This is a genomic window from Myxosarcina sp. GI1(2024) (assembly GCF_053543375.1).
This window is the reverse complement of sequence record NZ_JBKGTY010000005.1, coordinates 56,496-114,166: the sequence shown is the minus strand read 5'-3', so window position 1 is coordinate 114,166 and position 57,671 is coordinate 56,496. Positions and strand designations below refer to the sequence as shown.

Here is a 57,671-nt window from a genome sequence, read left to right as displayed (position 1 = left end):
ACTGCAAATTCCACTAAGGGATGATCCAAAAAAGCAGGACGAGCTTCTAAAGAGTTTGCCATATCGACGCGATCGCCCGCCCAACCCAGTACCTGAGACTCAAACTGGGTTTTAAACCAAATATACTGCGCTTTATCGAGGGGATGGCGACCTTCAAGTTGCTTTTTATCTAAGGTTTGCGCGATCGCCGCACCTGGAGAGTATTCACGAGTAGCCGTTCGATGTTGGGGATGGAGTAAGTTGGGTACTAAAGAGGCAGCAGATAGCCACGATTGTAAGCAACTGGGGGTAAAGCCTACTAACTCGGTTAGAGCGGGATCGTCTATGGTTTTTTCTGCCAACAAATTTCCTTTAAATAGACTATTACTTTCTTGTAGCCAAGCTTGCAGATCGGCTTTTTCTTCAGGTGGAGCATCTTCCATGCCGTGAAGAATATAATCTAAGCGCAGTTGGGGATAGCCAGCAAACAGTTCGTCGGAACCTTCGCCAGTAACTACTACCTTGTAGCCAGCATTATGTACGTATTCGCTCATTAACAGCTTGGCAACGGTAAACGTATTGTAGATGCTGCGCTCTGTATGCCAGATGGTTCTTTGAAAATGTTCGTATAACTGCTCTCCCCCAACAGTTAGAATATCTTGGTCTGCCTCTACCGCCTCAGCCATTTCTCTGGCAATCGTCGTTTCGTCGTAATCGCGATCGTCAAAGCCGATGGTAAAAGCTTTTACTGACGACTGTTGACAGGCAGCGGCAACACCCATAATCGAGCAAGAATCGATTCCTCCAGAAAGATAACAGGCAACAGGGACATCTGCTTCGAGTCGTAACTGAATCGCTTCGACAAAATGATGGCGTAACTGCTCGATGTACGCCTCATCTGGTAAAGATTTACCTCGCTCTGAAAGGTAAGGAAAATTTAAATCCCAATACTTTTGCCTGCGAACCTGTAACCGTCCGTCTCGACGCTGAAAACTCACCATTTGTCCTGGTTCTACCGCATAGATCCCTTCAAACGCAGTCGTACCGGGCACCATTAACTGCATCAGTTGATGATATAGTCCTTCAGATGAAAAGCGACGCTTGACGGCAGGATGAGCGAATAATACTTTAATTTCCGAGCCAAAAACTAACCCTTCTGGGGTCAGCGTCCAATATAAAGGCTTAACTCCAAAGCGATCCCGCACCAACGTCATTCGATCCGCCGAACGTTCGTAGATCGCAAAGGCAAATTCTCCTCGCAGATGGGGTAAAGCTGCTTCTAGTCCCAAGCGATCTGTCAAATGCAGTACTAGTTCGGAGTCACACTTACTAAAAAACTGATAACCCCGCGAAGTTAAATCCGCCCGCAGATATTTGTAATTATAAAACTCACCGTTGTGGATAACCGCATACTCTCCATCGGGGGAAATAAAGGGCTGTTGCGCCCTATCTGGATCGAGGTCGATAATTGCCAAACGTGCTTGTCCAAATCCTACTCCGCGATCTTCGATTGTCTTCCAACCAGCTTTATCGGGACCTCGATGAGACTGAATTGCTGCCATGGCGATTAGCGTCTCTGGTTTAACTGGACAGGACGGGTCGTGATGCATTACGCCAGCAATTCCACACATGAATCTATAAACTCTTATTTAAAACAACGTTAAGAGCAGTATAGTAGATTGCCTGGTAGGGTTTCTAGATTTGTCAGGCGATCGCGATTTTAGGAAAAAATACAAAATGTTAAATCATTATCTTGCTTATTTCGGTTGGGTGGAATCGACAATTGGTGTTGTTCACCCTAGAGTCGAATGTCTAACCAATGAACTGCGAAAGTTTCAAATGTACTACTATCCTTTGCACGCCAATAGTCTTGAGATTATTAAACGAAGTTGTATCCGAAATTGCAGACCGAAACTTCGATCTTAATGACTATCAAAAATGGTGGATTGGTGAATTGGTGAGGATGATTAGTTGAGACGAAATTGTTTTTTGCTCTGTATAACTATGGTTAGCAATCTACATTCACAAAGCAAGATGGAGGTACGGCAAATTGCCGTATATAATTAAAGGTATGAGTTAATTTAAAATTACTTCTTCTTATATGACTACTAAGTCTAATTCAAAAGCGACAGCACGTTTAGAAGCTCGTGTAACTCCAGAAATTAAGGCTCTTATACAAAATGCAGCCGATATACAGGGACGCACGATAACTGATTTTGTAGTTGCAACCGTTGTAGCAGAGGCTCGTCGAGCGATCGAACAACACCAAACACTCAAGCTAAATCTTGAGGATAGTGAAACTTTTGTCAACACAATACTCAATCCTCCACAGCCTAATGACTCACTCCAGTCCGCAGCTAGGCGATACAAACAAGTAATGTCAGATTAATGACGCTTAAAATTGAATCCTTGGATAGTCGCAAACACGAGCGATCACAATTCTCCTGTGGTCGGGATAGCCTAAACACATACATAATTAAGCAAGCATCTCAGGATCTTAAAAGACGAGTCTCGACAACCTTTGTCTTAATTAACGAGCCTGAGATTGAAGTTTTAGCATACTATACCCTCTCTTCGTACACCGTCCAGATAACGGCTCTTAATGAGTCTCTGGCAAAACGATTGCCTCGTTATCCACTGCTACCTGCTACGCTTTTAGGTCGTCTTGCAGTAGATGAAAAACAAAAAGGTAAGGAATTTGGAGAGTTAATGTTGATAGATGCACTTAGAAAGTCGCTAGAGGTCTCTAAGAAAGTTGCTTCTCTCGCAGTTGTTGCAGAAGCCATAGATGAGAAAGCGGTTAGTTTTTATCTCAAGTATGGCTTCCAACCGTTTAGACAAAATCCGACGAAGCTCTATCTGCCAATGAAAACCATTGAAGTCTTATGTAAGAACTTTGAGATTTAGTAGACTGACACTGATGAAATTTATTTAAGTGTTAGGCGATCGCAATTTAATAATCGAGAAAGTATACCCGAATATACTAGATCTTACTCAACAGTAAGGTGGGCAGGCGTTTATAAGTGATTTAGGATGGCTATATTCTGACATTAAGCAATACTAAACTCTAAAAATGCAAATTGAAAAACGCTTGAAAAATCACTATAGACGCTGGAATATTGACTTAAATTACGAAGAAGAGTTTGAAAAGTTTAAAAATAGGCTGATTGAGGTGATCGATCGGATAATAGGTGATTACCTATCTAAAAATTTAGATATCGATCGACAATTTACTGATTTTCTTAAACTTCATAAAGCAGAAAAACCTGATGTAAAAACGTCACAAATCATTCCTAAAACACCTCCGCTTACAAAAGATATGATTGAGTTTGTTTATACAGTAACAGAACCAGGTTTCGGAGATACAAACATACATAAGTGTCTTGATACTTGTGAAACCTTGCAGGAACTAGCTACAGCCACTCAAATTCTTTTTTGGTCACTGGAGGATAAGTATGATGAAACAGGACAGATGGTTTCAGAGATAATAAAAAAAATTAGAAGGATATCTATACTAACACCTAGTGCTAGCTTTGTAATTCACAAAAGAGGTAAACAGGTTACTATTTACCCACCTGGCGATCCATTTCTAGATCGTGAAATTATTGATTGTTCTCTTTCTGAACTCGAACATTGTCCAAAGGTTGCCGAGGAGTTTGAAAAAGCTCTAAAAATTTATCAGAGTGGCGATAAAAGTCAATATAGAAATTTACTCGATAATTTAAGATTCTCACTCGAACAACTTTTAAAAAAAGTTTTTAATAATCAGAAAGCATTGGAGAAACAGAAAACAGAACTTTTACCCTGGCTTAAAGAAAAAGGTTTACACCAACAAGTAGTTAATCTATATGAAAAGCTTTTAAGCTCATATCAACTTTATCAAAACAATGCTGTTAAGCACAATGAAGAATTTTCTTTGTCTGAAGTAGAGTTTATGATTTATCTTACGGGTGTCTTCATGCGTCTCATACTACAGCTTGAGAAAAGTGCTTAGAGTCTTAAATTAAGATAGATGACAGGCAATCAACTAACTGAATTACGGAACTCTGAAAACTTAGTTATTCGTAGAAAAAGATCCCAAATGGATTCTATAAATAGTATGTAGCAGATTGAAGTTTCAAATACTTGGCGAACGGCTCGAAATCTTTATCAGAGTAGAGTAAAGGCAACTTGTTTTCTATACAGTATGTTGCAATTAGACAATCGATAGTTTTTCTAATAGTAATGCCCTGCTTGCGCAGTTTTCGATAATTATCAGCAGATTTAATCCCGTAAGAAACATTGCATAGAGAAACCAGTTTGAGTTCTTGTAATAGCTGTTTTGCGAGCCGATAATCTTTATCTGCTTTAAATCCTTGTAAGATTTCGGCAATGATTAGATCTCCCACTATTATCCTGGTAGAGGAAAGCAGAATATCCAATTTTTCAGTTTGTGTAGTGGTTGTTCCATTAAAAAAATCGATCCAAACGCTAGTATCTACAACCACCATTAATCTATTCTCATTTGTTCGAGATCTCCTTCCCAGCGAAGTTTGCCTTTATATTGTTTTATTTTTTCTTGTTTGCTTATCTGAATCAACGTTTTAAGTCCGAGTTCGACAGCTTCTTTTTTGGTCTTAAGTCCAGTTAGCGCGAGAGCTTCTTTCATTAATTCATCGTCAATAACTATGTTTGTACGCATAAAACTTACAAATCCATTCAATTTGATGTGTATTGTTGGATATTATTATACACACTGAACATTTAAATTTGTAGATAAAAATTGCTTAGAAAATAGTTGCCTTAGTAGAAGCATTATCAAAAATGTCAAATCGATCGCAATTAAGCAAATTTCCCTATGTTATATAAGCAATATGAATACTGTATACATAAATTAACTTAATAAATTGGAAATTAACTTAATAAATTGGAACTATGACCTTCTCGATTGTGGCTTGGGATCCAACTACTGGCATGACTGGAGTTGCAGTAGCAACCAAACATTTGGCAGTAGGGGCATTAGTGCCTCATGCCAAAGCAAATATCGGTGCGATCGCCACACAAGCACAAACCAATCCACTATTGGGAATTTTAGGTCTTAAATTGCTAGACCAAAATAGTTCGAGCAAAGCAGGAGCGTTTACTCCTCAAGACACGATCGCTACCTTGCTAGCCGATGATGAAGATGGCGATCGTCGTCAGCTACATTTAGTCGATTGCTATGGTCGAACTGCTGCCTGGACGGGTTCTGAATGTGTTGACTGGGCGGGACACTTTACTTTTCCCAATTTTTCAGTGGCGGGCAATATGCTAGTAGGCGAACGAACTTTAGGCGCTATGGCAGATACCTATCAAGCCAAAGCAGGCATGGAGTTTTGCGAAAGACTATTACAGGCTTTAGAAGCAGGAGAGGCGGCAGGTGGCGATAAACGAGGTCGTCAGTCTGCCGCTCTTTATGTAGTTCATCAAGATGATTATCCCCATCTCGATTTACGGATCGATCATCATGACGATCCCATAGCTCAATTGAGATATCTATTTGAGGAGTCTCGCAAGGAGTATTATCAATCTTTTCGTAAGTCCATGCCTACCAAGAAGGCTCTGGGCTATGAAATCAAACCGTTTTTATCCAATCCTGGCGTCGAGACGGTAAGTGCTTAGCCTCGAAACTTATCCTATAAACAAACTTACCGACGTTTTTTCGATTCTCCAATGAGGTATTTATACCAGTTTGTCCAACCAGTCGATAATGTACTGGTTTACTATCTCTGGTTTTTCATCGTGAGGACAATGTCCGGCATCGGGAATACTGGCAAATTCTACCTGAGAATCGATTGCTGCTAATTCTCGATAAATTTTTGCCCCCTTAATTGGAGTCCAGGGATCTTTGTCTCCCCAAAGTACTAGTAGGGGCAGATCGATTTTCGGTAGTAACTCTTGAGGAGGCGAACCGGCAGGAGCAGTCAGAACTGAGGCAAATACTTTTTGCGCTCCAGGATCGCAAGAAGGCTCGTACAGCAAATCTACTAGCTCATCGGTAACGGCAGAGCGATCGTAATACACTTGGTAGAGCGTGCGACGGATACGGTTTTTGCGGCGAATATTATTAAAGATAAACTTACCTGTTATGGGAGAACTGACTAACTTAGCAAATCCGCCCATGATAATTCTTAGGGGTAACTTAAGTTCGTCAGGACGATGATTTAAACCGCCAGCAGAGTTGATTAGTACTCCACCTGCAGCCATTTCGGGATGATTGGCAAGTAGCATCATACTCAGCAAACCGCCGATGGAGTTGCCGATAAAAATAGTCGGTTCGTCGATCTGTGCCGCCCAAAAATCTGCAACCTGCTGTTGCCATAATTCCAAATGATAATCTAAGGGAGGTTTTGCCGAACCGCCAAAGCCTAAGAGATCTAAAGCATAAACTCGATAACCATTATCGTTTAGGATGGGAATATTTTTGCGCCAGTGTCCGATGGAAGCCCCGAACCCGTGAATTAACAGCAAAGGTTGTCCTTCTCCTCGGACGGTATATTGGATGTGATGACCCTGCCATCTCCAGTCTAGTTTTTCGAAACTGTGAGTTAAATTAGTTTGATGAGCGATCGCCATTTCAAATTTAGATATTTGCTCTTAGGTACACATTTTGATGATATAGCAGAAGTCGAGATAGATCTGGCTAGCAAACCCCGTCGATCTTGACAAGACAATTTCTTTCTCATTAGTATTGGCGATCGTTTACACTAAACTAAAGATTAGTTTTTTTAGTGGCAAGAGGTTCGTTTCGATTCCTTGCCGTATTTTTTGCCAGTTTCTGTCCAACAAAACAGGGATGAATCAACATTCATCCCTGAAAACTCGATAGCAAAAAACAAGTTGAGAAAATTCTTAAGCTTGCTAAGCTCCATCGTAAACCAGTTTGCTACTATGTAGATAATTTATTTAAGCGATCGCGCCTTGGTAACGCCGGTTGACTTCATCCCAGTTAACCACATTCCACCAATTTTCTAAATACTCGCCTCGGTTGTTGCGGTATTTGAGATAGTAGGCGTGTTCCCAAACATCATTACCCATAATTGGATACATTCCTTGCATTAACGGACTATCTTGATTGGGTGTATTGATAACCTTTAGTTGGTTATTGTTATCGAGCACTAGCCAAGCCCAACCGCTACCAAACTGATTGCTTCCAGCTTGATTAAACTCTTCTTTAAAAGCCTCAAAACTGCCAAAATTTTCGTTAATTGGTTCGGCGATCGCGCCTGTAGGTTCGCCACCACCATTGGGACTCATAATTTCCCAGAACATCTTGTGGTTGACATAACCACCGCCATTATTACGAATTGTGGTAGCAACATCTTCTGGTACGCTGTCGATCTCTCGTAAGATATCTTCAGCAGACTTGCTAGCTAATTCGGGATACTTACTAACCGCTTTATTTAAGTTTTTAGTATATCCGGCGTGGTGTTTGTCGTGATGAAACATCATCGTTTCAGCATCGATATAGGGTTCTAGAGCATTGTAATCATAAGGTAGGGGTGGTAGTTCGAAGGGACCATTGGGTTCGTTCTGGGCTAAAGCTAGTTGGGGGAAAGTTCCCAAGGCAGTAGCGACACCGCTAGCACCCAAGAGAAACAAAAAATTGCGACGATTGAGAGTCATAGATTGCTTATCCTTATAAGTAAGTAAATTGAAATATTTAACTAACAATTATTTTTGCATCTTAGGAGAAAGGTAAAATCTTTTTTTCCAGCGGCTAATAACTTTTCGACGGTCGAAGCTAACTGTTAGATTCAACTATGACTGTTTTAAAGAATTCAATCTAACTATGAAGTTTTCTACTCAAGCCTGGAAAGATATTAGTGATATTTATAATGCTATTATCAATATGCATTTTTTGCGAGAGCTTGAAGCAGGTTCGTTAAGTAAAGAAGTTTTTCAATACTACATAATTCAAGATGCTATTTATCTCGGTGAATTTTCTCGAGTTTTGGCAATCATTTCTGCTAAAGCACCCCAACCAGAGATTCAGCTTCAATTTGCTAACAGTGCCCGTGAGGCAATTGCCGTCGAGCGTAGCTTGCATGAAGACTTTTTTGCAGAATTTGGGATTATTCCTGAGTTTGCCCTGTCAACAGAACCATCCCCTACCTGCTTGGGCTACACAAACTTCCTGACTGCTGTTGCCTATCAAAATAGCTTTGCGGTTATCGTAGCTGCTATTTTGCCGTGTTTTTGGATTTATTCTGAGGTAGGTAAATATATTTACCAGAGAGCCGCCGCAAATAATCCCTATCGCAAATGGATCGATACCTATGTCGATGCCGATTTTGAAGCTTCAGTTGGGTACGCGATCGAGGTGTGCGATCGCGCCGCCGAACAGGCTTCCGATCGGGATTTGGCTTTGATGAAGCGGGTTTTTTATCGAGCCTCTCAGTATGAGTGGATGTTTTGGGACAGTTCCTATCGATTGGAAGGATGGCAAGTAGGTTAACGAAAGTAGCAAGTAGCAAGTAGCAAGTAGCAAGTAGAATTGCTACTTTAAATTCATCCTTCAGCAATCCTGAATTCTGTCTCCTTTCTCCTCATCAAGGTAAATTGTGGTCATCAAACTGACGTTAAAACACCTCTTCCCCAACGCAGGCACCTCCACCAAAAACCAAATATTCATGCAAAGTGTCGGATAAGAAAGTACCACGAGCTTTGGCTAGAAAAGTTCTGCCTTCGACATACTCATCAACGGTTGTTTCCCGACCATAAACCTCAAATGCCACTACCTCAGATGCCCCAGAATAGCAGCTTAGTTCGTCGGTTAAGTTTAAGTCTCTAGGTTTAGTAGATACCTCACCGCGATCGATAATACACAGTCCACCAGCAAAGTTGATGCTGTGTTCCCCTCGCTCATTTTTTACTCTGACTTCATGAGCGAACTTGTATTCATCAGCAAATGGACCAGCGACAATTTCGTTTCTGAGGATTTCGCGACCTCCAGAAAAACAAACTATGGTTGCAGGCGGAGTAGGAGCCGATCTTATTTGTCTAGCTAATACTGGCGCACTCAAGCAACTCCCAATAGAAACAAGCAAAACTGTGAGCCACAATAGGATTTTAAACATATTGCTCTGGTTATTTTAATTGATGGCGTTCGATACGCTCTCGAATTTGAGGATTGTAGAGACGCAGATAATTCCAATAGCTGCCAAACACTCCTTCAACGTAATCTTGGGTTTCGGGAAAGGGAATTCGTTCGACAAAGCGATCGCGATCTGTTAGGTCGTAGTTTTGCAACCATTGATTCACGTTACCCGTGCCGGCATTATAGCTGGCGATCGCCAGTAAGGAACTATCATTATATCTTTGATGATTGTACGCCAAATACCAGGTACCGATCTTGATATTATCTTTGGGAACGCTCAAAGCATAATCTGCTAAATTTATTTGCTCTGCTACCCATTCGGCAGTAGGTGGTACGATCTGCATCAAACCAACTGCTCCGACTGTAGAGTTAATCTCAGGAGCAAAAGTGGATTCTTTACGCATTACGGAAATAACTAGCAGGGGATTAATCGCTTCTCGCCGAGCGGCTTGTAAAATCTCTTGCTGATAGGGAAAAGGAAATAATTCATACCAATAGGCATTGCTCTGTCGCAGCGCCTGCCAAGCTTGCTGCTCTTGAGGTTCTTCTCGTTCTCTTAAAGCCAAAATTTGCTGAATTGCCGCTGATATTTGCCCCAGTTCGTTCAGCATCAAGCCCTCGGCAAACTGTTCTGCAACCGTAAATTGGGGCGATCGCCAAATTTCTGCCTGTAGTTGCGTCCAGGCATCGCGCTCTTGACCCAGAAAGTATAGTTCCTGTAAGATTTGCGAACCCATCGGTAGTGAAGTATAAGTTTGCTTCAAGTCCAAAGCAGGATTTAAATTTCGCAGGCTACTAAAGTCTCCCACATCCCAACCCAAATGCACTGCCGACCGCCAAGCCCAATAGGACTGAGGGTAGAGAGCGATTACTCGTTCCCAGATTCTTCTAGCTTCCTGCGAGTCCCCCAGTTCTGTCGCCCATTTCCCCGTCCAAAATAGAGCCTTGGGAGCAGTGTCGAGACTGACTTTAGCATTAGCGACCGGTTGAATCAATTGACAGGCTTCTCGCTTTTTACCCGAGCTTGCTAGCTGTTGTGCCAGTTGCCAGCGATATTCAATAGCAGTTTCAGAATCAGAATATTTAGTTAATAATTCCTCTCTGGTGGCTGAAGCGGCTTGAGACTTATCAAAAGCATCGTGAACGATCGCTTTAGCCAGCAGTGCTTGGGGGGCGACTTCAGGAAAATTGGCGATCGCTTTTTCCAAATAGAGAATTGCTTCATCTCCTCCAGAAAGACTGGCTAGATAGAGCAACGACCACCCCGCCTCTCGAGCATCGTAATATTCCTCAATGGTCTGTTTGTAAGCTCTCCTGGCAAGGTCGATGTTGCCGTTGAGATGAAATCCCCTAGCGGCGCGATAGAGGTTCCGTGGAGTTTCAGGAGCATAAGTATAGGCATCGGCGGCTTTGCGATTTTCTCCTGCCTGCCAATAACCATCAGCGATCGCTTGCCAGTCTTCAGGTTCTAACTGAGCCGGATGTTGGAGTACCAGGCGATCGCGAATCTGGTCGAGCTGGTCGCCGCGACCGTATTTGGCTAGCAGCAACAATAACTCAAAGCGATCGGGATTTTGCTTCAGTAGCTGACGGGCGAGAGCTTGGGTACGGGGATGGTAGGGAAATTTATTAATTAGCTCTTGTTGGTAGTCTCGGTCGTTGGGATTGAGTAAATACAGGGCATCGGCTATTACTGGAGTATTGGGATAGTCTTGCCTTAATTGTTGGATAGTTGCACGAAATTTGGCTTGTTGCCCGTTTTGTTGCTGTGCTAGTGCTGTTTTGAAGAGAATCTGTGGCGCGAGCACTGGATAGTCTTTTTCTAATCCCTGTAAATACTCTAAGGCTGCGGCTCCTCGTTGTTGCTGTAGTAAATCGGTAGCTAATAAATAACGGGCGCGATCGCCATCTACCGTACCGGATTTTTCCTTTGCTATTTCTCGCAACCGCGATGCTCGCTGTTGAGGAGATAGAGAGCGTATTGCTATTAAAGCCGAGGATTCTCGAGCCTGCAGTTCGACGGAAAATTTTTCGCTCGAAATTAACTTACTCTCTTGCAGAGCCATCCACCCCAAACCCCCTAATACCAGCAAGAACGCTCCCGAACCTATAAGGGTCAAAGTTGAAGTCTGCTGAAATTTTCGAACTATTTTAGAGTGCCATTTTGATTTGAGCATCTTTTTAGCTTACCGTGGTTGCGAAACGGTGGTTTTAAACTGCCGAAGTAATTTGACAAACGCGACCTCTACAAATTGCCAGAATTGGAACTACGAGGGATCTGTCTGCGTCAAAGATTACTGACAAAAAGGTCGTGATTAAACCGCCAAAGTAAAATCGGCAAACGCGACCTGACAAACTCCCTAGCCTGCGCTGAGTGTCGGTCATTTTTTCTTAACAGGCTACACCAAATACCCTAGTTTTAACTATGTTTGACGCTAAACATTACTCTAAGTCGGCAACTGCTATGATGGTGGCATTGACCTTGAATACGGTTGCTGTTACCTCAATATTGAACCCGACTCCTGCTGCGGCTCAACTTTTTCCCTCTCCCAGCCGCTCGGAAACTTTTCCCCGAGAACGAGAGCGCCGCACCCGCTATGAACCTTTAGTTATTCCTAGAGGAGCGATTATTCCGGTAGAATACGAGCAAGAAAAAATTCTCGTTACCAGAGAAGAAACCGCTCCAATAACTCTTGCCGTCGCCGCTAACATCAGAAACCGAGCGCGCCAAACTCTAATTCCCTACGGTAGCGAAATTGTCGGACAAATCGAACCTGCAGGCAATGGTTCTCGCTTTGTTGCCGAAGAGATCGTCTTCCCGGATGGCTCGGCACAATTTATTAGTGCTAACTCCGCTGTCATCACCCGCACTGAAACAGTCAAACGGGGAGCGAGTACGGGAGACATTCTCAAAGGAGCGGCAATTGGTGGCGTAGCAGCTACAGTACTGGCGGGAATTTTTGGCGATATTAATGCAGTCGAAGTCCTCGGGGGTGCCGGTGCCGGTGCCTTAGCTGGCATACTCTTGGGAGATAGGGAAGTAGAGCTAGTTTCCATCGACCCCAATAATGACCTCGATCTGACTTTACAATCGGATTTAGCTCTACGTTAGCTCTCTAACGCCTTCGGTATTGGCGAGAATTTTTGAGCTATTCCATTTGAAAGATAAAACTCACCAAGTCTCCCTTGCCCAAAGCAATGCGATCGCCAGCTCGCAGTCGATGACGATTTCCGGGAATTAGAGGAAGATGATTGATGTAGGTTCCGTTAGAACTACCAGCGTCTTCTAAAAAGTATAGATCTCCTTCTACTCGCAAATCGGCATGAATTCTAGAAACAATCTCCGAGTTGGCAAACCCCGAAACATCTATGTCGGGAGGGATTTTACTGTTGGGCTTACCGATATGAATTACATCTAAGTCTTGAGGAATTTTCAGCACGGTATTGGTTTGAACGTGCAACAAACTAATATTAAAAGTTTGTAATTGAGTAGCCGAATCAAATCTGGTATCTGTAGGGGAAGAAGTCGAATTAGAAGTCCGCTCTTCAGCAACAATTTCCGAAGCTGGCTGCTCTGATGCTCTGGGTTCTTCTGTAGAAGATAGTGGCTCTAGTGAAGTTAGCTTGTTCGCTGTTTCAGCCGTTTCTACAGATTCTGTTGTCTGCTGCGCCGCTCTAGGTTCTTCTGTAGGGGTTAATGATTCTGGGGAGGATGCGTTTACTTCAGGCTCGATTTCTACTGGCGATCGCCTCTCGGCTTCTGGCTCGAAGCGTTCGATAGGTGCCTCAATAAAATCCCAAGGTCCAGTTTCAACATTGGTGGCTGAATTAAATGGCTCACCAGTCTCTGTATCCCACACCTCGGTACTATCGTCGAGATTCGATGGCATAAAAGTCGTCGACCCTGGTTCCGAGTCGGTTTCCAAGCTCGCAGACAAATCTGCTGGTGCTTCCCCCAGTTCGGTTCGGTTAATACTTTTAGCGACATCGTTTGCTACATCTGATTCTCGTGCCATTGTCGAATCTTCTTCATCCCAAGGACTAGCTATAGGGGATGAGCTTGCGGTTACCATCGGCTCTGGCTCTAAGTCCAAGTTTAATTCCGACGCTTGTACCGTCTCGCCTACTTCTGTCTCTGGCACTAGATTTACAGCCTGTAAATTGAAACCGCATTGACCGCAGAAAGTAGCATCTACTTGTACGGAGGCACCGCAGTTGGGACAGTGATTGCTTCCTGGTAGAGAACTATAGCAATTTTCGCATTGCAATGCTTCTTCAGGATTTTGATGCTCGCAATTGGGACAAGTTATCATGTGTATCTTAATTTGGTTTGGACTAACTGTAATTTAGCTGACGAAATTCTGGTATCAGTTTTCAGCTAACGCCATTCCTGCAGATTTATCTAACAACCACCATAATTCCCCTTGAGGTCGAATTAGGCGACTGGGATAATGCATCGCGTCAGCCTCGGCAGCAAAGACTTGTTGGAGAGCAAAACGCTTGTTTTCTCCTGATACTATAAATAAAACGCAATCTGCTTGATTGATTAGAGGTACGGTAAAAGTCAAGCGTGGCTCGCCCCCTTTGTCACCTAATGCGATCGCGCGATCGCTTACTTTAAGAACTTCGGTATGAGGAAACAAAGAAGCCGTATGTCCGTCATCTCCCATGCCTAATAAAATTAGATCGAAAACGGGAAACTCCCCCGAATCAGTTTGAAAAAAATCCTGTAGTTCCGCTTCATATTTTCTGGCATCCTCTTGAGGATCCCCGGCTGCGGTAGGCATGGGATGAATATTAGTAGCCGGAAAATCGACTCGCTCTAACCAAGCCTGACGCGCCATTAGCTGATTGCTATTATTATGAGTCGAAGCTACATAGCGTTCGTCTCCCCAAAAAACGTGAACTTGCTCCCAAGGTAAAGACTGAGTTGCTAGAGCTTCATAAAGGGGTTTGGGAGTGCTGCCTCCGGCAAGTGCAATCGTGCATCTGCCTTTTGCTGCTATTGCTGCCCTTAGTTTGGTTGACACTACTTCTAAGCAACGGTCGATCAGGCTAGCTTTGTCGGGTAAAGTTTCTACGAATTTTTTCATGGCTCTGACTCGGATTTTAAAAATATTATCTAATATAGTCGGACTCATTTTAAGAGCAATTGAGTCCAATCTCATTGGAGCTTCAAACTCTCTAGTTTGCTTTTAAAGTTCGCTTCGATCGAAATCTAATTAGAATGCTATAGGGTAAAATGTGCTACAAATAGAACCTAAGAGCCTAATTGAATTAATTATTTTTATTCTCGAGCTAGAGAACATAACTGTAATAATCATACTTATTTAATTTTTGTCAAGGGTTGCAACAATTCTTTGCAAGTTTTACAACTAAAATAAAAATATCAAGAAAAACAAGACTGATTTTATATTCAGTTGTCAGGAGAGTTATTACTCTGTGTTACAACGCTTAAAGCAAAATTTAAAAAACGATTTAATTGCCGGTCTGTTAGTGGTAATTCCTCTGGCTACCACGATTTGGCTATCGGTTTCCCTCGCTCGCTGGGCGATCGATTTTCTGACCCGCATTCCCAAACAGATAAATCCCTTTGATGGATTAAACCCGTTTCTCACCAATATTCTTAATTTTGTTATCGGGTTAGCCGTGCCCTTGTTGACTATTTTGCTAATCGGTTTGATGGCGAGAAACATTGTCGGCAGGTGGCTGCTAGATTTTGGCGAACGTTTTCTTCAGGCTATTCCTCTAGCCGGATCGGTGTATAAAACCCTCAAACAAATTTTAGAAACTTTGTTAGGAGATTCCAAATCTCGGTTTAGAAGGGTAGTCATGATTGAATATCCCAAAGAAGGAATTTGGACTCTAGGTTTCGTCACGGGAAAAGTTAGCTCTCAGCTACAGTCTCATCTATCGCGGAAGATGATTAGCGTGTTTATTCCCACAACACCCAATCCTACCTCGGGATGGTATGCGATCGTTCCTGAAGATGAGGCGATCGATCTGGCAATTACTATCGAAGATGCGTTTAAAGTGTTAATCTCTGGCGGTATTGTCAGTCCCGGAAGTCCGCCGGCTACCGTGCCAGTTTCTCTGCCTAAATCCTATCGTAAAGTTCCCTTAGACTCTTCTCTGTCCAAAGAAAAATCATCTTCATTTCTATCTTTAGAAGAAGAAACCTAATCTCAGCAAGCTGTATAATATACAGGCTCATTAGCCGACATCAAGTAGCACGATCGCGCTACCTAATTATTGATTATTTTATGCCACTCCGCAAACAACCCCGAAGTGTCGCTCGTGAATTGGCACTACTTAGCATCAGTCAAATTAAAACTAGTACGAACAAACTAGAGGCAGAAGATTTAAATAATTTGATCTTGGCAGCTATTCGTACTTTAAAGACAGAAGTTCAAGATACGCTAGAAACGGCAACAGCAGAAGTCAAACGCGGTGACGATCGCCTGTTAAGCAGTCAAACTCATGCTAGCGATCTAGATCGCGCTAGAACCATGTTGAGCGAGGCACTAAAGCTATCTCAAACTGCGATTAATCGGCTGGGAGTAGCTGCCGAACTGCCCGAATTTATCGAACTGACCGATCGAGAACAGGTCAGAGCATATGCCTTAGAAATTATCGCTACCGTAAGGCGCAATCGTCCAGAAATCGAAAAACAAATCGAAGCCGTACTGGTAGCGTGGCAACTCAATCGTCTGGCAAAAATCGATCGCGACTTGTTAGTCATTGCCGTAGCAGAAATTTTATATTTAGAGGTTCCGGTTAAAGTAGCTATTGACGAGGCGGTAGAACTAGCCAAACGCTACTCCGACGAAGATGGATTTCGTTTTATCAATGGAGTCTTAAGAAGAGTAAGCGACCGCCTCAAACAGGAGCAATTAACGCCAAACGACAAACGCTGAACTACTAGTATTGTTGAGAGATGAGCCAACTCGAACAAATCGATAATCCTCTCAGTATTGCGCCGATGATGGATCGTACCGACCGTCATTTTCGTTATTTAATGCGGCAAATTACTCGCCGTACTCTACTTTATACCGAGATGATTACCACGGCGGCGATTATCCATGGCGATCGCCACAAACTTTTAGATTTTTCTTTAGAAGAAAAGCCGTTAACCTTGCAACTAGGAGGAGACAATCCTCAAGAACTGGCAAAATGTGCCAAAATAGCAGCGGATTGGGGTTACGATGCCGTCAACCTCAATGTCGGCTGTCCTAGTTCTAGAGTGCAAAATGGGAATTTTGGGGCTTGTTTGATGGCGCAACCAGAATTAGTTGCTGCCGCCGTCGAGGCAATGCAAAAGGCGGTAAATATACCCGTAACCGTCAAACATCGTATCGGAATTGACCAGCGCGATCGCTATGAAGATATGAGAGATTTCGTAAGGAGCGTTTCTGAAGCAGGCTGCGCTCATTTTAGCGTTCATGCTCGCAAAGCTTGGTTGCAGGGTTTGAGTCCCAAAGAAAACCGCAACGTTCCTCCCTTACGCTATGAAGCTGTCTACCGACTTAAAGAAGAATTTCCCCAGCTATTTATCGAAATTAACGGCGGCATTACCACCCTGCCAGAAATCAAACATCACTTACAGTCGGTGGATGGAGTAATGATCGGTCGTGCGGCTTATGACAATCCCTATCTTTTCGCTACCGTAGATCGCGATATTTATGGCGAAGCCACAACAATACCTTCCCGCCATCAAATTGTCGAAGCCATGCTGCCCTATATCGATCGCTGCCTTGCCCGACGAGTTAGGTTAAATTCCATCAGTCGCCATATGCTACAGCTATTTACCGGACAACCGGGAACCAAAGCCTGGAAGCGGTATCTCAGCGAACAGGTTCATCTAGCTGGTTCCAACTCTGTAACTATTAGTGCGGCATTAGCAAAAGTTCCAGCAACTACCAGACTTCAGTTCGATGACCACAATTTACCGGTTTTGATGAGGAGACAGGAGACAGAATTCAGGATTGCTGAAGGATGAATTTAATTTAAAATTGTTATCTGTTATCTGTTATCTGCTATCTGCTAATTGCTAATTTTTTGAATGGAAACCAAATTATTTAGTCTAGTCTACTTGGAAAAAAAATTAACATTCGAGCATCTCCTGAGAATAAGTTTGTAACTGACGTAACTTATCCCCTACCCTTCCACTGACGAGTAGTCGTTCGGCGTGATCGCAACCTTCTGAGATACTCTGGCAAATTCCCAAACGCCAGAGATAAAAACCGCCGTTTAAAATTGCCGCAGGCATTAATTCGCTGTTTTTTCCCTCGATTACCTGGCGAATCTCTTCAATTGCTTGAGGTTCCGATTCTAGAGAGCAATCTCTACCTGCCAAACCGTAATCTTGAGGATGAAGTAGTAGCCGTTGGAAATCGCCATCGGGTTTTTTGATGCCAATAATAGCGGTACGACTACAAGAGAGATCGCAACTACCTTCTAAACCTTTTACCGTAGTGTAATCTTCAATTTTTCTGAGTTTAAAAGTCTGTTGAAAACGTTCTTCGGTAGGAGGATGAACGAATCCTGAAACGACACTTACCTCACCCTCTATCGGACACCAAATTAATTCTAGGGTTGCTAGGGGGGGACGTTTGCCAATTTGCTCGCGGTAGGGTACGAGTTGATGTGCTAGAGGGAAGTGTTGGGGTAAATAGATAAAGCCAAGCCCGGTTTGGTTTAGAAATGCTTGAGCTTGGGGCAGAGAAAAACTAGAAACATCTACTGCCAACTTCTGCCAGATTTCGCTTGCGGGAATGCCGTATTTGGTAGGCATCCGCTCGCCCCCATGCATAATAACCGCAAGGTTTTTAGCGGTCAAGATTAGGGCAGTAATGGGAGTTACGGGAACGGTACGGGAGCGTCCGTCATAAGGATTGCCCAAAACTACCGTTTTTTTAGAATCGACTGGCGCTAATTTCTTGCCCAGGCGATCGTAAGCATCTAGCATTCCCGCTAACTCCTCAGGAGTAGGACGTTTGATTCGATGAGCGATGGCAAATGCTCCAATTTGGGCGGGCGTTGCCGTTTGCTGCAACATCGCGATCGTGGCGGCTTCGGCTTCAGTACGAGTGAGATCTTTTCCCGTATGAGCCCCACTGCCGACTTTCTTTAATAATTCTCGAAACTCATCACTCATGGTTGACTTAGTATGCAGTTTGATAATTATCGCTCTCTCCTGCTATTTCTAAACTAGAGGATTTACTCATTTTTTGGACTAGATTGTAAAAATGAGCTACGGGGGGAATTTCGAGGCGATCGCTAGTCGTCACCATGACTACCTGACGACTCAAACTATTATGCCAGAGATTTTTAACAATAGTCGAAGTATCCACTACTTTGGGTCTGGCAATCTGGCGTACGGTTAAAGTCGGATCTTTACTAGAGTCGATTAAGGCTCGATGGGGTAATAGTGCGACTATTTCCCCTTGTCTGACTACACCGCGAAAAGCATCGAGACTATTTAATTCCATTACCGGCTTGAGAGGTAGATTTTGACTAGTAAACCATTCTCTGACTAACCTTTGCATCCCATAACCGTCTTTAAATATGGCTTGGGGATAGTCAGCCAAATCTTTGAAGGAAACCCGTTCGCGCTCGGCTAGGGGATGATTAGCAGACATCAATACTTCAATTTCTTCTTCGTAGAGTACCTGAACCTCAATTTCTGTCGAGGCAGTAAGAAAGCGATTGTTCATGATGATGGCAACATCGATCAAGCCATCACGCAGCACTTTTAAAGCGCGATCGCTCCCTAAGGCAGTTACGCGTAACTGTGTTTCGGGATAATCTCGACAGAATTGTCGTAAAATTGGCGGTAAATAATAGGCGCAAACTGAATGAATCGCCGCAACGCAAAGTTCTGGCTGTTTTCCCGCAATCAAATCTTGACATTCGGCAATAGCTTTTTCCCATTCCTGACAAATTCTTTGAGCGCGAGGGAGCAATTTTTCTCCACCAATGGTCAGTTTCGCCTGAGCAGTGCGGTGGAATAATGATAAACCGAGATCTTGCTCTAATGATTGAATCTGACGGCTGATTGTCGATTGAGTTACGCCACATTGTTTGGCAGCTTGCCCGAAGTTTCCCGTTTGCGTTATGGCTAAAAAAGTTTGTAGTTGCTCGATTCGCATAATGTTCGCTCTAAAAGCCGCCTCGCACGATCCAGATTATTTTTCTGAACATAATCTATTTCATGCTGAAGTTTAGTATTAATGGCAACATTTGCGATGGAGTAGCAACCGATCGGCTTTTACCCAGTATATTCCGAACTGAAGTTGAACGAGAAAATCGAGAAAATAGGGTCGCCTAATGGCGACCGAGTAGTTAAAGATATGGCACCGTTTTAACCTTTTGCCTTTTTGGGTTCTTCTACCGCTGCAACCCGAGCTCTTTCCGTCCGGACATTCTCTTCTAACTCTGACGGGAAAACTGGGGTAGTTTGACCGCCGCTAGAGACTTAATTTTTTTAGTCTGTTTGGGTTTAACGATCGCTGGTGCGGGCCATTCAGAAGTTTGACTTGTAGCTCGAGTTGGGTTTGATGGTCGAGACGCAGCTGCAGGTAGGGGAATTTTGTTTTTTGTATCTGTCACCGACCATACCTGAATTGGTTGACTTTTAGTTTGAGCTTGCTCTACGCGACCGCCCGAAATTCGTCGAGCGGAACTTTGAGTAATTGCTGACTTAGAGGATTTAGGTTCTAACAATGTCTGCGGCTCGTACTTATCTAAAGCCAAGGTATGTTGATGCTCGTGAGGCTGTCGTTCTCCTAGACGAGCAGATAGTTGTTGTATTTGTTTATCTTTATCGATTAACTGAAAAGCTTTTTCGTTGTGGCTTTCTTGCAACAGCGCACATTCACGTTCTAATCTAGCAGTTTGTTTTTGAGATAGTTTCAATTGTTTGGTCAAATGTTCGAGAGAGTTGCGATAGCCTTTAGCTTCATGTCGAGAAATTTCTAACTGCTCGGATATCAGGGAGATTTGTTCTAGTCCGTTTTCAATTTGTTCTGCTTGTTGGGCGATCGCCGTATCGCTATTATAGGATTTTTCAAGCTGCTGATGCAACCTATTTTCTAAGTCGGCTTTTTCTTGCTCTAGTTGAAAAACTTGTTTCAGTAATTTGCGGTTGTGTTCTCGCAACTTGTGAGCTATTTTATGCCAGTCGATCTTTTGCTTGGAGTTGCAGGTTTCGGTTTTGTTTGAAGTCTCAGCTGCCTCCAAACCCCGATCGCTGTCACTCTGACCTGCTACTTCATCTTTTACGACTTCATGAAAGGTTAATTCGATAGTTTTTACCAGTTCGGAATCGGATTGAGCATCGAAGGAATTGGGATTTTGGTTGACTTCACTCATAATAGTTTAATAGTTCTAATTGGTTGGCGATCGAATTGTTAACTCCGAAAATACCTTCTTGAGAGGCAATTCGGAATTCAGTCAAGCCTCTTGGGAGCAGGCAATAGGGAATCAAACACTATTGCCAGTCGCTACTCGCCTTCAACGGTAACAGATTACGCCACCAAATCATGACAGAAATGGGACGTGACAATTAGTCAGCACAAGTATAAATACTAATCAAAAAGAAAATTTCTAATTTTTGGTTTAGCTTTATATTTGGCTAAATAAATTGCGAGCCGTTTAGTACGCAAGTAGTAACTAAAGTAGCACTAACATGGTAGATAGACACTACATTATAGTATCGAACCATGAAAACTGAATATTCTGTGTAGGCGAGATTGCCCATCGAGCATAATCAAAAGCGAACGAATTGGCTAGTAAATATTAATAAAACTTTAAATAATCAAGTCCTACTCTCCTGGTATTTGGAGTAAAAGCATAACCTCTACAGTAGCGATTGGTCATCAATCTGTAAAGCGGGGTTAAATGTGGCACTAACTGGTAGTCTGAACTGGTTAGCCATTCGCAGGAATCCATGAGACATTATAAAAGTTCTAATACTAAAACTGGATGTAAACTTCGGATTGAACCCAGTAAAGAGTTCGTTGCACGAACCGGAAAAGATATTCGGGAGATGAATGATTGCGGGAAGCACGTCAGCGCACTCATAGGGAAAATTAACCCAATTATACATGGCAAAGCTAACTACATGAATAATAAAGTAGCCAGTGAAACATTACTTTAAATGATTCTTTGGGGATAAAATCAATAGCAATCATATGCTCGAATTTTCATGGACTACGAATGCCTAAGACCTACACGACTGAAACTTAACTGGCTAGCTAAGCTATAAAATTAAAAACTAATTGCTGTACAAGGTGATAGGTCGATCTGGTTCGATTACGACGACTCTTTCGGCTGTAATGTTACCTACTGCCGCACCTGCCGCAGCACCCCCGATAATTTCTTCTACATTAGCTTCGTCACCCAAAACTTCTCCTAGCACTGCACCGCCTGCTGCACCGATCCCTGCATCTCCGGCAATGGCACCTGCAGAGCGATCGCGCGGATCTTTCACATCTTCAAAAACCTGGGAGGTCGCGCTGATAGGATAACTATATTGGTCGTAGGTTACTGCCTCTGCTACGTATCGGAGTCCGCCTTCGGCTGGAACGTACCTACCGACAATGGTCGCTCCTACGGGGATAGTAACGCCGTCGAGTGTGGTTCGCTCTGTGGCGATCAAGTTGTAAGAGTAAGTCTTATCATTGTTGAGATACAAAGTATCTTGCTGAGCACTGCTGGCTGCAATGGTATTGGTTTGAGCTAATAGTATCGAGCGGTTTTCTTGGCTAAATGCTGCTGGTGCAGTTAGCAAAAAACCACCAAATAAAAGTGTAGTCGCTGATGCTATTGCTGAAATTTTAGAACTAATACTTTTTGGTTTATTAGTGTTTCTATTCATAAAGAAAAAAATATTTTAATCGAATATTTGGTATTTCTACGTTTGTCTTATATTCTTATTATGAAAGGGTCTAAAGCGATACCCATCTATAGATAGTTATATTTATTCGAACTTTCTGTAATAAAACGGAATAATATATGTTAGGTTAATCTTCTTAGGAGTTTATAATGACTAGCGAACTTTACCAACTGTTTTTTAACAGATAGAATAAATTAAAATTTTAATATCTAAAGTTCGCTAGCTATTCTCTAGATAACTATTGATTTAATTCTTGAATAACATGACTGCATCAAAACAGCTACAAGGAGTAGAATTAATTGACTGTGCTAAAGCTAATGCCGAAAGTGGTTTGAGCGTAGCAGCCAAACAATGTGGATATGCCGAAGACACCGAAACTTTTCAAGAAAACCTACTTCAGGCTTGCCATAGAATCGGGGTCGATATTCAACAGCTAAGCGATCTAATTGATGACGATAAGCTACTGACAGAACAGTCGAGAACTAGCATTAGTCCTGAAACCACTTCCGAATTATAAGTAAAACTTATCACCTCTTATCTATTAGATTTATTTCGACTCTGGGCAAGTGTTGAATTTTTGCTGACAGGAATTACTATGTAGAAATGCTGCAAACTTTTGTCACAGCCAGAGCAGCAAGTAACAAAGAAAGTAGGTATCTAACTTTAGTCCGATTTAGCTCGGTATTTATCCTTAGAGAGCCTACTTTCTGGCGATAATCCAAACGGCATGAACGATTCCAGGAATGTAACCCAGTAAAGTTAAAAGTATATTTAGTAAAAGCTCGGAACTAAATCCTACCTGCAAAAATACTCCTAAAGGTGGAAAAACAATCGCGCAAATGATTCTAACAATATCCATGAGGTTTATGTTGGAATTAAAGGTTGCAATGGTAACTATACTTTGATTCTAGCGGATCTGAGTTGATTTCCCATCGCTGTAGTTGAAGATAGGCTGGTTTTTTTGACAGGCGATCGCTACAGAAGCATTAGTAGAACCATCGTCAACTAAGATTAACTCCCATAACCTGACGATGGTCTATCATCTAATCGCAACAGTAATAGAGACAACGGTTTTAGTCTTAGAGGTTGAGAATTAAATATTGTTGCAGCATTATTGAAATTAGTAATTCCATTTTCATTCAAAGTAAAACCTTCTATTTTCTTGCCTGAGAAAATATTGGGTGTGGATAGAAGAGTTATTCGAGCAGGGTAAGAAGACTTATTGATTAATAATAAAGACCTGCTACGATCGGCTTGTTCTAAAGCCAGAGATTCTATGGCAGAATGTTTGCTTTCTGTAGACATTACCGTCCCGACTAAATATTGATTTCCCCAAGCAAAAACACTTGCTGCGGGACGTAAATTATTATCTGGATCGATCATGCCATATATCCCATCTTTAAGATGCCAGGAAGCTGCCATATCGATTTCAGCTTCAACAAGATGCTTGAGTACTGAAGCAAACCAAACTGCACCGATATGAGTATTTTGACGCTTCTCCCCAGATTTCCAATAGTAATTGATATTATATTCACTGAGAAATAAAGGTATGTGGCGATCGCCACTATGTTTAGCTACTACCGAACGTAGTTTCCGCACTTGTTGCTTATACATTGGAGTACGAGACATTAGCTTATCGGTAGATTCTTCAGGGTTGCCCGTACCATAACGATGCCAAGAAATAAAATCGACATTAGAGACACATTCGCGCAAAAACTTGGCTACTAACTTTTTGTTATCCCAAGTTAAAGTCGGTCCCCCGATTTTAATTTTAGGATCTCTTGCTTTCATTACTCGTGCCGAGCGATTGTAAAGTTTCCAAAGTTGGTCTAGTTTGCCCTGTTTTTCATAGCGTGTTTCTAGCTCATTTAATGGTTCCCAGTAAATGACGTTTCGCTGTTGCCGTTGGTTGATAATCGTTACCAGTTCCGCGCAAAAATTGGCATAGTTATCGTATTCGTCAGCCGCTAGCAAACCCGTTTCGTCAGTAGTCATCCACTTAGGCCAACGAGGAATATTCTGTACGAGAACTGGATTTTGAGGGTACGAAGCATCGAATCCGGCTTTAATTTTAGCTTCGTCCCAAGTTTTACTTGCCTCATTGCTCCAGCGATCGCTGAGGTCGGTATGATGAATTCTAACTAGGGGGATATTAAGCTGAGCGAGAAGGCGCTGAAACTCATTATCCCGAGCTTTGTGGGGCGAAATAATTTCATAATCATTAGAGCCAAACATCAAGGGTGTACTTTGGGCGATCGCCTCTGACCAGTTAATTTTAACCGTAGTGGCGATTGCTTCGGGATCGGCAGCCAAAGATGTTGATGAGTCTAAAAGCTTATGACTGGCATATTTCTTATCTGGATATCGGTGCAAACCGTAGCTCATAAAAGCAGATGCTGCACCAATACCGGTCAGTTTAATTAAATCTCGACGTTTCACGGTATTAGTTTTGCTCGACGGCTCTTTTAGAAGGTTCTAAATAACGGGTGGAATAGTTGTAGTTATAGGGACGAGAATTGTTTTCAACTCCATTAACAACCAATCCTAAAACTTTGGCATAATGTTGCTCTAATTCTTCGAGACTGCTATAAACGGCGTTGCTTTCGCTGACGTTGGGACGAACTACAAACAGGACATTGGAAATAGTTTCAGCCATCAAAGCTGCTTCGCTGGTCAAACCGACTGGCGCACTATCAATAATGATGTAATCATAACTGTCTCTCGATTCGGCCAGAGTAACATTCTTCTCAAAGCTTCCTTGCTTGACTAACGCCGGGATGTTGGTTTGTAGTCGTTGGGCAGTTTGAAGATGGAGGTTGGCAGTTATTTCCACGATACTATCTGACTCTTGGGGTGAAGTTATCGGTGCTAGAGCATCAGTTAATTCTGCTTTGTGAAAATCTCCATCTACCATAAGGACGCGAAAACCCAGATCGACTAATGCTTTTGCCAAGCCGATAGTAACGGTGGTTTTTCCCTCTCCTGCCATCGCACTAGTTACCAACAAACGTCGGTTTTCAATTGGTTTGAGACTAATTGCTGAAGCCAACCTTTGAAAGTCTAGTTCCACATTGGGATTATAATGGAACATTGAATTCAATAGAATTTCGGGATTTGGCACTGACTGTCCGAAAAATTTAAGTTGGCGAATGTAGCCAACAATCTGTAAGTTGCAATAGTTTAGATCCTGAGTTTTTAATAGAGGATTGCGTTTTTCTAGCAGAATAATTATGGCGGTGCTGCCGACGATTGAAGCTAGTAAAGCATTGAGATTTGTCAACATCACATTGGGACTTACTAGTTTTGAGTTGCTGCTAGGTGGTTCTAATACCTCAATTTGCGGATAAGTATTGAAGGCATCAATTTTGGTTTGCTGTATTTTCGCAATCAAACCCTGATACACACCCTCGGCTACGTCTTTATCTTTTTGTAGTCGTTGCAAACTACTATTATTGGCCGGGATACTGGCGAGAGTAGTTTTGAGTTGAGCGATCTTGTTATCTAGCTGCTCGGCTTCTTGTCTTTGAGACTCAGCTTCAGACTCAGCAGTAATTAGCTGTCGAATCAGAGCAGTACGACCAGAATTGTTGGCAACAGAGAGATCTACTGGTGCAGAGTTGGTGGTCTGATCGATATATTGCTGGTATCGCCGTCTCAGTTGGTCTCGTTGCAATTTCAGATCTCGAACTCGCGGATCGGCTTCGGTGCGATGTGTTAACAAGCTTCCCAAAGCAATTTCTACTTCCTGTAGCTCGTTCCTAACTGCTTGATAGTCTTGATTTTCGCTTAGGCTTACCGAACGCATCGCCTGAGCTGGTGACATTTTCAAACGAGATGATAGAATTGCAACTTTTTCTTCATTGGCGGCTGCTCTAGTCTCAGCCTGAATTTTGGCGGCGGTTAGCTGGTCGATAATATTGACTAATCCTCTAGTTTGAGCTTCAGAACTAACTAATCCCGAAGTTTTTTCAAATTTTGCTAATTCTTGCTGAGTTTGAGCCAGAGCTCGTTCGGCTTTAGCTAGCTCTTCCTGACTTAAATCGATGCGTGCGGCGGATTCTTGTTTGCGTAATTCGTTTAAGCGTTGTTGATAAACTGCAATCCAGTTCTTAGCTCGCTCAGCAGCTATTTCTGGACTAGAACCGAGAACGTTTAAGGTCATAGTCGTAGATTTGTCGGCAATCTCAATTTCAAACAAGCCTTTATAGCTACCAACGCTGGAAAATTCGTCTTTTTCTGGATCGATCGCTAATAGTCTTTCCATTACTATGTTGCCAGTCAAAATTGACTGCTGGGCGTTCAAAGGATTAATCATGGCAGAAAAACCAGCGTTACCACTATCAAGAGAACCCAATGTTCCTAAATCGGCATTGAGATTGCCATCAGTATTAGCCACAATTAGTTGTGCTTGAGAACTCCAAGTTTTAGGAGAAGTTTTGATTCCCAAAAAGGCAAAAGCAATTACAAACAAGTTAAAAACTAGAAGATTTTTCCAGTGTCTGGTTAAAATTGAAATTGTTCTATTCATGATTAATTTAACGAGTAATAGTAAAAAGTAAAGCGACAATTAGTAATAAAAGTAGTCCCAAATTATCCGTGAAAAATAACGAAAGACCAATAGGTTAGAGCATAATCATTATCTAGTTAATTTATATTCAACAGTTGTCGTGCGACTGCCGTACTTAAGGAGGAGGAAGTTTGGCTTGTTGGTAATTAGCCAACATTGCACCCAACCAAATAAAGAAGAACCAAATATAGACAGCAATCCAAGATATGGGCAATCCTTGAAGAAATAGATATAAAACGATTAAGGCAGCAAAAGCTCGTCTACCCAGGATGCTTCCTTCTGAAGCAACTTGCCAAAAACTGGCTAAAGTAAAACCGAGAGCGGCAATAAAGACGACAAAGCCGACAACTCCGTGTAGATATAACACTGCAGCGTAAGTCGAGAACGAACCCAAGGTAACTTCATAGGTATGCCAGTCTGCAGTATCGTAAGCGATCCCCCAACCCAGCCAGGGTGATTCTCGCCAAGCTTCCATCGTTTTACGCACTACAAAGGCGCGGTCGGTAGTGGAAGCGGGACGTGCTTGATTGAAAATTTGCCAGGGCTTTTGTAGTAAATCTGAGAAAGTTAACTCTAACCAACTCGAAAGCAAGGCAGTAATTGAAAATAACCACAAGCATAACTGACGCCCCCAAAAGCTGCGAAAAGTAGCCACGATTATGAACACAATCGGCAAACATACCCAAGCTAGGCGGCTTTGACTGATTAAAATTGCTCCCAAACAACCTAAGATTGCTGGATAACGCAGTCGCGCTATAGGTTCTCCTAAACAAATAATTAAAGCTAACAAACCGCAAATACCAGGAATAGGTGGGTCGGGCATATAAAGAGCAGATCTAGGCACCCTAATACCGAAAAATGGCTGCCAGATGGCGTTAATATTGACTCTTAGACTTAATGTACTACCTGGAGTCAATTTGGCAAGTGGTGGGATTAAAGGTTCGATGGGAATTTCCAAAAAAAGTAGAGTTAGCTGTATGGCTATTAAAAATAAATATCCAATTGTCATCCAGACTACGGCTCTGGTAATTACTTTGAGTCGAATACGAGTACCAAAAGGCAACAGCAGACAGGCAAAAATGAGAAAATAGCCTTTGAAAAAAGTAACTAACGTTGCTGCAGTTTGAATTAGGTCAAAACCGATATCGCTCAAGCCAAAAAGTGCCGTCCACAACATGGTTAGCGCCATTGCCAGCCAAGCCCAAACTGCCAACGGAATGTTAGTTCTGATAAGTTTATCGAAATCGAAGGAAACAGCTAGCAGACCGATCGCTACGGCAGGATAAAACAAGGTTTGAATGCCTAACAACCACCATAGAGGAGTCAGTACGATTGTCCAGTAGACAATTTTTTCTGCTAAAGATAGATCTTTAAGACTAAACTTAATCGATCCACTTTGTTGCTGTTGGCTGTAGTTGTAGTTCTGAGTTAGAGAGGACATAGTTAACTTAACTCCGAGTAGAGGCGGTCAAAAAGAAGATTGGCAGCTTCAGAATCATGTTCTCGCGCCTGCTCGATTGCTCCTTGGCTAAGTTTCTGATAGAGTTGGGGATTGTCGAAAATTTTCACGATAAATTCTAAGGCTCGATCTGCTAAGTCTTCATAGGTGCGATCGAGCAATTCCCAATAGCGATCGCTTTTTCTGGCGGCTAAACCTTCCCATTGTCGATATCGATCTAGCACCAAATCGACTATAAAACCATTTTTATCATGCTTAATAAACTCTGGTAGAGCGCATACATTAGTGGTAATCGCAGGCGTTCCTACTGAAAATCCCTCTAAAATACTAAAACCATAAGTATCATCGAGGGTACACATAACCTGAAAATGGCTTTGCGAGAGTAATTTTATCACTGCTTGATTGCTGAGATTTTGGTAGAGATTAACATTGGGCAAGCTCAGCAAGCGTAAGTCTCGATCGTATTTATGGGAATCGCAATAGTCAGTATATACTTTTGCTCCATAGCTCATTTTAGAAATGATATTTACTTCAAGGGGTAATTGCCGTTTCCGTGCTTTGCGAGCGATTCTGAGGGCAACCACTCCGCCTTTTCTAGCAAAGTCATTACCGACGAAAATCAACTTCAAAGGTTTTTCCCTCGTATAGCTTTTGGGAATATTGGTTTTGAGGGGAAAATTAGGTGGAATTACTTTGAGTTTGTCGCGAACTAATGGTAATTTTGCCCAATTGCGATGTTGATGTAAAAATTTATTTTTTGCATAGTCAGACATAGCAACGATCTGACGACAATTGTCTCGACTCAAACTGTCAAAAATTAGCGCCGATATTTTACTACCATAATTACCAATTGTTCTGGGTAAAATTGACTCGAAAGTAACAATCCAAGGTTTTTTAGTATAGGGAATGGCATTAAAAGTGTGAATCAAACCAAAGGTTTGGCTGAGAGGTGTAAACAAGCTAACTCCTTGTAGCGGTCGCCAAACTTTTTGGATAATTCGCTCGGGTATATAGCTCAGAGGACAACCCTTTTCGTAAACTATTTGGTGCTGAGAAGCACGAGGTAAATTGGGAATCTGTATATGATTGTTTCCGGCTATGATAATTTTTAGCATCATTTATAAAAAATAGTAAATCGATTATTTTAATTATTTTTAATAGCTCGAGATTCGCTAAGAGAGCATTTTTGGCTTGAATGAATACCTCAAAGCTCTAAGAGAACGTCTTAAATTTTTGGGAATCAGCCACATTCCCAGATATAGTCCCAGATGGTGAGGCTTTAACTTGCCAAATCTGAAAGCATCTTGGAGTAGCCGGGCAAAAAGTTGCCACTGTGCTTCGGAAGCTGCTTGGGGCGCGACTTGGGCAATTAAAAAACTTGAATAGGCTCTGGGTGTAACTAAGTGACGGTTAGCATCAATCCAGGCTAGGGAATTACGCCAATTACTTTTACTACTGGTAGTCTGACGCTGTTCCCAGATGTACCAGATAGCTAAAGTTTCAGTTACAAAGGTTACTCCAACTTCAGGAAGAAGATTAACGCGTAAAATCCAGTCCCAATCTTGATGTTTGGCTAAATTTTCATTAAAAGGAACTTGTTGTAAGAGCTTTTTGGGAGTAAAAATAGTTGAGGTTTGAATTAATCCTTCACCAAAATACCAACTATTACGTGCTAACAGATATTCGCTAAGATGTTCGTTAGCGGTAGGTAATCGTTTGGGATAAGTAAATTCTCCTTTGGGAGTTTTAGCAGTTAGATAACAGCTAATAATTGGGTAGAAATGTGAAGAAGTAGTCGCTACTGCTAGCTGTCGTTCTAGCTTGGTAGGAAACCACTCATCATCATCATCTAAAAAAGCAATCCATTCGCCCTTAGCGTTTGCTACTCCCATATTACGAGCCGCGCCACCACCTCGAGATTCCGAAAGTCGCACGATCCGCAGACGGGGTTCGGCGATGGCTGCTAGTGTTTCAATTGTAGTCGGATCTTCCCCGTCTATTACCACGATAATTTCTAGCTCGTGCAGTGTTTGCGCTCTGACACTGTTTACGGCGCGTTTAACTAGCTGAGGACGATTGTGAGTGGGGATGACAACACTGACAATAATTGACAAAATTTTTACCTCCTGGGCTGATAGTTATGGGATAATTTTTTATCTTTGAGCGAGGCTTCCTGTTTTGATTCGGATTCTCTCTAGCTGTCCTCCGTACTTTAAAATTCCCATTACCAAAATTATTTGGACTTTGTTAACTAGTGAATACTTTTGTTTGAGTCTTAAAACACGCCAGCAATATTTCAGGGGCGGTAAAAAACCCAGAATAAGACCGAGATTAAATTTGGGTTTTAATTGTTCTTGACCGCCAACTATACGCAAATGTTTGCGATACATCTCGGCTAAAGAATGCCTGGCGGGGTGCATGACTACTGCTTGGGCTTCATAAGCTAATTGATATCCTCTGTCGAATACTCGATGACACCATTCGCGATCGCCATTGGATTTAAGTCTCTGATTGAATCTACCAACCTCCTCGAATAAATGTTTGAAAGTAAATAAATTAGCCGTAACGCTAAAGTGAAATTTGTCAATATTATCTTTCTGGGGAAAAGCATGAAGACTTTCGTATAGTTCGACAGCAGTCAACTGTTGGGGATTTTGGTAAAATAATTCCACTTTGCCGCCAACAATCCCGAGTTCGGGGTTACTCAACAGAGCCCTAACGCCATTAAGTAGCCACTCGGGTTGGGGAATACAGTCTGAGTCAGTAAAAGCTATTACTTTTCCTTTGGCGATACTAATACCTCGGTTGCGGGCTGCATAGGACCCGGGAATGGGTTCGTAGGTATAAACCACTTGCTGGTAGCAAGCAAGTTCATTGATAATACTTCGCTCCGAACCGTTATCGACAACGACTATTTCGTACAATTCCGAAGGATAAATTTGAGTTGCTAAAGCAGCCAGACATTTGTGCAACCTCTGCAAATCGTTAAAAACTGGAACGATCGCCGAAACCGATGGTAGAGCAGAATCGTTTAGCATTGGTATAACTCCTCATATATTTCTACCAGGCGGTCGTTGAGCTTGTGGATGTTATAGTGTTCCCGCACCTGCTTGGCTCCTGTAATCCCCAACTGCGATCGCGCTTCTGGATGTTGGCAGAGATACTCAATCTTTGCTGCTAGTCCCTCGACATCGCGTTCTGCTACTAAAAAACCACTAATTCCATCCTCGACTAATTCGGGAATGCCGCTATGCCAAGTACTAACTACGGGTAATCCCGTTGCCATTGCTTCCATTAACGACACGGGTATCCCCTCACAATCCCCATCCCTGGCAGTGACGCTGGGGGCGAGTAAAACATCCGAACCATTAAGAATGGCAACCACGTCCGATTTAGTCTGAGATCCTCGAAAACTAACCGCATCTTCTATTTTCAGCTCACGACAAAGCTGCTGTAATCGATCGCTCAATTCACCATCACCAACAATTTGGTATTCTATGGCATGACCGTTGGCGATACACCGAGCAACGGCTCGGATGGCATATTCGATACCCTTTTTCTCGACCAAACGACAAACGCTAACTAGTCTAAGGCGATCGCTTTGAGCTTGGCGAGCTACGTAGGAGAAGCTGTTACCGTCAATGCCCATATGATGGACTTGAATTTTGGTTTCGGGACAACCTAACTCGATTAATTTACGTTTCCAGTGGTTACTAATGGGTAAAAACAAGTTTCCTTGTTCGAATAATCGGTCGTAAATGCGATCGCCTTGCTCTTGTAGATATCTCGTCATATCTACACCGTGAAAGCTGACAATTAATTTACCCGACAGCAAACCCAAATCTCTTAACGGTAAACTTTTGAGACCTTCATAACCAAAATGACAATGAACGATATCATAGGGATGTTTGTTTAAGTGGACTATGACTTGATGCAGTAACATTAAGGAGGTGGCTGCTCGACCATACCTAATGCCATTTAAAGAACTTAAAATAACTTGGGGATGCTGCCATAAATTAGTCAGCAATACTCTCGGTGTTTTAAGTAATCGCGAGAATTTGTTTTTAGGTATTCGATCGTAATAAATGCGATCTTCGAGCTGATACTTAACCACATCAGGATGAATTTTCTGCTGTAAGTCAGGAATACCTGCATACATATCAACTTCATATCCGCGATCGATTAATCCCGTGATTTGATTGATAATAAAAGTTTTAGACAGGTTGGGAAATACTTCTCCCACTAGAAAGGCGATTCTCATTTATATTTATATTGCTTTCTAAAAGTTTTTGACCAACGGTCAGAGGAGGGCGCGTCATCTGAGGAAACCTCAGATGTTTATGCCGCTCGTCAGGCTGCGGGTTGCGTTTGCGGAGCAAGTCGTAGACTCAGCAAGTCCGTTGCGTAGCTTCTCGCTTCGCGAGTAGGACTCGCTTGTCTCCGCACCAATCTCTGACTTGAATTGTTAAGTCACCAATCGAACTTAGGAACGGATACGATCGTGATATTTAAGATTTAACCGATGATTTTTTTGTTTAATATATGCAAATTTTTTACAAAATATCCGCGAAGATTTGACTATAATCGCAACAAAACTAAGTTTAAGATTGGTTGATGAATATTTGAATATTTTATTGGTTTTATTCAATTTTCATTTTAATTTGTTTTGCTCACTCCCTCCGTAAAGACTCGGTAAAAAAAACTTCTGGTTCGAGAAATTTATGTAAAAATCTGGATCGATAGTGACCTTTTAGTTATTCGTGGTATACAGTCGCTAAGCTTTATAGGCAAATTTATGCAATTTTTTCACTCGTCGTCGCCATAGTTTGGCTACAAGATAGATTGCCAAAGCCGTGAAGGAGGTCAGAACAATAATCAGCTTAGGACGTAAAGTAAGACGTAGATAGTAGAAATAAAGATAAGTCAACCAGTTACGGTGGCGTATGGGTATAGTCAGAGCTTGCCAGGTGTTGCCTGCATCTTGGGATTCAAAAAGTTGTTTATCTGAAAACCCAAAAATCGTGCGATCTTGGCTGTAGGCTGGAGAAAATTGTATGGGTGCTGAGACTCCCGTTAAAGTAAAACCATATAGGTTAGCCAAAGTAATGTTATTGTCGATCAATTCATTACCAACTTCGTTAAAAATTTGACCTCCATCGACAGTTTTAAATAAGCCTTTGCCGCGAACGCTAACTAGAAAAGTGCCATCATTTTTAAAATTAGGAGAAATAGCAATTCCTTCGATATAGCTACTATCTCCATAGGCGGTATTGGTTAATTTTTGCCAATTTTTTCCCCTATTTTTAGTCTGAAAAATCCCCTCTGCCGTGCCAACTAAAATAGTGCGATCGCTTTCAAAATTTGGGGAGATTGCTAGTTGCATTATGGCTTCTTTTTTGGGATCGTATTTCTGGTTAAAGCTAATTCCGTCGCTGGCTAATTCCCAATTATCTCCCCCATCGATAGACTGGTAGATTTTTTGCGGTACTGCTGCGTATAAAGTGCGATCGCTCTCAAAGTTAGGAGATACAATCAAATTGATTATTGCTTGGTCTAATTGACTGATTAAAGAGAAGTTTTTACCCCCGTCGGTAGACTTGAGAATCTGACCGTCCATTGTGCCTAGATAGACAGTGCGATCGCGCCTAAAAGTGGGAGAAACAGCAACGGTGACTCCCTGAGATCTTGTTGTCCACCAAGGTTGATCGGAAGGCTGTATTTCGTCCCAGTAACGACTCTGCCAGTTTTTTCCTCGGTTGGTGGTTTTATGTATCCCATACCAAGTCGTTGAAAAGATGGTTCGATCCGAACTATATTGGGGAGAAAAAACCAGATCGAAGACGCGAGAAATTCCCGTATTTTGCTGCAAACGTTGAGCTTCAATCAAACCTCGATTGATGCTGCGCCAGTCTTCGCCGCGATTTTTAGATAAATAACCACCCCAAACATAAGTTCCTATTGCAACCGTGCCATCTTGTTGGTAATTGGGAGATATTCCCAAACCAACAATGGTTTTGGTTGAAATAGTTTCTCGTTCTTCCCAGGTTTTACCGCCATTACGAGATTCAAACAGTCCGTCATAGCCAGCCAAAAACATGGTTCGATCGCGTTCGAACTCCGGAGAAATAGCTAACTCGCTGTAATAGGGGCGATCCAACTCCACTGCTTGAGAGTCTTTGGTGAGACCACGACTGAGTTCTTGCCAGCTATTGCCCCCATCCCTAGATTGAAATACACCCCGATATCCCGCAACGGCATACAAGTCTGTGGGTGTATACGTTAAAGATAAGATCGGCTGTCCCTCAATTGATGAAATTTCAGTGTGAGAAACGCCACCATCGATGCTTTGATACAGCTTGCCTGTTGCCGTACCGATAACCAGAGTTCGATCTTGACTATAATTTGGAGATACAGCGATCGCTCCAATCGATTCACCACCAAGATTTACTAGGGTTTGCCAACTGTTGCCTCCATCTTCGGAAAAGAGCAGATTACCTTGTTTATCTCCCGTGAAGATCGCTTGACTGTCGGGAGCAAAAGCGATCTCCGTAACTTTGGTGTCTTCAATTACCGACTGCCAATTCGCACCACCATCTCCGGTTAAATACAAACCGGTTTCTGCTCCTGCCGCGAGCACCAGATTGTTGTCTTGAGGGGAGATTTTAAGTCGGTCGATGCTTAAGTTACTCAGTCCACTGTTAGTTTTTGACCAAGACTCACCACCATTATCAGACTTATATACGCCGTCACCTAAGGAGGCGAGGAACATAGTTTGAGCCGATTGGGATGAGATATCTAAAGCGTAAAGTCGGTGTTTGTGATCGAGTCCGCGAACAACTCTATTCCAAGTAACTCCACTGTCTTCTGACTTAAATAAATTCCCTCTAACGATGGTCAATACTGTTTTATCTCGTTCGTAAGTTGGTGATAGCTTGACCTGAAACACATCATCGTGTGGTGTATGTGCCAGAGCAGTAGGAGCGAGGAACAAACATAAAACACAGGATAAGACAAGTAACAGACTTAGTTTTTTTAAAAGTTTTAAAAGCTGCATTCAAAACTCCTTAGTTAATAAATGTCAAATAGCAATAGGCTGTCTTAAATTAGACTTGGTTGAAAGAGAGGGTAGTCGAAGTAGTTCATCCGCTCGCCGCAGATAGTTTCAATAGTCTGAAAATTATTGCCAAAAAACTCCAACCAGCTACTGGAGCGATCGCCAGAAGGCTGATATTGAATGTCAATGAATTGAGAAATATCTTCTATAGGTTTTAGCTGCATCTGATGGGCAAGATGGGCGATCGCGGCGATCTTATCAGCGATAAAATCTTCATAGCGAATTAAGGTAAATTGGGAGCGATTTGCTAGATAAGTGTCGGCAGCTAAATTCCAACGATTAGACAACTGCTCGATGTAATTTTTTCCAGGAATTGGGGGTATTTGACCGACAAAACCGCGTTTTTCGAATGGTATGTGTTTTAAATGCCCTGGAATATTCCTACGATTGAGAAAGCTGCGAATATTGTCTCTAGGGTCGCGGATGACAAATATGAATTTTGCTTGAGGAAAACACTCTCTGAGGTCTTGATAGAAAAATGTCAGCTTGGGGTCTTTGTTAATCGGTGTGGAAAAGTAAAATTTGTGAGCGCGGACCACATCTTTTAACTTTAGTTTTCCTGTTAGTAGTTGTCGCTGTAACTCGTTTTGGGGATCGATACGGTAGATCGGATCGATGGTAACTAGCTGTCTGCTAATTTTAGCCAGCAGAGTGGCGATCGCTGTAGTCCCGGATTTGGCATGACCCAGAATAAATATTGGTGCGGGATGTAAGCTAACAGTTTCTTCTGCAGATAAAGCTTGACTTTTGGCTCGAATATATTTGCCAATCTTAAAATACATGAGTTTAGTTTCCTTAAACGTTCAACCATTTAGATAAATCTTGCTGAATCAAATCTTGCAGTTGCAAAATGTCTTGATAATATTCAGCTATATATTTCTGTCTGACTTCTGAACTAAGTGTCGGACGGGGTTGAAGATTTAGCCGTAGCAAATGCTTTTTAAGCTGCCGACGTAGTTTAGTAGACGGCAACAGTGGCGAGATAATTTTTTTCAGGGGATTAGAGCAGACTAAAAACTCCTCTAAATTTTTGCTTCTGGGCATAGCCGAGACATTATGCTTTTGAGTTACATCGGGAACAAAACTCGGGTCGACCTCCAAAAAGCCGAACATATCCTGAATTACGCCCAAAGTATTATTGGTAAAGTCCTCATAGCGGTAGACGGCAATCTGTTCTGGCGAAAATAAATTGAAATAACGTTGGAGCTGAACGTAATAAAAACCTTTTTGTTTGTAGTGCCACCGATAAGACCAGTTACGAGCAATTCGCTCTGATTCGGCTTCCATTGCCTCGGTAAAATCGCTTAGTGGCTCTAATCCTTCCCGCATAGCGTGTAAAAAGTTAGAGAAAGCTCTTTCAACTGGATCGCGTAGAATCGCAATCAGCTTGACATGAGGTATGTGATGAGCAATGCGGACTGGTGCTTGAGGAACGTATAAGTACCAGGGAGAAGCTTCTCCGATGGCAATTTCATCGGTTACACCATCAAATAGAGCGCGGTATGATTCGATATCGGTAACAAATCTAAATCTAGAAATATCTCCCGGACCCCGAAAGTCAATTTCTTTCCCTTCTAAGGCAAAAAAGCGAGGTTCTTTGTGAGGACTCATATAAATTTGAGGATGTTGCTTGAGGTAGCGATAAGCTGCGGTCGTCCCTGCTTTCGCCGCCCCAATAATTAAAAAGTTGGGCATAGTCATGGTTGTTTCTGTGATAGAAATAAAACTTAAATATTTAATTAGTCTGAAGCGCGGACTCAGTCTCGGACTAACTCAAAGCGCGATCGCTGTATCTAGATAGCGATCGCCAGAATACTGAATATTTGAGGTTATTTTTGGAAGCGGTCGGGATATTCATATTTGACCCCAGCCTGGGAACATAATTGCTGAAAAGCCTCTAAAAAGCGAGTTTTACTGTGAGTTTGCTCGACCCACTGCCGACCCTCTTTACCCAAACGTATTCGCAGTTCTTTATCTGTTAGGAGTTGCCGCAAACCCTCTTCAAATTTTGGCAGTCCTTCCATACCACTGCCTGTCCAATGTCCGACATAAATTCCAAATTTTTCGACTACTCGTTCGGGATTGACACTGCTTAAAATTGGCGTTTCGCATTTAAGTGCCTCTTGAAAGCTTACCGCTAGCCCTTCATGGATTGAAGTGTTAATTAGCACCCATGCTTGTGATAAAAGTCGAATCTTTTCTTGTCCCTGAACGTGACCCAACAAACGAACGTTATCGGGAAGAGTTGGGGCACTATGTTCCCAGGCACCTTCACCTCGAAAATGAGGTTTTCCTAAAAAGATAAATTCTACCTCCCGAAAGCGGCGAGCGAGTTCGACAAATAACCAAGGACGCTTGTAAGGATCGAGTCGAGCCAAAAATACTACTGTTGGTTTTTCACTTTTAACTATTTCTCCAGGCTCAATATCGATAATGTTGGGTAATATCGCTACCTCGGCATTTTCGATTCCATAAGTTCCTTTGACTTTATTTCGTAAAAATGAAGCAGGGGTACCGAATAGAACGGGACGATTAAACCACCGAGATTGTTTAACTACATCAGCCAGTGAAGTACAGTCGATCGCGTTCAATCCTTGAGGCATTCTATCTTCTTGTCCTGGAATGCGAATAGTGTGAATTTTGGCGACATCTTCTGGGGTTCGAGGATCTCTTACCCAGATGATAACGGGAGTCGTGGGCATCATTTTTAGGAGATAGCGATAGTCCAGTCGGTAGTCAATAGCTAACAAGACATCAATTTTTTCTTGCCACAGACGCAGCATATTTGCCCAGCGATTTGATTGGCGAGGAATCAATCTCACCCCGTGAATCATTTTTTGTTCTGAATGGTTTTCGCAGGTCAATTCTCCAGATAGAAACACTACCTCAACACCTAAGCTTGGATCGGAGAAGCATTTAGCTACCTGACGAGTTGCCCAACCAAATCCCCCCATTCTGCCGACGGATAGGTCAAAAAACTCGTTAGCAATTACTCCTAACTTCAATTTTTTAGTGGGATATTTAATATTTAACTTCTGGACATTGTCTATGGTTGCGGTCATATTGTTGATTACTCCTAATCGTGTCGGTACTTTGAATTTTTTGAAAACAAGATTGAGTTTATTTGTTGATATGTAAATAGTTCAAAAATATCTAATTAATTTTGTTCGCTTCAATCTTTATTCTTTACTTTAAGCAATCAAAAAAGTTTTATAAGTAAAGATTCGGTGAAAAAATATTGACTTCATGAATTTTATATAAAAGCTTTTTTTAGATGACCGAACGTTAAAGGACGTTAGTCAATACTAATATCTAGAATATTTAGCCCGATCGCCAGGTTTATCGATCGGTAAGTGATTCTTGGAGCTATTACTGCCAAAAAAATCTCCCGAGAATTATTAATTTTTAATAAATTGTTGATAATATTTTTATAAACTAACAAATACGAGAAAAATGGCTGGATTTATGATAACTTTTTCGAGGTAAGTTCGAGATTTTTTAGTCTTTGGATAGCTATTAGATAATAACTTCAAGTTGTGTCTTTCCCGACCTGCTATTTCGCTTTGAATTCTCGCAGCATCTGCAACATTTCCCAGAGTATTTTCCTACCACGGGGAAGTATCGACCATATAACTAAATAAAACAGAATATACAGTAGACAACTGAGCAGCAGCGATAAGATCGTGCTTAACTTTTCCGGCAAGATGGATAATCCCTCGCCGCACATCAAAAGCGCGGCCGATCCCAGAGAAGCGATCGCAGGATAAGATAGGGTGGCAAGTAACTTGGTGAATTTTATTGGCGTACCTTGGAAGCAATAAAGTATTCTTGGAACCCAAAGTATGGGTCTGGAAAAACCATAGGCAGCAGCTACTCCCAATGCTCCCCAACGCACGCTGATTAAGAAAATGCCAATATCAATTGCCGACATGACCACTCCAATACGCAACTGGCGATCGGTTCTACCTAAAGACTGATAGACCCACCCTCCAGCAATATTAAAGGTTCCCATAAATGCTGCTGGCATCAACCAGCGAAAGATTGGCACTACTCCCAGCCATTCGGAGCCTAGTAGCAATAAAATTATTTGGTCTGCAGCCGCAAAAGTAAATGCCACTAAGGGCATACTGACGGTAGTTATTGCCAAAATCGCCTTATAGTAATAGCGACGATATGATTCGGGTTGACTTTGCAATCGACTCAAGGTCGGCAAGGCAACACTAGATATAGGGGTGTTGATTTGCTGAATTGGCAATAATAATAATTGGTAGGCTTTGGCATACAGCCCTAGTTCCTGAGAACCCCAGTACCGACCGATCAAGATATTATCCAAGTTGCGTGAAAAGTAGTTGACAAAGTTAAAAGCGGTTAGATTGCCGCCAAAAGCCAGCAAAGAACCTACCCCAGAGTTCCATACTGGCCATCCAGGTCGCCAGCTACAAGACAGCCAAAACCCAAGATTATACGAAACTCCCATCGCTACCTGTAAAATTACTAATGCCCAGTAACCAGCATCGAGTAGAGCCGCAATTATCCCCGCCATTACGCCGAAAATCATAGAAAATAGCTCAATCTGAGCTATTCTGGTAAAGCGCATTTGTCTTCTCAATAGTGCTTGATGCTGGATAGTCAAGCCGCCCATGATAAAGACTAGAGATAATATCAGCATGATGTTAACCAGACGAGGTTCTTGATAAAATCCAGCTATTGTAGTTGAGAGTGCTGCAATCAGCAAACCAATGACGGTGCTTATAGCTGTATTGATCCAAAACAGAGTGCTGACCTGCTGGTGATTAATCTGACTTTTTTGCACTATGGCGGTAGAAAGACCAAAATTGTTGAACATTTGAACAAATTTAATCACCACACTTGCCATGGCAATCAGACCGTAGTCCTCGGGGGTCAACAAGCGAGCGATAAACACGGTAGAAGCCATTTGAATGGCAAATTTACTCGCCTGGGTAATTAAAGTGACCGCACCACCACGAATAGATTGACGTTTAAGGTCGGCTTTTAAATGCTCGATGGCAAAAAAATCTTTGCCGTTAAGTTTGGCAGGTTTTTCGGTCTGATTCAAAATCTTCACTCACTTCTCCTTAACAACAAAAGGAATCTTTACTCAGAAACGGATTCGGCTACACCAAGAGTTTGTCTAATCGTCAACTGGGCTAGTGGTGCAGAAAGTATGGCGATCGCGGTTAAGAACGCTCGCCAGTCCCGATAGAATATTGCAGCATCTTCTACCCAAGCCCGTTTTAAATAATCACGAGCCAAGTAGCGCTCGCCAGCCGCTATAGATACTCTAGCTAGGTAACGATGCATATATGCATTAGCGGTGGGTAACCAAGGTTGTAAAACTTCTGGCGAAAGTCGGCTGGCAGTTTGAATTACTCTTTGGTAACATTCCTCCATCTGTTTGACGTTGAAAGAAAGTCCTGACGGACGTACCCGATAGGAACATAAAATTTGTGGCAAAAGATGAAAATCCCAGCGTCTGGTTGTTGCAATTCGTAACCAAAAATCGATGTCTTCACAACTACGTAAGGTTTCGTCAAACAGACCGACTTCTGGAAATATACAGCGACGTAAGACAGCATTAGAACCGTGACCGATAAAATTCTTACACAGCAATGCCACTAGCGGATCTAAATTAATCGGTTTACCATCGAGAACCATAAAAGTCCTTCGTCCATCATTGCGGATCGCTCTAGAGGCACTGTAAACCACCCCAACTCGCTTGCAACCGTCTAATAGCTCAACATGAGTAGTTAACTTGTCTGGATGATAGAGATCGTCACCATCTAATAGGGCGATATACTCTCCTAAAGCCCGTTCGATTCCATAATTGCGTGCAGAAGACAATCCTCCATTCGGCTTTTGTAACAACCGAAATCGGCGATCGCGTCTACAAAAACTCTGGGCAATTAAAGCTGTATCATCAGTAGAACCATCATCGACGATCAAAGCCTCAAACTGCTTAAAAGACTGTCGCTCCAGTGAAATTAAGGTGGCTTCGAGATAAGAATTGACGTTATAAGCCGGAATAATAACGCTGACTTTTGGTAACATAAACATAGAATTAGATATTTTTGGAGTTAATTTGATAGTTTCTCAGCTGCTAAATTGACTCTTTTTTTCTTGCTAGCTTCATAAGTCAACAGTCCCATGGATTTGGCTAGAGCAATTTGCAGCAAAAAAGCAGGATTTCCTAATAAATATCTTCCTGCTAGTCTTCTTGGTTCCCAAATCAGCCGATACAACCACTCAAATCCTATATTGGAAATCAACTGCGGACATTTGTGTACGATCCCTGCTAGGCGATCGATGACTGCTCCGCAAGGCAGGAAAATATTGGCATTGAGAAAAGGGCGGTTTTTGAGGAGCCATTTTTCTTGTAACGGCACTCCCATACATACAAGCAAAATATTTGGCTTGAAGCTATTGATTAGATTTATAACTGCTTGATTTTGCTCCGGGCTTTCCTGGTCGAAATAGCCATGATGTCCCGCTATTTTTAAGTTGGGATATTTAGCTTTAACTTTTTGAATAGCTTGTTGTACTAATTTTGTTTTAGTTCCTAATAAAAAGATTGAAAGATTGTGTCGATTACAGTGTTCGATTAGTTTGGGAGTTAAATTTGTTGGCGAAACCCTATATTGCAAAGGTACTTTTAGACCCATATATTGCAGTGCTTTTATAATACCAACACCATCACAAATGGCATAATCTGAACTCTGTTGAAATTCAAAAAACCAAGGTAGCTGCATTGATATATTAAAACTATGCACATTATACAAAGCAATTGTCATTTGCTTGTTTTCAAGACAAGTTTTATGAATAGCTTTGATTAATGATAAATCATCTATAAGCGTAATTTTTCGATTCAAAAGCTCTACACTAGTCGGTAATTTATCATCGGCTTCAGATTTTTCTAGTTGAGAAATAAAATTGGCATTATCCCTTTCTAAATGATTGAAGTTGAAAGTCATAGTTTTAATAATTTATTTTTTGTTTATTTGAATTTTTGTCTTACTTTTAATTTACCAATCAATTGATTACATAAAAATAAAGTTTATGACTAATTTGTATTTTTACGACATAAAGTCGACATAAATACAATAATAAAAATATTAGACTTTAAATGCCAAGAGAGGTTTTTGTGAATTTTTTCAGCATTTAAGCAGAGTAAGTCTAGGAAATACTAACAAGCCAAATATTAATAGTATCGAACTTAACTATTAATTTAGAATCTTATTAATTCATGCTCTTACTCTGCACATTCAGCTTAATTACGATTATTTAAAATTTCCGTTGACAGAAAAGTCCATGAATTTTGTGCAGACATAAACTAAATTTAAAAAAATATAGACAGAGAGAAACGGAACACAACTATGGAAAACTGAAAAAATTGGAGTAAACCCCGTCTACTTTGAAACCCGTAGTTTCTTGACTTTCTTTTTTTGGGTTAATTTGGGTTAAAGAGAAAAGGTAAAAGGTTAAAGGAATTTTGCTAAAACTCCAGTTTTCTATCTGGACGCGGTTTATCTTCGGCAAATTCTAATTTATCAATTTAACCTGTTAGTGAATTAGTGATGGTCGCTCGACTCGATCTTTTATCCAACCAACTCATTCATAGTAGAGTCAACCTCGGCTACAGTAGTGGTTGTCAGTCCGTAGTTACTTAGCCAGTTTCGTCCAAAAATTCCTGCTTCATAGCCCCGATAAGCATTTATTTCTGCTTGTGTATCAATACTCTTAGTAAAGAGATCTGAACTCTCGATTTTATTGTTGAGTACGACAACATCATTATTTTGGGCACCTAAAGCGACTTCTAAAGCAAAAGAAGCTAGAGTGACATGACTTCGGTCTATCTGTTCCGTCCAGTAGTCTAAACCTTCCTTATCTCCATCCCGATTGAAAGCAAATTGATAGACTTGATTGACTCTTTCTCTATTGCTACTAAACCCGCCAAAAAGTCGATCTGCCTCTACTGAATTGCCAAACGCATCGATGATGCGATTATAGATATCGGTTTCACTGCCAGTTAAACGATCGCCTTGTCGTGGAGCATAGTTGACTTTGTTCTCTGTAAGAACATCATTCCAAAATTCAAGCCCCGAATTGTCTGCTGGTCGTCCATAGTAAGCTACGTAAGCGATTTGTGCAGTACCACCGGTCAGATTTAAATCGGTAGGAGGTTGGGGATCTATGGGTGCTGAATCACCATCATGGTCATCAAGAGGCTCTTCACTGCCAGAACCGTCTGGATTAGAATTGTCATTACCGGTAGGAGATTGGGGATCTATGGATGCTGAATCACCATCATGGTCATCAAGAGGCTCTTCACTGCCAGAACCGTCTGGATTAGAATTGTCATTACCGGTAGGAGGTTGGGGATCTATGGGTACTGAATCACCATCATGGTCATCAGTAAGGACAGAAAGAATTTCAATTCCTTTGAGAGCGGGATGTTCAGTGTCATGAAGAAATTCTAAGTTGAGAGCGCCGTCGGTTACGGTAGTGGTATAAGATAACATGAATCCGGAGTATTGACCAGCACCGGCAAAAGGATCGATATTATCAAACACCGCAGGTACCGAACCTTCAACTACAACATCGAAAACTCTTTCTCCGGATACATCAATAGGGTTGTAAATCTCTGCTAAGAAGAGCCTGACTTCATAGTCGCCCGACGCGACACCGAACTCCCATTGCATAGTCTCTCCAGCAATCAGGTCGTAGCGTTCGGTTTGGAAAATTGCTTCTGGGACAGCAGCAGGCAAACTCGAATTGCTTAAGTCAATAGCACTAGTAGTAGAGTAAATATTAGCTCCACCACTGCCTATTCGGTAGCTAGATGGATTGGTGTTGGTATCTTCGCTCCAGTCTAGGGAGCCATCAGCAGCAGCAACTTGGGCTCCACCAACATTAATGCGATACAAAACATTTGAATCAAGAACACTTTCATCATTATCGACAAGAGTACCAATACCAAACTCATTAACAATGTTCGCACCGATAGCCTTGAAAAGTTGAACTTTCAAAGTTTCATCAGCTTCAACGAGATTGTCGTCAGTAAGATCGACTGAAATGGTTTGAGTCGTCTCGCCTACTGCAAAAGTTAAGGTACCGTTAGTATCAGTATAATCTTCTCCAGCAACTGCCGTGCTATCAATAGTGGCAAAATCAACTGTTACCTCAGAACTACTAGCTTGTGAAAGATTAACCGTGAAAGTAGCAGTGCCAGCATCTTCATTGACAGTAACATCATCAATAGATACGACGGGCAGTACAGAGAGAATTTCAATGCCTTTAAGAGCAGGATTTTGGATCTCGTGGAAAAATTCCAAATTAAGAGCACCGTCGGTTACGTCAGTGGTATGAGACAACATCAATCCGGAATACTGACCAGCACTAGCAAAAGGATCGATATTATCAAACACGGCAGGTATAGAACCTTCTACTGCGACATCGAAGAGACGCTCTCCGGCTAGATCGATGGGAGCGTAAATCTCTGCCAAGAAGAGTCTGACTTCATAGTCGCCCGGCGCAACACTGAACTCCCATTGCATAGTAGAACCAGAACTAGGATCCCAACGTTCGGTTTGGAAGATGGTTTTCGAGACACCAGCAGGCAAACTCGAATCGGTAATGTCAATCGCATTACCAGTAGCATAAATATTAGCTCCACCACTACCTACTCTGTAAGGAGAGGGATTGGTGTTGGTATCTTCGCTCCAGTCTAGGGAGCCATCAGCAGCAGCAACTTGGGCTCCACCAACATTAATGCGATACAAGACATTGGGACCATCGTTATCAATTGCATCAACTGTAAGCTCGGGAATACTCAAACCATCGTAATCAGAGTCTGCACTAGCAACACTATGAGCGATAGTTACGGTTTGATTCCCTTCAGTCAAGGTATCGTCTACAGCACTGATATTTACCAACTGGGGTGTATCCCAATTTTCGGAAGTAAAAACCACTTCAGTGCGATCGAGAGTTAGTTGGGTATCAGGAGCGAGAGTAACCTTTACCTCAGATGTAGGCTGAGAAGTAAGAACTAGGGAGTAGCTGTCTTGACTACCACCTTCGGTAACTTTAGTATTACCATCGGTTTCTTGAATTAAAACATTGGGAAAAGCTGCGGTCGATTCAATGGTCAGATCGAGAAAATCTGCAGTAAATGGCTCCGAACCGTTAGAAGTTGAGGTAAGTGTAACTACTGGCGCGCTTTGAACTCCATCGAGATAAAATTGTCCCTGTAAGGATTTAACAATTTGTCCCTCGACATCTAGCTGTACTGGATTGTCGCTAATTTGCTGAGTTGGCGACCAAACACCATTGGTCTGAAAACGCCAGCTTGGCGATACCTGATAAGTTGCCAAATCGACATCGAGAAATAGTTCTACCAAGTCATCATCCACAGAATTTAAGAGTTCATTGGCATCAATTTCCAGCTCGGTAATGGTCAGATCGTTTTCTTCGTAGCTGACCCGTAATACTGGAGCTAAAGGCGAGCCGCTAGCATTTTTAGCACCGACAGCAATTTGCAAGAAATTAGACATACTGCCATCGCCAAGAGTAAATCCCATCGATGCTGAATCCGACCAGTCGATCCCATTATTAGCATCACTGGCAAAAGGATTGAAAATAGGTACTTTAATCCTAAATTCTTTAACATTGGGGCTCGGCATAAATCCAGTTTGAATCGCGTCTTGCTGAGTATTATTAGAACCGGACAAATCTCCAGAACCGACACTTTTGACCTGAACCACACCAGGGGCACCACCTCTAATGGTATTGTCCAGATTTCTCAAGCCATCTAAGTATTTATCGCCATCAACCATCCAACCAGTCATGCCAATATTGAAAGGTCCTTCTGCCGAAGTTCCCTTACCAGGGTTTTCACCGCTATCGGAAGGATTAAAATCCCAGAATAGAGCTTGACCGGCATTAAGTACTGTGTTGACTCCGTTTGCAGAATCGTATTGTAGTGGGTCGATATTGTCATCCAAACCATCATCATCTTGGTCGAGATCCGGAGCAGGTGGGGTACCAGGAGTGAGAATAGCGATACCATCAGCGCCAAATTGAGCGATCCAGACGGTTCCTGCAAATTGTCCGCTACCATCGATACCGTTATTGCCAACTGCAGTAAGATCGAGAGGCGTACCGTTAACTTGTACGTACTCAGTATCGGTTACCTTGGTTCCACTTTGTGTGCCGTCAGACTCGAGTTCGATAAAGGTGATTTTACCGTTAAATGGTGCTACTGCTAAAACTTCAGCATTGGGATTATCACTGACTCCGCTGGCGGTGTATTCCGTCAAACCATTAGAAGAACTCCAAATAGACCACAGCGAACCATCAGCACCCGGACTTTTATAAACGTCTGCCTCAGGATGAGTAAAACCACCGGCAATGGTATCCCAATCGGAGGGAAGATCGTCGGCAGTTGTGGTGGGGTCGTTGTTGGGGTCACTAGGGTCGGTAAGTTTAGTGACTACGGGAGAGCCACTACTGGTATCTACTCTATATAAACCAGCATCAGCTCCAGAAGCATAAACAGGATGGGGATGACCACCGTAGAAACCCTCGGTTACTAAGTGTAGATTATCTGGATCGCTATCATTGCCGGTATTTACGTCTATATTGGGATTGTTAGTTCCCACTTGCTCGATGCTATTGACAGCCTTACCATCTGCAGTTAGAGGTTTATCACCCCAACCATTGTTGGGACCATTATCAAAGGTATAAAGATTGCCAGCTTCGGTAATTACAACATCATAATGGTTGCGATAACCGTTTGAATATACCTGTACTATACCTTTAGGGTCGTACTTAGCTTGGTTGAGTCCATTATTACCACCAAAGGTATCAGCGGCTTCGGCATCTTGCTCTCCTGTAGTGCCGTTAGCAGTATCTCGTCCCTGGGCATCATCTGCGCGAGTAGGATCGTTTAGGGTCGGCAGTGCATAAATATACGAATCGACATAGTCAGTACCGCCTTTTAAGCCTTCGGTTGCTTCAAGTTGTTCGAGCTTGGTTAAATCGACCCGCAATACTGCTGTAGAGTAATAATATTCAGGTAACCAAGCAAAATTATTACTGGGTGCACCTTTGTTGGTATTGCCACCAGAGGCAACGTACATAATTTGATGTTTTTCACCATCGACGATTTCTGTACGAATGTCCATCCCGTTGGTGGAATGGTTTTCTTCAGAACGTGGTAGACCGATAATCAACTCGACCTTAGTCCAGCGACTATCTCCTAATGGTGCGGAAGAATCGGTTAAAGTCAGACGAGAAATTATGCCCGAATTAGTATCCAAATTTTTATCAGCACCACTGGAGTTACCGCCAATACGAGGGTCGCTGGAGCTGACATATAAGACTGGATTGCCTTGGGCATCTTGCTCGACAACTAATCCCGTTACCTGACGGTTATTAATATTGGTATTAAGAGCTCCATCGTCATCATGGTTGGGAATCTCTTTGACTAAATTAATAGTTTCTACATCACCGACAACCTCATAGCCAGTAATTTTACCTTGTGAATCAGTAATTGCTTCGAGCTCGGCGATTTTAATGATGCCATTTTGCTGAGAGACGTAAAGACGACCATCTGGTCCAAATTGTAGGGAAGTAGGATTGTTAATCTTTAAACCTGATAACTGTACTTGTTTAAAATCTGTAGTTAAACCCATAATTGTTTATTTAAATGTAAGAAAAAACTTGTATAAATCGAAAAGATATAATTTTCTCTAATAGTGTTTTCAACTATGTACTGCTAATTATCAGCAAAAAAGCGTAGTGTTGTGTAAACTTAAAATAAACTTTATTGGCTTGCGCTTAAATTTATTATGAAGTTTAACTAGTTATTTATGCATATAGACTTTATTTAAAAAAATATAAAGAAGGTATTTGCTTTAGTTGAGTTTGTTGTTTTTATGTAAATTGTAAAATTGCGATGCTAAATAACATAGTCATCAATAGTACTAAAGCTATAAACTATTGCTTTTTTCTAATAAAATAAGCTAGAAATTCAAATAATTGCTGCTATTCAATTTTTTTTCCATATTGAGATAGCAATCATAGCTTTATTATTCTGGTCGGTGATACTCCATCATCATTGTTGCAATTAAAAGCTAAATCACAGTTTTTTGAAGTAGAAGAAGGATATGGCTCGATTGATAGTCTTTTTAAAAGTAAATTACTCTGGGAGTATGTCCTGTATTGAGGATAATTTGTATAGCAAGTATATCTTGAATCAACTGGAAGAAAAAAGGGCAGTTGTCTTGAATTACATCTTGAGAATCGCTAATACTGCAAATGATAACTTTAAGAGTACAAATAACAGCTAAACGTACCTCTAAAAAATAAGAATACTTAATTATCTATATGGATAATACACTTTTGCCCTCCCCGTAAGAGTCAGCTCTTTCTCAAGCAATTGGATAAACCCTACTGGTGACATATAAGCATCATAGTAGGCAAGCACCCTCCTCCGCATGGCGATCGCCTCTGCAGGTTGGAGTTCTAACGCCCGCTTTAACGCAGACCGAGCATCGGCTCCATCAAAAGAAATACACTCAACTTTATCTCTTAGTGGAGGGCAGAAGAGGTGTCCGTAGTTAGTTATTGGAATTGCTCCACAGGCCATTGCTTCAGCAATATTGTGACAGAAGGGGATTGTGGCACCAGGTAGTGCTAAAAAGAAGTCGGAGCCTAGTAGCATCCGAATCATCTTCTCCTGCTTGATACGAGTGCCGTCCATACCAAGGATGAAGCTGGCGCGCACTTGGCGAGACTCAGGTATACTATCTAGAAAATTAACAATCCCCTTCAACGAATCGAGGATTTTTTTTCTAGAAGCAAAGATCTCACCTTCAAACTCGATATCCTTGTATATATTAGCAGATGTATTGCCAGCGAACACAACACCGAATGGTCGGTTAGTTTCGTTTCTCTGTGTAGCAATTAGGGCTCGAGTTGTAGAATGCTGCGATCCATATATTAGTGGGTGCATCATCACAGGAAACATTAGATTACTTCGCTCGCGAGACAGCATTACTTGAGAGCATTCTTGGTCAGAGATGAGAATTCCATGGTGATTGTCGACCAAAGAGACTTTGAGAGATGAAGTCAATTCGGTATCATTGAGTATCAATCTACCGTATCGCGTTCCAAATATTTTTAGTAGATTCAGGTTCAGAGGAATAGTCGTGCTTCGCATTCCCAGCTCAAGGCATTTGAGAAAGAGATAGTAGTACCGCCCACGATCGGCTCTCATCATGGTTCCCGATAGATCGACTAAGTATATGCCCGCAGTGTTGGAAAATAGGGACTTTCGCAGTATTGAAAAAAAATAAGCTGGTATCTGAGTGAGCTTCCTTTCCTTTCGACGACCATCTGGATCTAGACCGAACTGTATGGAAGTAGGACTCTTAATGCCTAAACTTGATAAATTTACTTGTTTAAAATCTGTTGTATTCGAAGCCATAATGATTTTTTAAACTTTATGCAAAGAAAGCTTGGACAAATCTAAAAAAGTTAAAATTTTTCTTTATTAGAGTTTTCAATTATTTGTTATTTAATTATCCAGAAAAATACTGAAAAGCTCTGTAAATTTATAATTAACTTTAGTATAAATAATTTGAAGATTTTATAAAAAGTAACCTACTGGCTATGTAGCCAAATACTTTTATAAAGGAAATATAAAAAATATTTAAATGGTAAGTTTTAAGCTTACATAAAGCGATCGCCTTATAAGTCTAATCGAGTATACAGAAATCTAGTTGTAATTAGAATAAAATCAATTTAATATGGATCGCTACTCCTAAATGGTTGAATTTACTGTGGTGAAAAACCTTATTTTTACAAAAAATTTGCAAAATAACAGTTTCTTTACTTAGACTTTATTGTTTTAGAAAAATTTACAGTTTAATATAATAGCCTGAGGTTTAATGTAAGTCAATTTAAAATATTTGCAAATTCAGGAATTAATTTAATGTTATTACTTTATTTATTTGTTACTTTAAGTTACTTTGTTTTTTTGCTTTCTAAAATAGTAGAAGACAAAAAATCATCTTTGAAAGATCCAATCCATATCAAAATAGCAATCTTAGCTTCAATATTTTGGCCTGTAGTAATTCCATTATCATTACTAGAGTTAAAAGCTAAAAATAAGGCTGTCGTCACTCTGCCTAATACAAAATCAAAAAATATCTCTAGTAGTCATGCTCGTGTATGAGACAAAAATCTTTGTACAGAACGAGAACATTTACTATCGGCTGATTCGAATTCTTCCAAAATACACAACTAAAAACCAGATTTTATTTTATTGAAATTTATTTTATTAAACTTTATGTCTACTCAAATAGTTACGGGTGTGGCAGGCTTCATTGGCTCGCATTTGGCAGAAACGCTCTTAAAACGAGGCGATCGCGTTATTGGCATCGATCAATTTAACGATTACTACGATCCTCGACTCAAACTGCAAAACGTAGCTCATTTAGAATCTCATTCATCCTTTAAGCTAATCAAAGCCAATATTCAAGATTTGAACTGGCACCAACTTTTGGCAGAAACCGAGGTAGTCTACCATCAAGCGGCACAAGCGGGAGTTAGAGCTAGTTGGGGTGAGGGTTTTCGTAATTATACCGAAAGAAATATCAATGCCACTCAGATAATTTTGGAAGCGGCAAAAGAAATCCCTTCTCTCAAGCGTATTGTTTTTGCTTCTACCTCTTCGGTATATGGCAATGCCGAGACTATGCCTACTCCCGAAACCATCTGTCCTCAACCCGTATCTCCTTATGGCATTACCAAATTAGCAGCCGAGCGTCTATGTTGGCTATATCAGCAAAACTTTGACGTGCCAGTTACCGCACTGCGCTATTTTACCGTTTATGGACCGCGTCAGCGTCCCGACATGGCTTTTCAAAAATTCTTTAGGGCGGCAATTCAAAAAGAAACAATTTATATTTATGGTGACGGCAAACAAACTAGAGATTTTACCTTCATCAGCGATGCAGTAGCAGCTAATTTAGCGGCAGCAGAAGTACCAGAAGCAGTAGGGCAAGTATTTAATATTGGCGGTGGTAGTCGGGTAGTTTTAGCTGATGTTCTCGATAAAATGGAAGAGATTATAGGGCAACCGCTTCGTAAAGAATACGTAGAAAGAGCCAGAGGCGATGCGCGTCATACTAGTGCTGACGTTACCAAAGCTAAAACAATTTTAGGCTACAATCCGCAAGTTTCTCTTGAAGAAGGATTGACCAGAGAATGGGAATGGATTCAACTTCTGTATCGATCTAGCCTAGAGAGCAATACTAGGGGTTATGGCGAACTGGTCGAGCTATTTTAATGGCAGACTAGAGATAACAGCAATGCCCAGTTTGAGGGCGTTGCTATACCATTCCTTCATTCTGAGAATGAAATAGCCCTACCCAATACCGTTCGATTAAGCCCCCCAGCTCCCAACTTTGGGGGAGCCAGATACCTAAAAGTCCCCCATGATTGGGGAGGCACGGGTGCCGAACCTACGTCCGCACATTGATTGCCGTGAATTTAGGGGACGGACCTGTAGGGGCGACAAGCAAGCAAGCTGAAACTGGCATTGTCGAAAGAGATAGCCTGTAATTCACCTCCACTCTCAAGCAATAATTTTTCGGTAGTAATTGTTAAATTTCCAGCATTACCTTCACTGAAAGTAGAAACTGAAACTAATGCGTCTTCAGTAATACCAGGACTTACGCAGTTGAATGAAATTTCGTTGTTTGAGCAGCGAGTCAGTAACGGTAAATCAAGGTTTAGAGTGCTGAAGTGCGTAAGTCCTGAATACTTAACTTCTCCACGGATGATTGTTTGCTACCAATGGTGATATTACCTCCTTTTCCTATAGCCTCTGAGCCAACTTGAGCAAATAAACCACTACTAAAATCACCTTAAATCACCTTGTCCACCTTGTCCACTTATTTGTATATCACTCGCACTGATTGATAAATTACCTGCATCTCCTTCACCAAAAGTTTGATTTTAGGATAATTTTTATCAATCGGTTTTGATATTACACATTTGCCTTCAATTTTGGGGACTTGAAAAATTAGTTACCCTCAAACTTGGGAGTAGAGGGTAACATATCAATTCAAGCTCGATCGCGATGAGTTCGTTAAACCAATTAAAACTCTAAATTGGTAATCCAAGCACATTGATAGGGCTGAAGCACGAAGCAGTCGTTAATATCTTCTATTACCTGACCACTGAGGAGATCGTGCCAAGGATCGATACAAATTAGATTAATATCAGAAAGCTGAAGTTTTTGAACGCGATCGCTTAAATTATTAATACAGAAAATACTCTGCTCGCGATAAATACTCTGTCTCCAAAAGACGAATAGGGAACTATTCATTGGATGCAAGGTGTACTGAGTGGCATTAGGATGAAAAGCAGGCTGACGACGGCGAATTTGAATGCGTCGTGACATTTCTTTCATCACTTTTGTTTGAGTCGAGTCGGGATCTTGAAGTTTTGACTCTAACTCTTCATAGTTCCACTTGTAACGATTGATCGAACGATTGCGTCCGGTTGTCGCTACTCCTGCAAGATCGTTAGAAGTTGCCAAAAAGCTGTGAATGTAGAAGGCGGGAATTCCTTCTAAAGCCATCACCATCGTTTGAGAACAGAGAAACCGCTCGATTTGCCATTCATCCTCTCCTTTGGCAGTCCCCTTCATGGCATCAAACAGAGAAATATTAATTTCATAAGGGCTTTCTGTTCCGTCGGGTTTTTTCCTCATGCTAATTTTGCCCCCGAACTGCTGCATCATCTTCAGCATGGTTTCGTATTCGTCTTCGGTTAATAGACCTTCAGTGGGACGTAAACCAATACCATCATGAGAAGCCGTAAAATTAAAATAGGCACAACCCATAGGTGCGGGAGGCATACTCATCATCCAGGTTTTTAAGTGATCGGATTTGCCCTGTAATAATGCGTTGAGAATCAAAGGAGGCAAACTAAAATTGTAAATTAGATGTGCCTCATCGCGGTTGCCAAAATAACTGAGGTTTTCTCTATTTGGTACGTTGGTTTCGGTAATTATGGCAACGTTGGGATTTAACATTTGGGTGATTTCCCGAAATAGTTTGATTAAGGCATGAGTTTGAGGTAAATGGATACACTGGGTGCCAATACATTTCCATAAATACCCTACTGCATCGAGTCGGATATACTTAGCGCCTTTTTGAACGTAAAATAAAATAACTTTTAAAACTTCAATTAATACATCGGGATTGGCATAATTGAGATCCACTTGGTCGGCACTAAAAGTAGCCCAGACATATTTTTTGCCTTGAGGTGTATCTACCTCAACCAGTAAGTCGCTACTGCGAGGACGAACTACGGCGGAAAGATCGGTTTGGGGATCTACTTCAATAAAATAATCGCATCCTGGTTTAATTCCTTGTTTAAACTGCTCGAACCAAGTGCTTTTACTAGAGACGTGATTGAGAACCAAATCTGCCATCAGATCGAATTTTTGGGCAATAGCTTCAATGTCTTGCCAATCGCCGAGTTCGGGACTGACTTGCAAATAGTCAATTACGGCAAAGCCATCGTCGGAACTGTAAGGACAAAAAGGTAGGATATGAACCCCTGTAATAGTATCTTGTAAATATGCCAAAAAACGATTTAAGGTAACCAACGGTTTCTCCTTGGAGGTAGAGATGCTATCACCGTAGGTAATCATCACGATCTCATTCTGACTCCACTTGTTTAAATTTTCTGATAAGCGATCGCAGAAATGCTCGTGTAGTAGAGAAAATATTTGCTCGATTAATCTGTCAACCGTCTGTTTGTCTTCGTAGATTTTTTGCAGCAGGGGTTTAGTTTTACCCGAAAAGTATTTAAAATTTCTAGCTTCTTGGGTTTGCTGCTCTATAGTAGAATGTTTAGTCTTCTGCATCAATTTCTTTCAGATCGATTCGCAACTTATAAGAGTATAAGTAATCAAAATTTACCTCATAAAAATGTTCTACAAGAGCTTTTTGAGAGATCTTTGGGCTACTTTTTGGTACGAATTTTTACGTAGTCGATCTGATTAGTAGATGGCAGAAGGTAGATGAGACAAGGTAAAAGGCAGCAGGTAGGAGGCAGGAGCAAAAAATTAAGTAAAAAAAGCGATCGCGACCAATAAGAGGGATTTGCTCTGATTTCTCAGCTTGGCAAACCGTGAATTTTAAAATTATTTGGATCTGTCAATAAGTTTGTGTCAAAGAAAGTTAAAGTGGAAGCCGTCCTTCAAACTCGATGGCAAATCGATTTAAAGCAGCTTTCCAATCCCGTAAAGGTCTAGTCCATCTCTGAGATAAGTTATTAATCGCAAGATAAATAACTTTGAGCGCAGCTTCATCTGTTGGAAAAATCCGATGATTCTTCAACACTTTTCTAAGAGTCATATTCATCGACTCGATCGCATTAGTGGTGTAAATAATGCGACGGATTTCTGGAGGAAACTGGAAAAACGGAATCACGTGCTGCCAGTGAGCCAGCCAAGACCTACTAATTGGGGCATAAGTGGAGTCCCACTTGTCAGCAAAAGTTATTAGTGCCTGTTCGGCTTCAGCTTCAGTAGCGGCAGTGTACACTCGTTTGAGGTCAGCGGCAACAGCTTTACGGTGTTTGTAGGAGACATAGCGTAGGGAGTTCCTGACCATGTGTACCATACATAACTGTACGCGGGTTTGCGTAAATACCGTTTCAATCGCTTCGGCGAAGCCCGTCAGACCATCGATACAAGCAATAAAGATATCCTTGACTCCACGATTCTTTAACTCAGTTAACACCGACAGCCAGAATTTTGCCGTTTCTGTCTGGGTCATCCACAGCCCCAATAACTCCTTATCGCCTTCGATGTTGATTCCCAGAGCTAGATGGACGGCTTTGTTGATGACTCTTCCCTCCTGTCTGACTTTGACGACCAAAGCATCAAAAAAGATAATTGGATACACTGCCTCTAGGCTGCGATTTTGCCACTGGAGTCGCTCTTCATGAACCGCATTGGTTACTTGAGATACCAGGGCTGGCGATACTTCTACTCCATAAAGGTCTTGTAGTTGGGCTTGGATATCACGAGTGGTCATTCCTCTCGCATACAGGGCGAGAATCTTGTCATCGAAGCCTGTAAAACGAGTTTGTCCTTTTTTGACCATCTGAGGCTCGAATTGGCGATCGCGATCGCGAGGCACGGCAAGTTCCGCTTCGCCAAACTCCCCCTTAATGGTTTTACGGCTGTGTCCGTTGCGTCGATTTTGTCGCTCTTTTTTGCCCCGCTCTGCCTTCTGAGTCTCTAGATGTACGTCTATTTCAGCTTCTAAACAACGCTCTACGAGTTTTTTGGTCAGTTGTTTGAGGATTCCTCCTTCTCCAATAAGGTCTTCTGGTTTTTCATAGTCTTTGAGCAGTTCATCAATTAACTCTGGTCGAAAGGTCATAGTCTCATTCCTCACATTAATTCTATTTATTAGAGTGTGTTTTGACCTTTGACACAATTTATTTTACATACCCAATTATTTCAGATAACCGGCGATTTCTTCGTCAAAACTAGGATTTCACCTTTCCGAAGGCTGCACCGTACCTTCTAAGTTGTCGAATTGTTTTTTAATCTTTTCTGGCTGCACTGTGCCAACTCGCGATAATAACACGGCACCAAAGCCAAACAGATTGAGCATTAAGATAATTAAGCCTCCCACAACGGGAATGAGAATACTAATGAGAACTAAAATTAACATTCCGACAAAAAAGGTTGAAAATCTAGCAGTTGCTCTACGAGGAAAAACTTTCTTGCCAATCCACAGTCCCGTGACGATCGCACCAAGTAAACCCGCGATTGCTAAGGCTAAATTGACTATGGGGATTAGCAAAAATCCCACGATGCTACCGGCAAATAGAGCGACAAATAATCCAACTGCGACAATTCCGCCTAAACCCCACATACCAGACTTAAATGGGTGTTGGTGCATCGTGTTGGTAATAGTTTCTAGATGTCCTGGAAGTAGTAAGAGTAAAAATATGCCAAAAGCAAAGACGAATAACAGAGAGATTAAAGAAAAGATAACATTGGTTAAATAAAGAGTACCAAACAGACCGTAGCGTTCGAAAAATACCTTAGTATTACTAAACATAACTACTTCGCTACCGCCTACCATTGCTCCTTCTTCCTTAATAATCTCGCCGCCAATTGCTACTGCATCGCCGCTAACGCGGGCATTAGGTCTGAGAATTACATCTCCTCCGATAGCTACAGCATCGTTGGTAATTCGTGCATCATTGAGGAGGGTGACATCGCCCCCAATGGCTACCGCATCGGTAATCACTTGCTTTTCGGGAACTATGACATCAGTACCCATTTTCAAGATTTGAATTTCGCTTTCATTGTCGGCAACAGCAACTCCACTGACCAGAATCAATAAGAACGCTGCTATAAAAGCTAAAATTAAGGTTTTGATTTTACGGCCATTCATCTTACAATTTCCCTTTAATTTAGTTAGTGGTCAGTTAATTTATTAGACTTCAAGCAAGGTTTTTGTCTTTGTTGTTGTTATTGGTTAACGGTCAGTAATACTTCATCTATCGGTCTTCTAGGGGTTGGTTTGATCTCTTTGCCATAACCCAAACGCAAAACAATTTGTGGATAACCATTTTGAGGAAATAAAGCTGTTAAGCGCGATCGCAGTTGGGGATTTTGAATTGGTTGATTGAAGAAAGATGCCCAGACATCATCAACTCTGGCTCTTAATAATAAATGTTCTAAAGCTTCTCCGGTAATCAGCCAGTCTCGGGGAGTATCGTATCTGCTGTTTAATACCAGCAGCAGAGCTTTTTCTGCTAGTTTTTGGTTTTTAGCCGATTGGGATTTACCCAGATCGAAGGAACGAACCGCAAACGACATCAACGGGGTAAGTGCGTCCAATCTTTCGTCCATTCCTTGAGCGTAGGCAGGGATACCATCGTGACTGGAACTGTTACCAGAGCGAATCCATTTGGCTAGTTCTTGGCGAAATAGAGGGTTTGCCATTTGCAGGCGATCGCCTTCTATAATTAGCTCGATTACTTGTTGCTGAATGGCTTTAGGAACGACGTTGAGCCAAGTATGTTGCGAACAAGCCACTAACTGTAATTGTGAAATCAAAGATGTCGGTAACTGACGATTGGCAAACTGAAGGCGGTTGGTGCATCTTTTGGGAATTGCTCGAAATAATAAGTGTTCTTCCGCTTTAGCTATTGTTTTACTACCAAGGCGAATCCGTGCCAATAAATTAGGGTTGTAAGGTTCGGGAAGCAATTCTACGAGATCTCGATAGCCAAAGTAACGTATGGCAATGCAGAGATTAAACAAAGCCGCACCACAACTGATGATTAATTCGCGAGAATCTGGAGCGGCAATGGGTAAAGCGCGAGTTTTATCTGCATAGAGTTCGATCGCGCGATCGGCTATTTTAAATAACCAAGGCTGAGTATTATGAGCTGAGGGAG

General features: G+C 41.8%; 46 protein-coding genes (2 of these 46 cut by a window edge). 12 read left to right on the top strand and 34 right to left on the bottom strand.

Annotated elements, in window-relative coordinates; genetic code table 11:
* Nucleotides 1-1,610, bottom strand: the 5' portion of a protein-coding gene (gene asnB / locus ACLFKQ_RS19430) for an asparagine synthase (glutamine-hydrolyzing) (protein WP_449001408.1). The gene continues 400 nt to the left of window position 1, outside the view; only the first 1,610 of its 2,010 coding nucleotides appear in the window; its start codon is at nt 1,608-1,610; the stop codon falls past the left edge of the window.
* Between the two features lie 470 nt (nt 1,611-2,080).
* Here asnB and ACLFKQ_RS19425 point away from each other — a divergent pair, with 470 nt between their 5' ends.
* The 3 genes from ACLFKQ_RS19425 (at nt 2,081) to ACLFKQ_RS19415 (ending at nt 3,973) form a co-directional block, all read left to right on the top strand.
* Nucleotides 2,081-2,368 carry a type II toxin-antitoxin system TacA family antitoxin gene (locus tag ACLFKQ_RS19425; RefSeq protein WP_449001407.1) on the top strand — a complete coding sequence of 96 codons (288 nt, stop codon included), beginning with the start codon at nt 2,081-2,083 and terminating at the stop codon, nt 2,366-2,368.
* Nucleotides 2,368-2,886 (top strand): GNAT family N-acetyltransferase, encoded by a 519-nt coding sequence (locus ACLFKQ_RS19420; protein WP_449001406.1) that lies wholly within the window; start codon nt 2,368-2,370, stop codon nt 2,884-2,886. Before ACLFKQ_RS19425 ends, ACLFKQ_RS19420 begins: the two co-directional genes overlap by 1 nt.
* Before the next feature lie 166 nt (nt 2,887-3,052).
* Nucleotides 3,053-3,973 carry a hypothetical protein gene (locus tag ACLFKQ_RS19415; protein ID WP_449001405.1) on the top strand — a complete coding sequence of 307 codons (921 nt, stop codon included), beginning with the start codon at nt 3,053-3,055 and terminating at the stop codon, nt 3,971-3,973.
* Between the two features lie 94 nt (nt 3,974-4,067).
* On the opposite strand, the gene vapC is transcribed toward ACLFKQ_RS19415, so the two are convergent.
* Together vapC and ACLFKQ_RS19405 are read right to left on the bottom strand one after the other, a co-directional pair.
* On the bottom strand, nt 4,068-4,469 hold the full coding sequence (gene vapC / locus ACLFKQ_RS19410) for a type II toxin-antitoxin system VapC family toxin (RefSeq protein WP_449001404.1): 402 nt from the start codon (nt 4,467-4,469) through the stop codon (nt 4,068-4,070).
* A complete protein-coding gene (locus tag ACLFKQ_RS19405; RefSeq protein WP_449001553.1) occupies nt 4,469-4,660 on the bottom strand; it encodes a type II toxin-antitoxin system VapB family antitoxin in 192 nt (63 codons plus the stop codon). Before ACLFKQ_RS19405 ends, vapC begins: the two co-directional genes overlap by 1 nt.
* Nucleotides 4,661-4,893: 233 nt before the next feature.
* Here ACLFKQ_RS19405 and ACLFKQ_RS19400 point away from each other — a divergent pair, with 233 nt between their 5' ends.
* Nucleotides 4,894-5,619 (top strand): DUF1028 domain-containing protein, encoded by a 726-nt coding sequence (locus tag ACLFKQ_RS19400; RefSeq protein WP_449001403.1) that lies wholly within the window; start codon nt 4,894-4,896, stop codon nt 5,617-5,619.
* A 60-nt stretch (nt 5,620-5,679) separates the two neighbouring features.
* Here the strand turns inward: ACLFKQ_RS19400 and ACLFKQ_RS19395 are convergent, their stop codons facing one another.
* Both ACLFKQ_RS19395 and ACLFKQ_RS19390 read right to left on the bottom strand, forming a co-directional pair.
* A complete protein-coding gene (locus ACLFKQ_RS19395) occupies nt 5,680-6,573 on the bottom strand; it encodes an alpha/beta fold hydrolase (protein WP_449001402.1) in 894 nt (297 codons plus the stop codon).
* A gap of 330 nt (nt 6,574-6,903) precedes the next feature.
* Complete coding sequence (locus ACLFKQ_RS19390; protein WP_449001401.1) at nt 6,904-7,623, bottom strand: superoxide dismutase; 720 nt, start codon at nt 7,621-7,623, stop codon at nt 6,904-6,906.
* A 166-nt stretch (nt 7,624-7,789) separates the two neighbouring features.
* Between ACLFKQ_RS19390 and tenA the strand changes: the two genes are divergently transcribed.
* Nucleotides 7,790-8,455 (top strand): thiaminase II, encoded by a 666-nt coding sequence (gene tenA, locus ACLFKQ_RS19385; RefSeq protein WP_449001400.1) that lies wholly within the window; start codon nt 7,790-7,792, stop codon nt 8,453-8,455.
* Between the two features lie 124 nt (nt 8,456-8,579).
* Here the strand turns inward: tenA and ACLFKQ_RS19380 are convergent, their stop codons facing one another.
* Together ACLFKQ_RS19380 and ACLFKQ_RS19375 are read right to left on the bottom strand one after the other, a co-directional pair.
* Entirely contained in the window at nt 8,580-9,077 is a 498-nt protein-coding gene (locus ACLFKQ_RS19380; protein ID WP_449001399.1) for a hypothetical protein, read from the bottom strand.
* Between the two features lie 10 nt (nt 9,078-9,087).
* Nucleotides 9,088-11,274, bottom strand: a complete 2,187-nt coding sequence (locus tag ACLFKQ_RS19375; protein WP_449001398.1) for a transglycosylase SLT domain-containing protein — start codon at nt 11,272-11,274, stop codon at nt 9,088-9,090.
* A gap of 248 nt (nt 11,275-11,522) precedes the next feature.
* On the opposite strand from ACLFKQ_RS19375, the gene ACLFKQ_RS19370 reads away from it, so the two are divergent.
* Nucleotides 11,523-12,209 carry a hypothetical protein gene (locus ACLFKQ_RS19370; protein ID WP_449001397.1) on the top strand — a complete coding sequence of 229 codons (687 nt, stop codon included), beginning with the start codon at nt 11,523-11,525 and terminating at the stop codon, nt 12,207-12,209.
* Nucleotides 12,210-12,246: 37 nt separating this feature from the next.
* On the opposite strand, the gene ACLFKQ_RS19365 is transcribed toward ACLFKQ_RS19370, so the two are convergent.
* Entirely contained in the window at nt 12,247-13,410 is a 1,164-nt protein-coding gene (locus ACLFKQ_RS19365) for an FHA domain-containing protein (protein ID WP_449001396.1), read from the bottom strand.
* A gap of 54 nt (nt 13,411-13,464) precedes the next feature.
* Nucleotides 13,465-14,190, bottom strand: a complete 726-nt coding sequence (gene pgl, locus ACLFKQ_RS19360; protein WP_449001395.1) for a 6-phosphogluconolactonase — start codon at nt 14,188-14,190, stop codon at nt 13,465-13,467.
* Nucleotides 14,191-14,539: 349 nt separating this feature from the next.
* Here pgl and ACLFKQ_RS19355 point away from each other — a divergent pair, with 349 nt between their 5' ends.
* From ACLFKQ_RS19355 to dusA, 3 genes are all read left to right on the top strand, one after another.
* Nucleotides 14,540-15,280, top strand: a complete 741-nt coding sequence (locus tag ACLFKQ_RS19355; RefSeq protein ID WP_449001394.1) for a DUF502 domain-containing protein — start codon at nt 14,540-14,542, stop codon at nt 15,278-15,280.
* 80 nt (nt 15,281-15,360) lie between these two features.
* Nucleotides 15,361-16,014: a transcription antitermination factor NusB gene (gene nusB, locus ACLFKQ_RS19350; protein ID WP_449001393.1), complete on the top strand. Its 654-nt coding sequence runs from the start codon at nt 15,361-15,363 to the stop codon at nt 16,012-16,014.
* Between the two features lie 20 nt (nt 16,015-16,034).
* Nucleotides 16,035-17,096, top strand: coding sequence for a tRNA dihydrouridine(20/20a) synthase DusA (gene dusA / locus ACLFKQ_RS19345; protein WP_449001392.1), 1,062 nt, complete (start codon nt 16,035-16,037; stop codon nt 17,094-17,096).
* A gap of 105 nt (nt 17,097-17,201) precedes the next feature.
* Here the strand turns inward: dusA and ACLFKQ_RS19340 are convergent, their stop codons facing one another.
* The 4 genes from ACLFKQ_RS19340 to ACLFKQ_RS19325 all read right to left on the bottom strand — a co-directional run bounded on the left by ACLFKQ_RS19340 (nt 17,202) and on the right by ACLFKQ_RS19325 (nt 21,977).
* Nucleotides 17,202-18,254 carry an anthranilate phosphoribosyltransferase family protein gene (locus ACLFKQ_RS19340; protein ID WP_449001391.1) on the bottom strand — a complete coding sequence of 351 codons (1,053 nt, stop codon included), beginning with the start codon at nt 18,252-18,254 and terminating at the stop codon, nt 17,202-17,204.
* Between the two features lie 7 nt (nt 18,255-18,261).
* On the bottom strand, nt 18,262-19,248 hold the full coding sequence (locus ACLFKQ_RS19335; RefSeq protein WP_449001390.1) for a LysR family transcriptional regulator: 987 nt from the start codon (nt 19,246-19,248) through the stop codon (nt 18,262-18,264).
* Between the two features lie 280 nt (nt 19,249-19,528).
* Nucleotides 19,529-20,470, bottom strand: a complete 942-nt coding sequence (locus ACLFKQ_RS19330) for a hypothetical protein (protein WP_449001389.1) — start codon at nt 20,468-20,470, stop codon at nt 19,529-19,531.
* Between the two features lie 904 nt (nt 20,471-21,374).
* Nucleotides 21,375-21,977, bottom strand: coding sequence for a hypothetical protein (locus ACLFKQ_RS19325; RefSeq protein WP_449001388.1), 603 nt, complete (start codon nt 21,975-21,977; stop codon nt 21,375-21,377).
* A gap of 280 nt (nt 21,978-22,257) precedes the next feature.
* Between ACLFKQ_RS19325 and ACLFKQ_RS19320 the strand changes: the two genes are divergently transcribed.
* Nucleotides 22,258-22,512, top strand: a complete 255-nt coding sequence (locus ACLFKQ_RS19320; protein ID WP_449001387.1) for a hypothetical protein — start codon at nt 22,258-22,260, stop codon at nt 22,510-22,512.
* A gap of 183 nt (nt 22,513-22,695) precedes the next feature.
* On the opposite strand, the gene ACLFKQ_RS19315 is transcribed toward ACLFKQ_RS19320, so the two are convergent.
* The 17 genes from ACLFKQ_RS19315 to ACLFKQ_RS19235 form a co-directional block, all read right to left on the bottom strand.
* Nucleotides 22,696-22,854, bottom strand: coding sequence for a YqaE/Pmp3 family membrane protein (locus ACLFKQ_RS19315; protein WP_449001386.1), 159 nt, complete (start codon nt 22,852-22,854; stop codon nt 22,696-22,698).
* 152 nt (nt 22,855-23,006) lie between these two features.
* Nucleotides 23,007-24,434: a GH39 family glycosyl hydrolase gene (locus tag ACLFKQ_RS19310; protein WP_449001385.1), complete on the bottom strand. Its 1,428-nt coding sequence runs from the start codon at nt 24,432-24,434 to the stop codon at nt 23,007-23,009.
* Nucleotides 24,435-24,438: 4 nt separating this feature from the next.
* Nucleotides 24,439-26,523 carry a GumC family protein gene (locus ACLFKQ_RS19305; RefSeq protein WP_449001384.1) on the bottom strand — a complete coding sequence of 695 codons (2,085 nt, stop codon included), beginning with the start codon at nt 26,521-26,523 and terminating at the stop codon, nt 24,439-24,441.
* Between the two features lie 154 nt (nt 26,524-26,677).
* The gene (locus ACLFKQ_RS19300; protein ID WP_449001383.1) at nt 26,678-28,003 is read right to left on the bottom strand and encodes an O-antigen ligase family protein; all 1,326 of its coding nucleotides are present in this window, start codon (nt 28,001-28,003) and stop codon (nt 26,678-26,680) included.
* A gap of 2 nt (nt 28,004-28,005) precedes the next feature.
* Nucleotides 28,006-29,139: a glycosyltransferase family 4 protein gene (locus ACLFKQ_RS19295; protein ID WP_449001382.1), complete on the bottom strand. Its 1,134-nt coding sequence runs from the start codon at nt 29,137-29,139 to the stop codon at nt 28,006-28,008.
* Nucleotides 29,140-29,193: 54 nt separating this feature from the next.
* Complete coding sequence (locus tag ACLFKQ_RS19290) at nt 29,194-30,135, bottom strand: glycosyltransferase family 2 protein (protein ID WP_449001381.1); 942 nt, start codon at nt 30,133-30,135, stop codon at nt 29,194-29,196.
* Between the two features lie 39 nt (nt 30,136-30,174).
* Complete coding sequence (locus ACLFKQ_RS19285; RefSeq protein WP_449001380.1) at nt 30,175-31,059, bottom strand: glycosyltransferase; 885 nt, start codon at nt 31,057-31,059, stop codon at nt 30,175-30,177.
* The gene (locus tag ACLFKQ_RS19280) at nt 31,053-32,282 is read right to left on the bottom strand and encodes a glycosyltransferase (RefSeq protein WP_449001379.1); all 1,230 of its coding nucleotides are present in this window, start codon (nt 32,280-32,282) and stop codon (nt 31,053-31,055) included. The genes ACLFKQ_RS19285 and ACLFKQ_RS19280 overlap by 7 nt, the downstream gene beginning before the upstream one ends.
* 513 nt (nt 32,283-32,795) lie before the next feature.
* A complete protein-coding gene (locus ACLFKQ_RS19275; protein WP_449001378.1) occupies nt 32,796-35,075 on the bottom strand; it encodes a WD40/YVTN/BNR-like repeat-containing protein in 2,280 nt (759 codons plus the stop codon).
* A 44-nt stretch (nt 35,076-35,119) separates the two neighbouring features.
* Entirely contained in the window at nt 35,120-35,917 is a 798-nt protein-coding gene (locus ACLFKQ_RS19270; protein WP_449001377.1) for a sulfotransferase family protein, read from the bottom strand.
* A 13-nt stretch (nt 35,918-35,930) separates the two neighbouring features.
* Nucleotides 35,931-36,836 (bottom strand): sulfotransferase, encoded by a 906-nt coding sequence (locus ACLFKQ_RS19265; RefSeq protein WP_449001376.1) that lies wholly within the window; start codon nt 36,834-36,836, stop codon nt 35,931-35,933.
* Nucleotides 36,837-36,964: 128 nt separating this feature from the next.
* Complete coding sequence (locus ACLFKQ_RS19260) at nt 36,965-38,197, bottom strand: glycosyltransferase family 4 protein (RefSeq protein ID WP_449001375.1); 1,233 nt, start codon at nt 38,195-38,197, stop codon at nt 36,965-36,967.
* 491 nt (nt 38,198-38,688) lie between these two features.
* A complete protein-coding gene (locus ACLFKQ_RS19255) occupies nt 38,689-40,221 on the bottom strand; it encodes a lipopolysaccharide biosynthesis protein (RefSeq protein WP_449001374.1) in 1,533 nt (510 codons plus the stop codon).
* A 29-nt stretch (nt 40,222-40,250) separates the two neighbouring features.
* The gene (locus ACLFKQ_RS19250; RefSeq protein WP_449001373.1) at nt 40,251-41,210 is read right to left on the bottom strand and encodes a glycosyltransferase family 2 protein; all 960 of its coding nucleotides are present in this window, start codon (nt 41,208-41,210) and stop codon (nt 40,251-40,253) included.
* A 20-nt stretch (nt 41,211-41,230) separates the two neighbouring features.
* Nucleotides 41,231-42,124, bottom strand: a complete 894-nt coding sequence (locus ACLFKQ_RS19245; RefSeq protein ID WP_449001372.1) for a WecB/TagA/CpsF family glycosyltransferase — start codon at nt 42,122-42,124, stop codon at nt 41,231-41,233.
* A 624-nt stretch (nt 42,125-42,748) separates the two neighbouring features.
* Nucleotides 42,749-47,845 (bottom strand): malectin domain-containing carbohydrate-binding protein, encoded by a 5,097-nt coding sequence (locus ACLFKQ_RS19240; protein WP_449001371.1) that lies wholly within the window; start codon nt 47,843-47,845, stop codon nt 42,749-42,751.
* A 686-nt stretch (nt 47,846-48,531) separates the two neighbouring features.
* Nucleotides 48,532-49,374 carry a hypothetical protein gene (locus ACLFKQ_RS19235; RefSeq protein ID WP_449001370.1) on the bottom strand — a complete coding sequence of 281 codons (843 nt, stop codon included), beginning with the start codon at nt 49,372-49,374 and terminating at the stop codon, nt 48,532-48,534.
* Nucleotides 49,375-50,148: 774 nt separating this feature from the next.
* On the opposite strand from ACLFKQ_RS19235, the gene ACLFKQ_RS19230 reads away from it, so the two are divergent.
* Both ACLFKQ_RS19230 and ACLFKQ_RS19225 read left to right on the top strand, forming a co-directional pair.
* The gene (locus ACLFKQ_RS19230) at nt 50,149-50,391 is read left to right on the top strand and encodes a hypothetical protein (RefSeq protein ID WP_449001369.1); all 243 of its coding nucleotides are present in this window, start codon (nt 50,149-50,151) and stop codon (nt 50,389-50,391) included.
* A 114-nt stretch (nt 50,392-50,505) separates the two neighbouring features.
* The gene (locus ACLFKQ_RS19225) at nt 50,506-51,507 is read left to right on the top strand and encodes a GDP-mannose 4,6-dehydratase (RefSeq protein ID WP_449001368.1); all 1,002 of its coding nucleotides are present in this window, start codon (nt 50,506-50,508) and stop codon (nt 51,505-51,507) included.
* A gap of 813 nt (nt 51,508-52,320) precedes the next feature.
* Here ACLFKQ_RS19225 and ACLFKQ_RS19220 read toward each other — a convergent pair.
* The 4 genes from ACLFKQ_RS19220 to ACLFKQ_RS19205 form a co-directional block, all read right to left on the bottom strand.
* Entirely contained in the window at nt 52,321-54,102 is a 1,782-nt protein-coding gene (locus tag ACLFKQ_RS19220) for a sugar phosphorylase (RefSeq protein WP_449001367.1), read from the bottom strand.
* Nucleotides 54,103-54,418: 316 nt separating this feature from the next.
* Nucleotides 54,419-55,630 (bottom strand): IS256 family transposase, encoded by a 1,212-nt coding sequence (locus ACLFKQ_RS19215; protein ID WP_448998010.1) that lies wholly within the window; start codon nt 55,628-55,630, stop codon nt 54,419-54,421.
* A 117-nt stretch (nt 55,631-55,747) separates the two neighbouring features.
* Nucleotides 55,748-56,659: a hypothetical protein gene (locus tag ACLFKQ_RS19210; protein ID WP_449001366.1), complete on the bottom strand. Its 912-nt coding sequence runs from the start codon at nt 56,657-56,659 to the stop codon at nt 55,748-55,750.
* 77 nt (nt 56,660-56,736) lie between these two features.
* Nucleotides 56,737-57,671: the 3' portion of an Acg family FMN-binding oxidoreductase gene (locus tag ACLFKQ_RS19205; RefSeq protein ID WP_449001365.1), read on the bottom strand. 160 nt of this gene lie beyond the right edge of the window; the window shows 935 of its 1,095 coding nt (coding positions 161-1,095); the start codon falls outside the window, past its right edge — the gene reads right to left on this strand; the stop codon is at nt 56,737-56,739.

Coding starts and splice junctions, on each gene's coding strand:
- ACLFKQ_RS19380 (WP_449001399.1), bottom strand. CDS start 9,077: ATGTTTAAAATCCTATTGTGGCTCACAGTTTTGCTTGTTTCTATTGGG.
- ACLFKQ_RS19325 (WP_449001388.1), bottom strand. CDS start 21,977: ATGAATAGAAACACTAATAAACCAAAAAGTATTAGTTCTAAAATTTCA.
- ACLFKQ_RS19235 (WP_449001370.1), bottom strand. CDS start 49,374: ATGCGAAGCACGACTATTCCTCTGAACCTGAATCTACTAAAAATATTT.
- tenA (WP_449001400.1), top strand. CDS start 7,790: ATGAAGTTTTCTACTCAAGCCTGGAAAGATATTAGTGATATTTATAAT.
- ACLFKQ_RS19420 (WP_449001406.1), top strand. CDS start 2,368: ATGACGCTTAAAATTGAATCCTTGGATAGTCGCAAACACGAGCGATCA.
- ACLFKQ_RS19365 (WP_449001396.1), bottom strand. CDS start 13,410: ATGATAACTTGTCCCAATTGCGAGCATCAAAATCCTGAAGAAGCATTG.
- ACLFKQ_RS19250 (WP_449001373.1), bottom strand. CDS start 41,210: ATGTTTATGTTACCAAAAGTCAGCGTTATTATTCCGGCTTATAACGTC.
- ACLFKQ_RS19220 (WP_449001367.1), bottom strand. CDS start 54,102: ATGCAGAAGACTAAACATTCTACTATAGAGCAGCAAACCCAAGAAGCT.
- ACLFKQ_RS19285 (WP_449001380.1), bottom strand. CDS start 31,059: ATGCTAAACGATTCTGCTCTACCATCGGTTTCGGCGATCGTTCCAGTT.
- nusB (WP_449001393.1), top strand. CDS start 15,361: ATGCCACTCCGCAAACAACCCCGAAGTGTCGCTCGTGAATTGGCACTA.
- ACLFKQ_RS19335 (WP_449001390.1), bottom strand. CDS start 19,248: ATGCGAATCGAGCAACTACAAACTTTTTTAGCCATAACGCAAACGGGA.
- ACLFKQ_RS19400 (WP_449001403.1), top strand. CDS start 4,894: ATGACCTTCTCGATTGTGGCTTGGGATCCAACTACTGGCATGACTGGA.
- ACLFKQ_RS19230 (WP_449001369.1), top strand. CDS start 50,149: ATGTTATTACTTTATTTATTTGTTACTTTAAGTTACTTTGTTTTTTTG.
- vapC (WP_449001404.1), bottom strand. CDS start 4,469: ATGGTGGTTGTAGATACTAGCGTTTGGATCGATTTTTTTAATGGAACA.
- ACLFKQ_RS19275 (WP_449001378.1), bottom strand. CDS start 35,075: ATGCAGCTTTTAAAACTTTTAAAAAAACTAAGTCTGTTACTTGTCTTA.
- ACLFKQ_RS19395 (WP_449001402.1), bottom strand. CDS start 6,573: ATGGCGATCGCTCATCAAACTAATTTAACTCACAGTTTCGAAAAACTA.
- ACLFKQ_RS19305 (WP_449001384.1), bottom strand. CDS start 26,523: ATGAATAGAACAATTTCAATTTTAACCAGACACTGGAAAAATCTTCTA.
- dusA (WP_449001392.1), top strand. CDS start 16,035: ATGAGCCAACTCGAACAAATCGATAATCCTCTCAGTATTGCGCCGATG.
- ACLFKQ_RS19215 (WP_448998010.1), bottom strand. CDS start 55,630: ATGACCTTTCGACCAGAGTTAATTGATGAACTGCTCAAAGACTATGAA.
- ACLFKQ_RS19320 (WP_449001387.1), top strand. CDS start 22,258: ATGACTGCATCAAAACAGCTACAAGGAGTAGAATTAATTGACTGTGCT.
- ACLFKQ_RS19260 (WP_449001375.1), bottom strand. CDS start 38,197: ATGACCGCAACCATAGACAATGTCCAGAAGTTAAATATTAAATATCCC.
- ACLFKQ_RS19210 (WP_449001366.1), bottom strand. CDS start 56,659: ATGAATGGCCGTAAAATCAAAACCTTAATTTTAGCTTTTATAGCAGCG.
- ACLFKQ_RS19265 (WP_449001376.1), bottom strand. CDS start 36,836: ATGACTATGCCCAACTTTTTAATTATTGGGGCGGCGAAAGCAGGGACG.
- pgl (WP_449001395.1), bottom strand. CDS start 14,190: ATGAAAAAATTCGTAGAAACTTTACCCGACAAAGCTAGCCTGATCGAC.
- ACLFKQ_RS19315 (WP_449001386.1), bottom strand. CDS start 22,854: ATGGATATTGTTAGAATCATTTGCGCGATTGTTTTTCCACCTTTAGGA.
- ACLFKQ_RS19225 (WP_449001368.1), top strand. CDS start 50,506: ATGTCTACTCAAATAGTTACGGGTGTGGCAGGCTTCATTGGCTCGCAT.
- ACLFKQ_RS19240 (WP_449001371.1), bottom strand. CDS start 47,845: ATGGGTTTAACTACAGATTTTAAACAAGTACAGTTATCAGGTTTAAAG.
- ACLFKQ_RS19370 (WP_449001397.1), top strand. CDS start 11,523: ATGTTTGACGCTAAACATTACTCTAAGTCGGCAACTGCTATGATGGTG.
- ACLFKQ_RS19245 (WP_449001372.1), bottom strand. CDS start 42,124: ATGACTTTCAACTTCAATCATTTAGAAAGGGATAATGCCAATTTTATT.
- ACLFKQ_RS19295 (WP_449001382.1), bottom strand. CDS start 29,139: ATGATGCTAAAAATTATCATAGCCGGAAACAATCATATACAGATTCCC.
- ACLFKQ_RS19300 (WP_449001383.1), bottom strand. CDS start 28,003: ATGTCCTCTCTAACTCAGAACTACAACTACAGCCAACAGCAACAAAGT.
- ACLFKQ_RS19375 (WP_449001398.1), bottom strand. CDS start 11,274: ATGCTCAAATCAAAATGGCACTCTAAAATAGTTCGAAAATTTCAGCAG.
- ACLFKQ_RS19425 (WP_449001407.1), top strand. CDS start 2,081: ATGACTACTAAGTCTAATTCAAAAGCGACAGCACGTTTAGAAGCTCGT.
- ACLFKQ_RS19330 (WP_449001389.1), bottom strand. CDS start 20,470: ATGAGTGAAGTCAACCAAAATCCCAATTCCTTCGATGCTCAATCCGAT.
- ACLFKQ_RS19405 (WP_449001553.1), bottom strand. CDS start 4,660: ATGCGTACAAACATAGTTATTGACGATGAATTAATGAAAGAAGCTCTC.
- ACLFKQ_RS19280 (WP_449001379.1), bottom strand. CDS start 32,282: ATGAGAATCGCCTTTCTAGTGGGAGAAGTATTTCCCAACCTGTCTAAA.
- ACLFKQ_RS19390 (WP_449001401.1), bottom strand. CDS start 7,623: ATGACTCTCAATCGTCGCAATTTTTTGTTTCTCTTGGGTGCTAGCGGT.
- ACLFKQ_RS19415 (WP_449001405.1), top strand. CDS start 3,053: ATGCAAATTGAAAAACGCTTGAAAAATCACTATAGACGCTGGAATATT.
- ACLFKQ_RS19340 (WP_449001391.1), bottom strand. CDS start 18,254: ATGAGTGATGAGTTTCGAGAATTATTAAAGAAAGTCGGCAGTGGGGCT.
- ACLFKQ_RS19270 (WP_449001377.1), bottom strand. CDS start 35,917: ATGTATTTTAAGATTGGCAAATATATTCGAGCCAAAAGTCAAGCTTTA.